This window comes from Actinokineospora guangxiensis, assembly GCF_042657845.1.
In the GTDB taxonomy this organism is placed as follows: domain Bacteria; phylum Actinomycetota; class Actinomycetes; order Mycobacteriales; family Pseudonocardiaceae; genus Actinokineospora; species Actinokineospora guangxiensis.
In genome coordinates this window covers 283435-340750 of sequence record NZ_JBHSKF010000005.1, presented here as the reverse complement: position 1 = coordinate 340750, position 57316 = coordinate 283435, and the positions used below count along the sequence as shown (strand labels likewise).

The window sequence follows — 57316 nt, the reverse complement described above, 5'->3', positions numbered from 1 at the left end:
CGACGAGACCGACCTGGTCCGAGACCTGGAGCGGCGGCTGCGCGGGCGCGTGGTGCACCACCAGGTGGACGAGATCGACTACGTGCGGGACGTGATGGTCGTCGACGTGCGGTACCAGGCCGATCCGCCGGGAGCCCGCCGCGAGCAGCGCACCGCGGCGCTGGCCGCTCCCCCGCCGTGGGTGGCGGCGACCCGGCCGGGGATGCCGCGATGAGCCCGACCGCATCGACCTGGGGTCCGGCCTCGACCAGGGCGGGCGCGATGAGTGCCGCCGAGGCGGCGCTGGAGCGGGCGACGGGGCTGGTGGAGCCGATCGGGCTCGCCGAGGTGCTGGAGACCGCCGAGTTGCAGACGCGGGTGGACCGCAAGTACTTCGTGCCCGCGGAGCTGTTCGGGCGCTTCACCGCGCGGCTGGCGCTGCGGGTGCTGGAGATCGACGGGCTGCGGGTGTTCGGCTACGAGTCCGTCTACTTCGACACCCGGTGGCTGACCTCCTACCGCAACCACGTGCAGCGGCGGCGCAGGCGCTACAAGATCCGCACCCGCACCTACACCGACACCGGCCTGTGCCTGTTCGAGGTGAAGCTGGAAGGCCACCGCGGCAGCACGGTCAAGGAGCGCGTCCCGCATCCGGCCGACCAGCGCGACCGCATCACCGGCGCGGCGGCCGACCACCTCGACCGCACCCTGCGCGCCGCCTACGCCCACGCCGCCCCGACCGGCCTGCGGAAGGTCCTCACCACCGACTACCGCCGCGCCACCTTCACCCTCCCCGCCGAAGGCGCCCGCCTGACCTGCGACGTGTCCCTGCACTGCCACGACGGAGCCGCCTCGGTGCGCGACACCGGACGGCACGTGCTGGTGGAGAGCAAGTCCGGCGCCGGCGGCAGCTCGGCCGACCGCCTGCTGCGCGACCTCGGCGTCCGCCCGATCTCGATGAGCAAGTACTGCGTCGGCGTCGCCGCCCTGCACCCCGGCGTCCCGTCGAACCCGTGGCGGCGGATGCTGCGCCAGCACTTCGAGCCCGGTCAGGGATAGCGGGACAGAAGGGCGGCTGGCAGGACACCCCGACACCGAGTCATGGGCCTCCTTCCCCAGCCTTCCTCCCACTTCGCCGGCGCTCAACCCGCCCCGCTTCCACCTCCCCCAGCCCGGCCTTCTTTGCACATTATCTGGATAGTGAGAAGTGAATAACAGCTAACCCAACAAGGGCAGGCTGCTCCACGTGTCCCGGAAGCCGCTTCGCGTGCGCCCTCGTGCAGGCGTCAGGTCAGGCGGATCTCCGGCAGGGGCTCCAGGTGGGGCTTGGCCAGGTCGCCCTTGGCCTGGTCGAGGACCAGGGTCGCGCGCTTGCCGTCGATGGTGAGCGTGGCGATCGTGTTGCCGAAGTAGGGGCCTTTGATCTTCTCCCAGTCCACCGGCAGCGGGTCGATCTCCGGGGAGCGCAGCATCCACCAGCGCAGCAGGCGGGCCAGCGGCTTCCACCAGGCCATGGCGAACAGCGGCCGCATCAGCTTCTCGTGGTTGTGGATCGGGGAGCAGGTCAGCTGGAAGACCTTGGCGGGGACCGGTTCCGGGAAGGTGGCTTCGGCGACGTAGAGGTGGTGGACGTCGCCGGAGAGGACGCAGACGGACGCGCCGGAGGTGGCGGCGCGGTGGATCAGGCGGGACAGGCGGTCGGAGGAGGCGCGGAAGGCGGGCCAGTGCTCCAGGTCGGCCGCGCGGCGCAGCTTCTCGGCGAGCCTGCCGCGCCAGCCGGGCTTGCGGCAGGCGGCCTCGTTCATGGACTGGACGTGGCTGATGGCATGCGGCATGAGCCACGGCAGCGACGAGCCGATCAGCAGGTGTTCGTAGTCGCCCTCGGCGTTCTCCTCCAGCCAGGTGAACTCGTCGTCGCTGACCATGCCGCGCGGTTCGTTGAGAATGCGTCCGCAGCGGGTGTCGATGGCGAGGAAGCGGACCGGGCCGAAGTCGCGGCGGTAGCTCCAGCGGGTGCCCTTGCGGCCCTCGATCTCCTCGATGGCGCCGTCGGCGAACTTGCTGAGCACCGACGCGGTGTCGCCGGTGGCGGCGGTCACGGCGCGGAAGGTGGGGTCCTCGGCGAGTTCGGCGGGCGAGAGGTTGCCGATGTGCTGGTAGATCCAGTAGGCGATGAGGCCGCCGCGCTCGCGCTCGGCCCACCACGAGGTGCGGTTGGCGTCGTCGCGCCACGCGGCCGAGGTGTTCCAGTCGTCGTGCAGGTCGTGGTCGTCGAAGATCATCGAGCTGGGGACGGTGGAGAGCAGCCAGCGCACGGCCGGGCTGCGCCACGCTTCGCGGTAGAGGTGGACGTACTCGGCGAAGTTGGCGACCTGCTTGCCGGGCTCCTGGTCGAGGTCGCGGTGCGCGGAGATCCACTCGGCGGTGGCCTTGCTGGTCTCATCGGCGTAGACCTGGTCGCCCAGCAGGAGCAGCGCGTCCGGTGGCTCCGCGCCATCGGCCAGGCGCAGCGCGTAGGCGGCGAGCGCGTCGGGTCCGGCGGCGCGCTGCTCCTTGGGGTCGTCGGAGTCGGGTTTGCGGCAGGAGCCGAACATCAAGCGGAAGGGACCCTGGTCGTGCGGGCGGATCACGCTGGGCGGGAAGGGGGAATCCGGCAGCGGCCAGACGGTCTCGCCGTCGAGCTGCACGGTGTACTCCATCGGCCCGGTCATCTCCTCGATGATGACCAAGGCGTAGTGGTTGCCCTGCACGGAGAAGGTCTCCGCCTTCGCCCCGCCGACCTCCACAGTGCACGGTTTGTCCGTTTCCACCCAGACGGTGGCGCTTGTCGCGTCGACGTACCGGAGTAACGGTCCCAGAACCAGCTCAGCCACGACGGCCCTCCTATAAAATTACCGCCGGGTACTTACCACGGACTCCGGCTAGTGAAGCCTGCGCGCCGCGACGAGGAATGCCAAGCCGATCACACTCAGCCCGAGCCCCATCGCGTAGGCGCTGCGGTAGCCGAGGTGCTGGGCCAGACCGAGTAGCGGACCGGCGAGCATAGCGCTCACCTTCGCGGTGTTGGTGTAGAGCGTGGTGGCCGCGCCGGGCCGGTCGGGGGCGAGGTCCTGGAAGTAAGTGATGCCCACGCCCATCACCGCCGAGATGACCACCGCGTTCAGCGCCTGCGCGGCGGCGACCTGCCAGACCTCGGTCGTCCACAGCATGAGGACGTAGTAGCCGATCGCGGTCGAGGCGCCCGCGAGGACGAGCTTGCCGTGGTCGCCGCGCGTGGCCAGCCAGCCGAACCAGATCATCAGCGGGATCTCCAGCAGCGCGCACAGGCTCAGCACCAGCCCGGCGTCGCCCGCGCTGCCGCCCAGTTCGGCGGTGACGTAGAGCGGCACCGCGAGCACTCCCAGCGAAGTCGCCGCCTGCACCAGGACGAACGCGATCGCCGCCACCGCGATCTTCCCGCGCGCGGGCGCGGACTCCCGCTCCACCGGCGCGATCGTCCCCAGCGGGCGCAGCCAACTGGCCGCGATGAGCGCCCCGCCGAGGTAGACGACCGCGCTCACCGCGTACAGCAGGGTGAAGCCGGACGCGGCGATGAGGAACGCCGCGAGCGGGGTGCCGATGACCCAGGCGATGGAGAAGATCGTGCGCAGCCCGCTGATGGCCAGCGGCGCCTGCGGATCGCGGTCGAGCGACTGCCGCGCGTAGGCGAACATCTGCGGCATCTGCGACCCCGACACCGCCCCGACGGTGACGAACACGATGAGCAGGGCCCAGTAGGAGCGGGAGAAGGCGAAGACCGTGCAGGAGATCGCGCCCGCCGTGCCGCCGATGATCAGCAGCTGCTTGCGGACGTCGCGGGTGTCGGAGAAGCGGCCGATGAGGGTGCTGACGATGATGGCCGCCAGCTGGGTGCCGAAGAGGAACGCGCCGACGGCGAAGGGTTGCGCGTTCAGCTCGGTGACGAGGAACAGGGAGAGGAAGGGACCTGCCAGGGCATAGGCGATGCCGCTGAGCAGGGTCATGGAGGCCAGGGGGAGCAGGGGCCGGAAGAGTCGCCTGACGAGAGGCCTCTCGGGGGCGGTTACCACCCGCCCATAGTCGTCCGGATCGGTACAGGGACCAAATCAATAAGGGGTGGGTGTGCTCACAAGGCTCAGCTCCAGTCGAAAGTGAGCAGCGCGGTGCGGCTGACGGGCTCGAAGAACAGGACGATCCGGTCGGCGCCCTCGGGGTGCCAGTGCCAGCCGACGGTGGTGGCGACGTGGTGGAAGCGGGAACCGTCCTCTGCCAGGGGGTGGACGTCTTCCTCGTCGTCGGTGGCGAGGGGGAAGTCGGTTTCGGCCCAGTTGGGCCAGCCGGGGGTCGTCCCGCCCACGGACTCCACGACGGCCAGGGGCCTGGCGAGCAGGTCGGCGAGCGGCTGGCGGTCGAGCCAGCGGGTTTCCACCAGGGCGCCGTGCGCGCGGTGGAGCGCTTTGCGGTGCTCGAAGTGGGTCGGGTCGTAGGGCTCGTCGGGGAAGTAGCGCCAGTCGGCGAGGAAGTGGTAGCGGTTGGACTCGTCCAGGCGGAAGCCGATCCAGTTGGCGCGGCAGGTGTAGGTGTGGAACTCCTCGGTGCCGTCGCCGACGTAGCCGTCGGTGACGGTCGGGGAGACCAGGTGGACGGTTCCTGTCCATTCGGGGTCCACGTGGGACAGGTCGATGGAGGCCAGCGGGAGCAGGGCTTGACCCGCCTCGGCCGGGGCGGCGAAGACGTCGGTCGCGTCGGGGAAGACCTCGCGCACTGCGTTGTTCACGGGCTGCAACCTAGCGGCTGCCCTCGCGCAGCTCGTCGGTCAGGCGAGCATGGTCGGCCTCCTCGGTCGCTTGATGGTGGGTCGGGTAGATGGGGTCCGCCAGAGTCGTCCGGATCGGTTCAAGAACCAATCGACTCGGGGCGGGGTGTACTCACGCGCCCGCCGCGAGCACCCTACCGACCGCGTTGAGAAACAGTTCGCCGTAGCGCGCGATACCTCCCCTGACGCCTTAGCCCGGAAATCTGTCGCATGTTCGGAAGGTGGATCGAGACGGAAGGAGCACCGATGCAGTATCAACATCTCCTCGACCCGTTCCTCCAGGCAGCCATGAAGGCTGCGGGAACCATGGCAGCCAAGCGGGGAGCAGCCGTCGCTGCGGAATACTTGAAGTCCATTGACGTCGGTACCAAACTCCTTCGCGGTCTCGGCGATTGGTCCGTCCTCAAGCTAACACGGCATCAGCACAAGAAGATGACCCGCTTTCTGTCCGGCAAGACCTGCAGCAGCATTCTTGAACTCCTCGTGATCAGCGAATTCTCGGAGAAGCATTCTCGAGAAATCAAACGGAAACAACTAGGAGACGCCTTTCGTCATGAGGGGAAACGTGCCGCGAAAGCGTTTGGCGACGAGGCGGATCAGTACTTCGCGGCAATGTGGGTCGATCTGTCGCGCGCGGTCGAACTGTACATCTCCGAACTACGCCGTGCTGACTACATTCCTCAAGGAAGAACTAAGTATCTTACCGCCCTCAGCTCTTTCAGAGGCCCAGAGAGCACATCGAGACATCCTGACGTCTTTGGCCGCCGGGCAGACCTTGCTCAGCACTACGAGCGCACCGATCGGGCGATGGCCCTCGCTCACAGCATCAACATGTCAGCCCGACGCAAGTTTGAACGGATGTGGATCCCACACATCCGCAGCGAAGTGCGTCTCAAGCTTGAGGATCTCTACGTTGCCCGCTGGCTGCAGGACGAAGAGTATCGACGCGATCTAACTAGGATAACCCTGCAATCCATAATCGACAAGGTACGAACAGGTGCCACCATGAGCAGGGACGAGGCCAGCGCCATAATCGAGGAAGAACTGTCCGACAGATGCTATGTCGTCGTCGGAAACCCAGGTGCCGGGAAAAGTTCTTACGTTCGCCATCTAATTCACCGACTCGCCGCTCACGAAGATCCCCGAGATCCAGATTTCGCCACACCTCTGCTCATATCTCTAAAAGAGCATCAAACGGCGTCGGTGGATTATACGACAGTGCTCGCGAACACCGTCTCGACAGCAACACAATCTCCCGTCACGGTCACCGAGATAAGCGACATCTTAAACTTGGGCCTAGGTGTCGTCATCTTTGATGGCCTAGATGAGGTGGGGAACCTTCACAATCGAAAGCAGGTCGCCGAGCTGATCGAAGAGTTCTCTTACACCTACCCCCTGACCACCATCGTCGTGACTTGTCGCATTGAAAGCTACCGCAGCGTAAAACTAGACCACTCCATATTTCGCGTGTACGTGCTCCCAGATTTTGACGGCTCCCAAGTGATTGAGTACACGAGCAAATGGTTCAAGCTAATCTACGATTCCAGTCATGACGGAACTTCTGCCGCTGATAGATTCCTCACAGAAACCCGACAGATTAGCGATCTTCGCTCGAATCCACTGATGCTTTCGCTTCTCTGCGACTTGTACCAGTACTCCGGCTACATTCCCGAGAACCGAGCCGATGTGTACGGCGAATGCGCGGAGCTCATGCTGAGTAGATGGGAGAACGTCAACCAGATTCCCCATTCACTGAGGAGCTATAAACTCGCGCGTTTCCTGGTAGAGGAGCTTGCCCAGTACTTCTTCCTGGAACTCGAAGGTCGCGAACATGCGCCCGAGTCTGATCTTCGCAAGGTGCTAGTCCGACACTTGGAAGATCGAGACGAAGAGAGCGATCGTAGTTTTCGAGAACAAGCACAAGAGTTCCTGGATTTCTGCTCCGAACGCGTGTGGCTGATATCGCAGACATCGGTGGGCAGTTTTGGCGAAAGAATATACGGATTCACCCACCGCACATTCATGGAGTACCACACAGCTAGATACATCCTGCGCAACAGTTCAACCCTGGAGGACCTTGTCCGCCAGCTACTCATTCTCATTGAAACTGGCCGAAGCTTCGTAGTCGCTCAGCTTGCCGTACAAATCTTCGATGAACGCCTCACTCGGGGCGCCGAATCAATACTCCTCAAGCTCATCGATAAGATCGATCCAGGAGAAAGATTTACTCAAGGACGGGAAGTTGTCAACTTCTGCTTGGTATACCTTCGGGACAATGCGCTAAGCCGCTCCGTTCTCAGCAATCTGTGCCCCATCGCTTTCGAGCTAATCGGAGCGCATGGCGTGCGCGATACGTACAGCCTCATGCGTAGCCTCAGCGACAGGAGTTTGATGACCATCAACACTGTTGCCGACGAAGTCGTTCGATCATCAATAAAGGACTCTCTCCATCACGCAGACCGTAGGGCGGGGGCTATCCTTTTCACTCAAATCGACGGTGTCGAAGAAGAGCGCGCAGCAGCGAGAGCTCGGATTGGCGAGTTATCCGTCGACTCGTACCTGTCGACACACTCAATCCGTTCCCTAGTTATCACCATCGACGACTCCCACACCACTCCCCGACAGGTGAGCGCCGGACCTATCCTGACCGGCGTCAAGGATCGACTATCGTCACACAATGCTTCTTACTGGAGTCGAGAGATGCTCGATGAATCCCTTGTGCGTATATCCGAGAATCCGAACGACCTCATCAGAACGAAGCTTCCCGCCGAGTCAGTTGATATCTTCAGCAGATACCTACTCTGTAGAGCTATTGACGCATACGAAGAGGCTTTCCCCCTTCATCACTGGAAGCTTTCAGCCATATCCTCCGGTTTCTACGGAGTTCTCTCCCTTGGCATTGCAGCCACCTTCGAGGCTGGCGACCCCGCCGTTCTCGGGAGAATGGGGTTAGCAAGCCTGAACTGCCCCACAAGGCACGAAACGGCCGTCCTACTGGTGTCCATGTGCGAGCGATCGGGATTGCGCAAAGACTGGTCACATACACTTCTCGAATGGGGAGCAGAACGGTTATCCATTCTGACCTAACTTGGCCGCACTCGGGTCACTGCGGAACTAGGCGCGCCGATATGCTCCAGACCGAGACGGATGGCTCCCTCGACAGGCGGGTGTTCCAGGATGACCAAGCATGCGGAGGGATGCGATCGGGCGTAGCGGATATGGATGGCGGTTTCGAGGCGGGGGTGGCGAGCGGTGAGGATTCCGCCCGCGAGGACTACCTCGGGGGCGGTCAGGGACAGGCGGTCGATGATCACGGTGCCCAGGGCGTGGATCTCGTCGGCCAGACGGGAGAGCAGGGCGGCGGCGACGGTGTCGTGCTCGGCGATGTCCAGCAGGATCGGGACCAGGCCGTGCAGTTCCGTGCGGGGGATGCGTCCTGAGTGGATGGCTATGGCGGCGTCGGTGGCGCGGGCGCGGGCGAAGTGGGTGGCGGTGGCCTGTGCCAGGGCGGTGCCGGGGCCGCGGCCGTCTTCGGCGCGGACGCTGTGCCAGAGGACTTCCTCGCCCAGGTGTTCGCCGCCGCCCCAGTCGCCGGTCAGCCTGCCCAGGGAGGGGAAGCGGGCCACCCGGCCGTCGGGGGCCACGCCCAGGGCGTTGACGCCCGCGCCGCAGACCACCGCCACACCGGACGGGCCGGAGGCGCCCGCGCGCAGGACGGCGAAGGTGTCGTTGAGGACGGTGATGGACTCGCCCAGGCCGCGGCGGCGGAGTTCGGTGGTCAGGGCGTGTTCGTCCTCGGGCAGGTCCGCGCCCGCCAGGCAGGCCGAGGTGTGGGTGCCGGGCGGCAGGGGGACCCCCAGTGCCGCGACGCCGCGGGCGAGGGTGTCGACGGCGGCGGCGGCTCCGACGGAGTGAGGGGTGAAGCCGGGGGCGCGACCGCGCGCGAGGACCGCGCCGTCGGCGGAGACCAGGGCGATGTCGGTCTTGCTGTTGCCGCCGTCGACCGCGAGGACCGCCTTCACGCCCACCTCAGGAACGGGCGGTTCGCGGTGACCAGCTTCGCGGCCAGTTCCTCGGCCAGCGACGCCTGCCCGACGAGCGGGTGGGCGAGCAGGGCGTCGGCCACGAGGTCGACGCCGCCGAGGCGGGCGGCCTTGCCCGCCAGCGCCTCGTACGCCGCGACGTGGGAGATCAGACCCGAGTACAGCGGCGGCACCGGGCGTACCGGCCAGCTCTGCGCGCCGGAGGCCGTGATCGAGGCGGGGACCTCGACAACGGCGTCGTCGGGCAGGAAGGGCAGTGCGCCGTCGTTGCGGATGTTGACCACCTGCACCGACGGCACGTGCCCGAGCAGCGAGGCCAGCAGGTCGACGGCGGCGTCGGAGTAGAACGCTCCCCCGCGCCGGGTCAGCGCCTCGGGCTTGGTGTCGACCGACGGGTCGGCGTAGAGGGCGAGCAGTTCGTCCTCGATCGCGGCGACCTGGGAGGCCCGCGACTCCGCCGACATCTGCTCCTTCACCGCGGCGTCGTGCTCGTAGTAGTAGCGCAGGTAGTACGAGGGCACCGCGCCCAGCCGCCTGAGCAGTTCCACCGGCAGGCCGACCTGCGCGGCGATGTCCTCGCCGTGGCGCTCCAGCAGTACCGGCAGCACGTCCTCCCCCGCGACGTAGGCGGCGCGCTCCCAGGTGAGGTGGTTCAGGCCGACGTGGTCGAGCGCCAGGCGCTCGGCGGCGATGCCGAGCATCCCGGCGAAGCGCCGCTGGAAGCCGATGGCGACGTTGCACAGGCCGATCGCCTTGTGTCCGGCGTCGAGCAGGGCGCGGGTGACGATGCCGACCGGGTTGGTGAAGTCGACCAGCCATGCCGAGGGCGCGACGGCGGCCACGCGCCGCGCCAGCTCCAGCACCACCGGCACCGTGCGCAGCGCCATCGCCAGGCCGCCCGCGCCGACGGTCTCCTGCCCGACGCAGCCGCACTCCAGCGGCAGGGTCTCGTCGACGTGACGGGCGGACTGCCCGCCGACGCGCAGCTGGAACAGCACGGCGGACGCCCCGTCGGCGGCGTCCTCGACCGTCGACGGGGTGCTCACCTCGGCGGGGTGCCCGGCCTTGTCGAGGATGCGCCGCGACACCCCCGCCACCGGTTCCAGCCGCGCGCGGTCGGGGTCGAGCAGGGCTATCTCGGTGACGGGCAGCACCTCGCGCAGCCGGGCCAGCCCGTCGACCAGCTCGGGGGTGTAGGTCGACGCGCCTCCGACGACGGCGAGTTTCACTTCAGGGCTCCTGTCGTGAGTCCGGACTGGATCTGGCGCTGGAACACGAGGTAGACCGCCAGCGCGGGCAGGATGGTCAGGGTGAGCGCGGCGAACAGGGCGGGCCAGTCGGCCTGGTAGCCGGCGCTGGTGGAGATGTTGGCGATGCCCTGGGTGAGCACCCACTTGTCCTCGACCGCGCCGGAGAGCAGCACGATCGGCAGCAGGTACTGGTTCCACTGCCCGATGACGTTGAAGATCGTGATGCTGATCAGGCCCGGCTTGGCCATGGGCAGCATGACGCTGAAGAAGATCCGGGTGTGCGAGGCGCCGTCGAGCACGGCGGACTCGGCGATCTGGTCGGGCAGGGTGCGGAAGAACGCGGCCAGGAAGAACACGGTGAACGGCAGCGAGTACGCGATGTAGACCAGGATCAGGCCGGTATGGGTGTCGAGCAGGCCGAGGTTGCGCACGACGAAGAACAGCGGCACCAGAGCCAGGAACACCGGGAACACCAGGCCGGAGACGAACAGGTAGTACACCGCCCGGTTGCCGCGGAAGGAGTAGCGGGCCAGCACGTAGGCCGCCATCGAGCCGAGCAGCATCGTGCCCGCGGTCGCCAGCGTCACCACCAGCACGCTGTTGAACAGGTAGGTGCCGACGTTGGCCGTCTCCCACGCCCGGCCCCACGAGTCGAACGACGGGGTGGCGGGCAGGCCCAGCGGCTCGGTGAAGATCTCGGTGTTGGTCTTGAAGGACGCCAGGAACGTCCAGGCGATGGGCAGGATGACGGTGATCGCCCACACCGCGAGCGCGACGTGGGACATGCCGTTGAGCACCCGTTGGCTTGCGCTCATGCCAGATCGATCCGTTCCCGTCGGGTGACGCGCAGCGCGAGCACGGCGAAGGTGAGGGTGAGGAAGAACAGGGCGACGCCCATCGCGGCGGCGTAGCCGAACTTGGAGAAGGTGAACGCGGTGCGCCAGATCTCCAGCGGCAGCACGGTGGTGGCCCCGTCCGGGCCGCCCCGGTCGACCGAGAGCACGGCGACCAAGGCGAATCCGTCGAAGGCAGCGATGCCGAGGTAGACCCACGCGGCCTGGAGGCTGTCCCACATCAGCGGCAGGGTGACGCTGAAGAAGGTGCGCACCCGGCTGGCGCCGTCGAGCGCGGCGGCCTCGTGGATCTCCTTGGGGATGGCGGCCATGCCCGCGGAGAACAGCACCACGTAGAACCCGACGGCCTGCCACACCATCACCGCGATGATCGACCACAGGGCCAGGTTCGGCTCGGTGAGCCAGCCGACGTTGTCCAGGCCGACGGCGTTGAGCAGGCCGTTGAGCACGCCCGCGGAGTCGGGCCGGTAGACGGCCTGGAACAGCACGCCGACCGCGGCCACGGCCAGCACCTGCGGGAAGAAGAACACCGCCTGGTAGAAGCGCGATCCCCACACCCCGCGGGTGCCGGACCCGGCCCCGTGGTTGATGAGAAACGAGAAGAACAGCGCGATGCCGAGCGTGACCAGCGGCAGCACGACGAGCAGCACGGCGTGGTGCCACACCGCCGTCCAGAACACGTCGTCGCCGATGAGCCTGGCGAAGTTGTCGAAACCGACGAAGTTCGGGGACCCGGTCACCCCGCGCCAGTCCGTCAGCGCCAGGTAGAACGCCTGGAAGTACGGACCGATCACGAACACCAGGTAGATCAGCACCGGGACCGCGAGGAACCCGACGATGAACAGTCCGCTGCCGCGCTTCACGGCTCAGCCGTTCCGCTGCTGCTTGGGGATGGACGAGTCGGCCTTCACCGAGTCGGCCTTGGCCTGCATCTGCTCGCAGAACTGGTCACCGGTGATGCGGCCGAACATGAGCGCGTTGGTCTTGGTGCGCAGCTCGGTCTCCAGCTCCTTGTACCAGCCCTCGAAGGAGTTGTAGGTGACGAGGTTGTCGCCGGCGGCGGTCTGGGCGGCGGCGACGCTCTTGTTGCCGGGCGAGAGCGGCAGGCCGTCGGCGGCTCCCTTGACGACGGTGATGTTGCCGGTCTTCTCAGTGAAGCCGCGCGCGCCCGCCTTGGACAGCATGATCCGCAGGTACTCCTGGCCGCCCGCGGTGTTCTTGCCCTTCGACGGCACGATGTAGCCCTCGCCCGCGGCGGCGCGGATCGCCTCGAACGGCAGCGCGTCGTTCGCGGTGACGCTGGGCAGCGGGGTGAGCGCGTACTCGAAGCCGTCGGGGGTCTGCTCCTTCTGCTCGTTCTCCAGCCAGGAGCCGCAGGGGAAGAAGCCGATGCGGCCCTGGTTCTGCGAGGTCTGCACCTCGGTGTGGGTCAGGCCCTCGTAGGACTTGGTCAGGTACTTCGCGCCGATCTCGGCCCAGGCGTTGGCCGACTGCTTGACCGGGTCGGAGACCCACACGCCGTCGACGAGGTTGTCGATGTCGACCAGGACCTTGTTGCCGCCGATCTTGGCCGCGGACACCAGGATCTGCCAGTACTGGTAGTAGGCGGCGTTCTTGCCGGGGTAGGCGAAGGGGTCCATGCCCTTGGCCTTGATCTTGGCGCAGAGCGCGTCGAAGTCGGCCCAGGTCTTGGCGGGCTCCCAGCCGTTGGCGGCGAACAGCTTGGCGTCGTACCAGAGGCCGTAGGCGGTGTAGACGTAGTTCAGCACGTAGGGCTTGCCGTTGACGAGTCCGGACTCGACGGTGCCGGGGGCGAGCGCGTCGCGGACCTTGACGGCCGGGTCCTCGATGGACGGGGCGTCGAACAGCGCGGTCAGTTCCAGGATCTGGCCCGCGTCGACCAGGGTGGCGTTGTCCATCAGGTCGGTGCCGGAGTTGGCGATGACGTCGGGGACGTCGCCGCCCGCGAACCGGGGCTGCAGCGTCTGGGCGATCTGCTGGGTGGCGACGTGCTCGATCTTGGCGCCCGGGAACTTCTGGGCGTACATGGGCTCGTGCACCTCGGTGGCGTACGCGTCGCCGAGGCCGCCCTTGAAGATGACGACCTCCAGGGCGGCGGCCGCGTCCACCCCGAACGGGTTCTCCGGGCTCGCGTCGCCGGTGGGCCCGACGGGCGCCTCGGGCTCGCTGCCCCCGAAGGCACAGGCGGGGACGGCGGTGAGCACGGCGAGCCCGCCTAATCCGTGCAGCATGCGGCGGCGGTTGAAGGGCATGGGAGCTCCTTTAGCTGACTCGGGCTAGCAAGGTTTCCCGGGTCTTGGACCGGGCGAGGACGACCGCTCCGGCGAGCACCGGCTCGTCGCGGACCTGGCTGAGCCGGACCGCCGGACGCGGGAGGGTCAGGGAGTGCAGGGCGGTCTCGACGCGGGCGCGCAGCGGCTCGCCGCCCGCCTCGACCACGTGGCCGCTGAGGACCACCAGGCCGGGGTCGACCACCGCGACGACGGCGGCGACGCCCAGCGCGACGCGGTAGGCGATCTCCTCGATGACCGGGTGCACCGGTTGGGCTGGGTGCGCCGAGTGCTTCAGGGCGGCCCGGATCGCCTTGGCCGCCGGGCCGGGGAAGCCGTGCGAGCGCAGCAGCCGGGCCAGCGCCGCCCCGCCCGCGATCGCCTGGAGCCCGTGCACCCCGGTCCGCCCGACCTCGCGCGCGGTCGGGGCGCCCGGCACGGGCAGGTAGCCGATCTCGCCCGCGCCGCTGCACGCGCCGCGGCGCAGGCGGCCGTCGAGGACCAGGGCCGCCCCGATGCCGTCGGCGCCCCAGTAGAGGGCGAAGTCCTTCTCGTCGGTGGTGGTGCGCTCGGCCTCGGCCACCAGGTTGACGTCGTTCTCGACGGTGACCTCGGCGCCGAGCGCGTCGGACAGCCAGGGGAGCAGGCGGGGGCGGTGCCAGCCGGGCAGGTGCGCGGCGTAGGCGAGCCTGCCGGTCCCGTCCACCGCCCCGGGCACCCCGATGACGATGTGGTCGAGCCGGTCGGGCTCGGCGCCCGCCCCGCTGATGGCCGCGCGGAGCCGGTGCACGACGTCGCCGCCCTCGCGGGTCTCGACCCGGTGCTCGCCGATGACCTCCCCGGAGGCCAGCACGATCCGCGCGGTGGTGCGCTTCGGGGTGACGTCGACGGCCGCCGCGGTGGCCGCGGCGGGGTCGACCCGGTAGACCTCGGCGTTGCGCCCGGGTTTGCCCGACGGCGCGGCCTCGGCGGTGACCAGGCCGGTCAGCCTGGTCAGGACTTGGGAGGCCGTGGGCTTGGACAGCCCGCTGGCCTCGGCGATCTGCGGCCGGGTCAGCGGCCCCCGGTCGATGAGCAGCGCCAGGACCGCGGCGTCGTTGAGGGCGCGCAGCGTGCCGGGGACCGCCATGCGCACCTCCTCGAACGGTAGGAAAGTTTCCTAACTATCGACCCGACCCCGGCGGGCGGCAATCAGTCGGTCGGCCTCACTGGTGTGGACCACTTGGCGGCATAGGTCTAGACCATCACGGAGGGTGCGCGCAAGGTGCGGTCACCACGGCGGGCGTTCGGAATCGTTTCCGTTGCCCGGCGCAGCCGGGCTGGGAGCGCACCCCGGCGGGAAGTCGTTTGCTTGCCTAAGGTTCACCGGCCTGCGGGCGCACCCCGAGCGGGGCGGGCAGCCTGCGCACCGCCTCCAGGACGAGGTCCACCGCGGGCCGCGGCCGGGTGCCCCGGCGCAGGACCGCCGCGATGGTCCTGGTGACCGCGGGCGTCAACTCGCGCGTCGCGACCCGGAAGCGGCTGTCCACGGCGAGCGCGGGCAGCAGCGCCACGGCGCGGCCCGCCTCGACGTGCTGCAGCGTCAGCAGGTGGTTGCCGAAGCGGCTGGCCACCCTCGGCTCGAACCCGGCCTGGCGGCACAGCCGCATCGCGAGGGTGGCCATGTAGGAGCCCGGCACGTCGAAGGCCCAGGGCTCGCCCGCGTGGTCGGCCAGGTCGGCGGGGCCCGCCGCGGCGCGCTCGGGCGGCACGACCAGGACGACCTGGTCCACGGCCAGCGGCACCACCTCGACGTCCGGCCCGAGCGCGACGCCGACGTGGTCGGGCATGGTGATCACGATGTCGGCGTCGCCGAGGCGCAGGGCGGGGATGCCGTCGTGCGGCTCCAACTCCAGCAGTTCGACGTGCAGGTTCGGGTGGCTGCGCGCCAGGCGGGCGGCGGCGGGGGCGGCGAAGGTGTGGATGGCGCTCTGGAACGCGCCGAGCCGGACCAGGCCCGCGGGCTCCTCCCCCAGCCCGCGCAGCTCGGCCTCCACCGCGGCCAGGTGGTCCAGGATCGCCCTGGCCCGCCGGGCCAGCACCTGACCGGCCGGGGTGAGCCGCACCCGGCGGCCGGTGCGCTCCAGCAGCGGCGTGCCCGCCTCCGCCTCCAGCACCGAGAGCTGCTGGGAGACGCTGGAGGCGCTCTGGTTGACCGCCTCGGCGACCGCGCGGACGGTGCCCAGGGCGTCGAGCTGGCTCAGCAGGCGCAGCCGCCACGGGTTCAGCACGTCCCCCATTGTTGTTCGGATCAGCCGAACAGCACAGTCGGAATCGTGAGATGGACCTGACGCTCGCCGCGGCCGTAGCGTCGGCCCCATGGCTGCTCCGACCACTGAATCCACCGGCACGGCCGCGTTCTGGGCCGACGTCGACCGCCACCTGGTCCGCTACGGCGGCACCTTCACCCCCGAGATCATCGCGAGCGCGGCGGGGAGCTTCGTCGTCACCGAGGACGGCCGCCGCATCCTCGACTTCACCTCCGGGCAGATGAGCGCGATCCTCGGCCACTCGCACCCGGAGATCGTCGCCACCGTCGGCCGCCAGGTCGGCACCCTCGACCACCTGTTCAGCGGCATGCTGAGCCGCCCGGTGGTGGACCTGGCGCGCAGGCTCGCCGGGACGCTCCCGGAGCCGCTGGCCAAGGCGCAGCTGCTCACCACCGGCGCGGAGGCCAACGAGGCGGCGCTGCGGATGGCCAAGCTCGTCACCGGCGGCCACGAGGTCGTCGCCTTCGCCCGCTCCTGGCACGGCATGACCCAGGCCGCCGCGGGCGCGACCTACAGCGCGGGCCGCAAGGGCTACGGCCCCGCCGCGCCCGGCAACATCGCCATCCCCGCCCCCAACACCTACCGCCCGGACTTCACCGCCGACGACGGCTCCCTGGACTGGCGCCGCCAGCTGGACTTCGCCTTCGAGATGGTCGACGCGCAGTCCACCGGCAACCTGGCGGCCTGCCTGGTCGAGCCGATCCTGTCCTCCGGCGGCGTGCTGGAGCCGCCGCCGGGCTACTTCGCGGCCCTGGCGCACAAGTGCCGCGAGCGCGGCATGCTCCTGATCCTCGACGAGGCCCAGACCGGACTGTGCCGCACCGGCACCTGGTACGCCTTCGAGCGCGACGGCGTGGTCCCCGACATCCTCGTGCTGTCCAAGACCCTCGGCGCGGGCCTGCCGCTGGCCGCGGTGATCACCAGCGCCGAGATCGAGGGCCGCGCGCACGAGCGCGGCTACCTGTTCTTCACCACCCACGTCTCCGACCCCCTGGTGGCCGCCGTCGGCAACACGGTGCTGGACGTGCTGGAGCGCGACCGCCTGGACGAGCGCGCCCGGCACCTCGGGGGTCTGCTGCGCGCGGGCCTGGACCGGTTGGCGCTCAAGCACGAGGTCGTCGGCGACGTGCGGGGGCGCGGGCTGCTGGTCGGCCTGGAGCTGGTGGAGGACCGGGAGAGCAAGCGCGTCTCCGACGTGCTGGGCGCGGCGGTGACCCGCCGCTGCCTGGAGCTGGGGCTGCACATGAACATCGTGCAGATGCCGGGCATGGGCGGGGTTTTCCGCATCGCCCCGCCGCTGACGGCGAGCGAGGACGAGCTGGCGCTGGGCCTGGACATCCTCGACCAGGCCATCGGCGACGTCGTGTCCGGTCAGAGCTTGCGGTAGAAGTAGACCGTCGTCCGCGGCACCCCGCGCGGATCGGCCGCGTAGTCGGGGATGCGGCCGGACTCCGTCCACCCCTGCGAGCGGTAGAGGGGCTCGGCGGCGCTGCCCTCCTCGGTGTCGAGCACCAGGAGGGTCAGCCCCGCGTCCCTGGCCCCGTCCTCGGCGGCGGTGAGCAGCGCCCGCCCGACTCCCTGCCCGCGCACCGAGCTGTGGACCACGAGCTTGGCCAGCTCGGCGCGATGTCTCCCGTTCGGCATCATCGATGGTCGCAGTTGGACGGTCCCCACCACGCGCCCGGCCGAGCGGGCCGCTCACAGCCGCACCTCGCCCGCCGCGACGGCGGGAACCAGCGCCAGCCACCACGCCTTCGCGTCCGCGGGCGGCAGCGGGGCGAGGAAGCCGACCGACGAGCCGCCGTCGGTGGCGTCGCGCAGCAGCTCTGCCAGGTCTTCCACGGCGGACACGAGGCCCGCCGGGTCCATGGGGGCGATCACGCGCCCATCAAAGCACGCGCTCAGCGCCCGAACGCGTAGCCCATGCCGCGCACGGTGGTGATCCGCTCCGCGCCGATCTTGCGGCGCAGCGCGCGCACGTAGACGTCGACGATGTTGGAGCCGGGGTCGAAGTCGTAGCCCCACACGTGCGACAGGATCTGCTCGCGGGAGAGGACCTGGCCGGGGTGGCGCAGGAACAGCTCCAGCAGCACGAACTCCCGCGCCGTCAGGTCGACGGTGCGGTTGCCCACCTGGGCGCGGCGGGTGCGCAGGTCCAGGGACAGGTCGCCGCCGCGCAGCACGGTCACCTCCGGGGTGCGGTCGGCGGCGCGCAGGCGCAGCCGGACGCGGGCCAGCAGCTCCTCGAAGCGGAAGGGCTTGGTCATGTAGTCGTCGGCGCCGCCCTCAAGGCCCGCGACGGTGTCGTGCACCGAGTCGCGCGCGGTCAGGATGATCACCGGGGTGGTGACCTTGGCCTCGCGGACGGTGCGCAGCACGCTGAAGCCGTCGCGGCCGGGCAGGCCGATGTCGAGCACGACGAGGTCGAAACCGCCGGTGAGCACGTAGTCGATGGCCGCGGGGCCGTCGCCGACGACGGTGGTGGCGAAGCCGTTGGCGGTCAGCCCCTTCTGGACGAAGGCGGCAATGCGCTCCTCGTCCTCGGCGACCAGGATGCGGTTCACCTCGGTCCTCCTCGGTAGGCGGGCAGATCGATGCCGAACGAGGCGCCCTCGCCGGGGGTGGACACCAGGCGCACGACGCCGCCGTGCGCCTCGGCGATGGCCGAGACGATGGCCAGGCCGAGCCCGGCCCCGGTGCGGTGCCCCGGCGCGCCGCCGGTGGAGCCGCGGCTGAACCGGTCGAAGATCTTGCCCTGGTCGGCGTAGGGCACGCCGGGGCCGTGGTCGGTGACCCAGAACGCGATGCGCCCCTCCATCATGGACGATCCGATCAGGACTTCGTCACCGTCGCGGGTGTGCTGCACGGCGTTCTGCGCCAGCTGGACCATGGCCTGGGTGACACGCTGCTGGTCGACGTGGGCCACGCCCTCCCCGATGGCCTCCAGCCGCCAGTCGCGCTCGCCGATGGCCCGGACCTTGGCGTAGATGTCGCTGGTCAGCTCGGTGATCTCGACCGGCGCCGTGCGCACGAAGTCGGGGCGCTCGGACTTGGCCAGCAGCAGCAGGTCGGCGACGATGCGGTTCATCCGGTCGAGTTCGTCGGTGCACAGCCGCACGACGGCGGCGCGGTCGGCCGGGTCGTCGCCCATCAGCTCGAGGTGGCCGCGCACGATGGTGATCGGGGTGCGCAGCTCGTGGCTGGCGTCGTCGACGAACTGCCGCTGCGCGGCGAAGGCCTGTTCGAGCCGGTCCAGCATGGCGTTGAACTGCTCGGACAGCGCGGCGATGTCGTCCTTGCCGTGGATCGGGATGCGCTGGGTGAGGTCGTGCTCGGTGATCTCGGCGGCGGCGCGGCGCACCAGCCGCACGGGCGCGAGGATCTGCCCGGCGATGACCCACGCGGCGATGCCTGCGAACAGCAGGCCGAGCAGGCTGACCAGGATCAGCGTCTGCATGGTCTGGTTGACCTCGGCGCGGTCGCGGTCGATGAAGTAGCCGACGACGAACGCGCCGACGTCGTCGGGGTTCGTCGGATGGATGATCGGGACCTTCACCCAGCGCATCTCACCGGCGTCGGTCTCGATCGAACCGCTGTTGACCGGGGAGACGAGCACGGACCTGAGCACGTCGAGGCGGTCGGCGAGGGGGAAGGGCTCGGCCCTGGTCTGGCGAAGCGGGCTGCCTGTCTCCGGCGTCCCGTCCCAGCCGACGAGCACTTCGTCGTCGTCGGGGAACTGGCGCTGGAGGTGGTTGTAGAGCAGCTCGTAGACATCCTGGAACGGCTGCTGGGTGGCCCGGTCGACCCCGCCCCTGGCGACCTCTTCCAGCTCCTGGATCTCCTGTTGCAGGGCCGCGGAGACCTCGACGTCGACGCGCTGCATGAGCAGGTTGCGGGTGACGACGGTGACCGTCAGCGACACCACCGCCATGAGCAGCAGCATCCAGCCCATGATGCGGGCGCGGGCGGGCACCAGCCAGCGGCGGGCGGCGACGCGGGGCGGACCGTCCACCACGGTCCGGTCCGCCCCGCTCGCCTGGGGGGCGGGTTCCGGGGGCACGCCCACCTCCGGTCTGCGGTCAGTCGTCGTCATCGTCCCCGCCGTCCCCGCCGTCATCGTCGCCGTCGTCGTCATCCCAGTCGTCGTCATCGTCATCGCCGCCGCCGACGACCGGCGGTGGCGGGGTGACGAGCCGGGGACGGGTGGTGGGCGGCGGCGCGGGCTTCTTCGTGGTCGGCTTCGCCGCCGGTGACGTCGTGGCAGGCGACGTGGTGGCTGGCGCTGTCGTCGCGGGCGCTGTCGGGCTGGTGGTGAGGTCGGCCCCCGGCTCCAGCGGACGGCCGTCGCGCACCTCGCCGATGCGGACCTGGGCCGGGACGTCCGGGGACGTCTCCTCGTACAGCGCGTAGCTGGCCGCGGCGGCGCCGAGAGGCAGCGCGATGACCGCGACGAGCACGGCCGTGCGGGGACTCAGCGACATGGGACGATCCTCTCCGCGCCGCCGCCGGGGGCAGATGAAGCGCAGATGAGGATTCCCTCATCTACCCCGGTCCGCCGAACAGCTCGGCCAGCCCGGTGGTCTCCAGTGTGCGCCGCACCCGGGGGTCGACCGCCACCAGGCGCAGCCGACCACCCGCTCGTGTCACCCGGTGCAGCGCCCTGACCAGCACCGCCAGGCCCGCGGAGTCGCAGTAGGGCACCTCGGCCAGGTCGACCTCGACGGTCGTGCCCTCCGTCACCGGCAGCGCGTCGAACACCGCCGCGAGCCGGGGCGCGGTGAGGTAGTCGACCTCGCCGCCGGCAGTCACCCGGTGGACGTGTTCGGTGGCGAGGTGGCTCACCGTGAGCTGGGCGGGACCGTTCACGCGGTGATCCTCGCCCCGACCAGCTCCACGGCGGCCAGGGTGGCCAGCGCGGTGCCCGCGAGCAGGTCGGTGGTGATGGCGGTGGCGGTGTCCGCGCCGAAGCCGTAGTCCAGGACGAACGGGCTGACCACCAGCCACAGGCCCACGGCCCCGGCCAGGCCGGAGGCGGTGCGCAGGCGGATGCGGGCGCTGACCCTGACCACGCCGGTGACGACGGCCGCCGCCCCCGCGATCCGGTCGCCCCAGGGCGCGTCGAAGCCGCTGTCGGCGCCGTAGACCCCGGTGACGGAGAAGACGAGCAGCCACGCGCCGAGCACGATCAGCACCCCGCTGACCAGGCCGGGGACCTGGACGGCCGCGGCCGGGACGCGCCTGGTCACCGCTGCGCCAGGAGGGCGACGTCGGGTGATGGCGCGCTGCGGGCCAGGGCGAGGGCGCGCAGCGCGGCGCGGACGTCGGCGCCGGAGCCCAGCGCCTCGGCGCGGGAGGCGGTGGTGATGCCGACGGTGGGCCCGGCGGCCAGCCGGTCCAGTTCGCCGAGCAGCGAGTGGGCGGGCAGGACGAGGTCGAGGGAGATGCGCACCGGGGCGCTGGAGCGCACCGACAGCGACAGCAGCGGCGTGTCGCCCGCCAGCACGTCCCACCGGGCGACGCCGTCGAGCAGGGTGAACGCGCTGCGCCCGTCCACGCGGCCGCGCAGGCTCCGCCCGCCGGGGGCGCGGCGCAGGTCCCGGTCGTCGACCACCACGGCGAACACCGGCCAGAGATCGGCGACGGCGGGGTCTACCTGGTGGGACTCCCCCCTCGGCCACAGCAGCAGCGCCTCGCGCGCGAGCAGGACGGTGGTCCTCGCGTCGATCGTCCCCGTCATGGTGTCCAGGGTCGTCCGGTCGTGTTGAGATCGGCCGGTCGAGATCTTTGCGGTTGTGTGACGACCGGCTTGCGGCGCTGGTCCGGGCTCCCGGCTAGGGCAGCATGGGGCCGGTGGGAGTGCGACTGATGATCGTCGAGGACGACGACAGGGTGCGCGCGTCCCTGCGGCTGGCGCTGGAGGACGAGGGCTACTCGATCACCGAGGCGCCGGACGCGGAGACGGCGCTGGAGTCGGTGCGCCGCTCGGGGCCGCCGGAGATGATGGTGGTCGACCTCATGCTCGGCGGGATGGACGGCTTCACCTGCATCCGGCAGGTGCGGCGCGACAGCGACCTGCCGATCATCGTCGTCAGCGCCCGCGCCGACACCCACGACGTGGTGGCCGCGCTGGAGGCGGGCGCCGACGACTACGTGACCAAGCCGTTCGAGATCAAGGAGATCACCGCCCGGCTGCGCGCGCTGCGCCGCAGGGCGGCCACCGCCGCGCCCGCCGCGGTCCCCGAGCTGGTGCTCGACGCCGCGAGCGGGCTGGTGCTCTCGCCCGCGGCGGGCGTGGTGCGCCGTGGCGGGGCCGAGCTGCACCTGACACTGACGGAGTTCCGGCTGCTGTGCGAGCTGGCCGAGGAGCCGGGCCGGGTGCTGAGCAGGCAGGCGCTGCTGGAGCGGGTGTGGGACCGCGGCTTCTTCGGCGACGAGCGGATCGTGGACGTGCACGTGCGCAGGCTGCGCACCAAGGTCGAGTCCGACCCGTCGGAGCCGCGCACGGTGGTCACCGTCCGCGGCCTCGGCTACCGCCTCGATGTCCGTTAGCGGGCTGCGCGGGCGGGTCATGCTGACCTTCGCCGTGGGCGGGGCCCTGCTGTCGCTGCTGATGGCGGTGGCGGTGTTCGCCATCGCCCGCGGCTACCTGACCGACCAGCGGGAGCGCTCGGCGCAGCGGCTGGCCAGGGCGGACGCCGACTTCGTGGCGAGCAGGATGGCGGTGCCGGGGGCGACGGCGGAGCAGGCGCTGGGGTCGGTGGACCCGCCGTCGGGGACGACCCTGGTGCTGGAGCAGCGCGGCCGGTGGCTGAGCGCGTCGGGGGACGAGCCGCCGGACCTGCCGCCGGACTCGCTGCGCAAGCTGGTCGCCGAGAACAAGGCCGGGGTACTGCCGGTGACGGTGGGCGACCAGCCGTACATCGTGGCGGGTGTGCCGATGGCCGACGGGTCGGCGTACTACGAGTTCACCCCGGCGGCGGAGTTGCAGGCCACGATCCGGGTGCTGGGGACGGTGCTGATCCTGAGCGCGCTGGCCGCGACGGCGGGGGCGGCGCTGCTGGGCCGCTGGGCGAGCGGGCGGGTGCTGGCGCCGCTGCGGACGCTGTCGGGGACGGCGTCGAGCATCGCCTCGGGCAACCTGGACTCGCGGCTGCCCGAGGACGGCGACCGCGACCTCGCGCCCATGGTGCGCTCGTTCAACGCCATGGTCGACTCGCTGCAGGAGCGCATCTCCCGCGAGCGCCGCTTCGTCGGCGACGTCACCCACGAGCTGCGCACCCCGCTGACGACGCTGGTGACCAGCGTCGGGGTCATGCGGCGGCACGCCGACGAGCTGCCGGAGCGGGGCCAGCGCGCGCTGGCGCTGGTCACCTCCGAGCTGGACCACCTGCGCGGCATGCTCGAAGACCTGCTCGCCCTGGCCCGCGCCGAGGCGGGCCTGCACTCCGGCGACGTGGAGGCCCTGGAGCTGCGTGCGCTGCTGGCCAACACCCTCACCGCCACCGGCCGCCCCGCCGACCTGCTGGACGCCCCGGAGCCGGTGGTGGTGCTCGGCCGCAAGCTGGCACTGGTGCGCGCGGTGACCAACCTGCTCGACAACGCCGACCGCCACGGCGGCGGCGCGGCCGCCGTCGGACTGCACGCCACGGGCGGCCTCGCCGTCATCGAGGTCGACGACGCGGGCCCCGGCGTGCCTGCCGATGAGCGCGAGCGGGTGTTCGCCCGCTTCGCCACCGGACAGGCCGCGCGCGGATCGTCCGGGGGCACCGGCCTCGGCCTGGCCCTGGTGGCCGAAACGGTGACCGCGCACGGCGGCGCGGTCGTGTGCGGAGACGGACCGACCGGAGGGGCGCGGTTCACCGTGACCCTCCCCTTGGGAGAAACCCGGTGAAACGCTACGAACAGCACTGCCCCGTCGCCCGAGCCGCTGAGCTGGTGGCCCAGCCGTGGACGCTGCTGATCATCAGAGAGCTGCTGCACGGACCCGGCGAGGTGGACAAGATCGCGCGCGGGTTACCGGGGCTGACGGTGTCCACTTTGGTCACCCGACTGCGGTCGCTGCGCTCGGCGGGACTGATCACGCGAGGGCCGTCGGGGTTCGGGCTGACCGAGGCGGGGCGTGAGCTGCGGGCGGTGGTGGACTTCCTGGGGGCGTGGAGTGGGCGGTGGTTGCCTGCTCCTGGGCCGAAGGATGTTGATCCGGGGTTGTTGGTCTATGACATCGCGCGGAACACCGATTCGGAGTCGCTGCCCGCGCGGCCGGTGTCGGTGGTGGTGGAGTTCACCGATGGGCCGCCGCCTCGGCGGTGGTGGTTGACGCTCTCCCGGGCTGGGGCTTCGGCTGCCGACCGCGATCCTGGGCTGCCGATCGCGGTGACGATCCGGTGTGCGGTGACGACGCTGTCGTCGATCTGGTTGGGGCATCGGCGGTGGCTGGACGCGTTGGATGACGGGTCGCTGCACCTGATGGGGGATCGGATGGCTGTGCGGGCGGCGGTGGGGTGGATCGGCACCAGTCGGTACTCGGGCTGATCGTTCCGCTGGTGGTGCTGGGTCCGATGGGGTGGATCGGACGGCAGGCAGCGAGCGGGCGGGCGGGCGGCGGTTGGGCCGCCCGCCCGTGGGTCAGGCGGCCTTGGACTCGAACTGGCCGGGCCTGCGGCCGTCGCCCGCCGGGCCTCGGTAGCACTGGGCGAGGACCAGCCACGGTTCGGCGTCCGGGCCGGTGGCGGTGACGTCGAGGTCCAGGTGGTGGCGGCGGCGGGTGGTGAGCAGGAGGAAGTCCTCGGCGGAGCCGGTGACGCGGTTGACCGAGTCCTCCGGGCCGAAGGTCCACACCGCTCCGGAGGGGCCGGTGATCTCGAAGCGGAACTCCGTCTCCGGGACGGGCAGTTCGCGGGCGAGGTAGCCGAAGTCCCAGACACGCACGGAGAAGCCGACGAGGAACTGGAGCCGGTCCGTCCACACCCGACGGACCCCGAGCGCGTCGGCGATGTCCTGGCCGTGGCCGAACAGCTCCATCATGCCCGCGCACGCGAGCACGGCAGGCGGCAGCGGGCGGACCAGCCACGGGACGACCTGGTCGCCCGGCACGGCTGCCAGCGCTTCGATCGAGCGGTCGCGCTCGGCGCGGAAGGCGCCGAGGAGCTGGGCGGGCGGCAGGGCGAGGAACGGGGCCATGGCGCCGACGACGTTGGCGTCGAAGTCCGGGCTCAGGGTGGAGGCCAGCTTGCCGAAGCCCGCCGGGTCGGCGGCGGCGAGGCCCGCCAGGCGGAAGGTGGCGGCCAGGTGGGCGACCTGGTGGGCGATCGTCCAGCCGGGGGCCGGGGTCGGGGTGGCCCAGGCGGCTTCGGGGAGGTCGGCGACCAGGGCGTCGAAGGCCGCGCCGTCCGCGGTGAGGGCGGCGATGACGGGGTTCGTGTCGGACACCGGTGGGTCCTTTCGGCAGGGCTGGGGGCTCGTCCCTCAGCATCGTGTGCGGCGGGCGTGGTGTCGTCTTCGCCGTTGCGGCGCCGGGTCAGGCGGGCACCAGGGCCGCCGTGCCCGCTTGGCGGTCGGTGAGCAGGCCGCGGGAGTGCAGCCAGCGGACGGTGTCGGTGACGGTGTCGGGGAAAGGGCGGCCCGGTGGCGCCTCGATCGCGGTGTCGCGCAGGCAGGTGATGATCGCGCCGAGCTGCACCGGGATCTGCCACGGCCACAGCCGTTGCACCAGATCCGCCAGCGCGCCCACCGGCAGCAGCGACGCGGCGGGCAGCCGCAGCGCGGGCAGCCCGCGGCCGGTGGCCGAGCGCAGCGCGGACAGGTACTCACCCGTGCTGACGTACTCCCCCGGCCCGAACGCCCGCGCCGGCGGGGTGGCGGCGGTGAGCAGCGACACCGCCATCTCCGCGTTGTCGCGGACATCGCCGACGCCGAAGCCGCCGCGCGGCCAGATCGGGGTCAGGCCGCGGAGCACGGCGCGCAGCCGGGTCGTCTGGTCGCCCAGGCGGTCGTCGCCGGGTCCCAGCAGGGCGGGCGGATAGGCGATCACCACCGGCTCGCCGCGCTCCTGGCGGGAGCGGGCCAGCTGGTCGGCGGCCATCTTGGAGGCCAGGTACGGCTGCCGTGACCGCCCGACCGGGGAATCCGGCCCGACCGAGCGCACCCCCGGGGCGAAGAGCGCCCCGAAGGTGGACACGTGCACGACCCGGCCGACATCGGCCGACGCGGCCGCGTCGAGCACGATCCGGGTTCCCTCGACGTTCACCGCCGCCATCGCCGACTTGCGGCGGCTGTCGAAGGAGTACACCCCGGCCGCGTGCAGCACGGCGTCGGCGTCGCGGACGGCCGAGGCCACCGCGCCGGGGTTGAGCACGTCACCGAAGACGACGTCCACATCGGACGGCACGGCGGCGGCGTCGCGCGCCAGCAGGCGGACCGAGTGGCCCGCCCGCCGGAGCGCGGCGACGACGTGCCCGCCGAGGAAACCGGTCCCGCCGGTCACCGCGACGAGCATCAGGCGCTCCGCGGCAGCGCCGAGCCGCCGTCGAGGTCGCGGAAGCCGCCCTCGTAGAACGCCAGCGGGCGCTGCGCCGGACCGGTGCGCGCCGACAGCACCCGGCCGACGAAGATCGAGTGGTCGCCCGCGTCGTGGGTCTGCACCAGCTCGCACTCCAGCCAGGCCAGCGCGCCGTCGAGCAGCGGCGCGCCGGTCAGCGGTCCGGGGGTGTGCGCGACGCCGTCGAACTGCGCCGCGCCCAAGGGCCGCAGCTTGTCAGCGAAGTAGCGGGCCAGGTCGCGCTGCTCGGAACCGAGCACCGTCACCCCGTAGCCGCCCGCGTTCGTGATGGCGGCGTGCCCGCGCGCGGTGAAGGCCACGCAGCACAGCACCAGGGGCGGTTCCAGCGACACCGAGGTGAAGGAGTTGGCGGTCATGCCGTGACCGTGCTCCCCCGCCGCGGTGATCACCGTGACGCCGGTGGCGAAGCGGCCCATCACCCCGCGCAGCTCCCCCGGCGTCGGGGCCGACGCGGCCGGGGAAGGGGCGGCCGACAGGTGCCGCCCCTTTCCGTCGTTGCTCACAGGTCCTCCATCAGGCGACGTCGGCCAGTGCTTTGGACGAGATGTTCGGCCCCGCGTACGGCGCGAGCGCCCGGCGCAGGTCCGCGGGGACGCGGCAGGGCACGGTGGCGGTGTTGGGACCGCGCATGCAGGCGATGCGCTGCACCCCGCGGGCCACCAGCGTCTCGCCCTGGCCGTCCTCGTGCAGCTTGACGTAGTCGAAGCTGAACTGGACCTGGCTCTGCGTCAGCTCGTCCAGGCGCATCCGCACCGACAGCTCGTCGAACGCCGTGATCTCGGCGAAGAACTCGCACTCGGCCTTCAGCGTGAACAGCTTGAGGTCTTCCTGGACCTCGCGCAGCACCGACGGCGCCTTCTGCTTGAGGAACATCTCCCGGCACCGGCCCTGCCAGCGCAGGTAGTTCACGTAGTACACGTTGCCGACGAGGTTGGTCTCCTCGAACCCAACGGTGTGCCGGATCTCGTAATAGCCGTCACTCATCCCCTTAGCCCTCCTCTCCGGCAAGCACCGCGAACACCGCGGGTTCCGCGCGGTCGTTCAGGGTGGTCACCCAGGTGGCGATCCGCGTGTCGCCCGCGGCGAGCAGGACCCACCCGTCGGCCTCGACGCGCTCCAGGGTGAGCGCCTGGCTGGTCTCGCCCGCCTTGCGCAGGCACTCCAGCGCCGACCACACCCGCGTCCCGGCCACGTCGGCGGTGTCGACCGCCTCGGCGACGAGCAGGTCGCGCACGCCGAGCGGGGCGCCGTGCAGCAGCCCGGCCCAGTCCTGCTCGGTGCGCGCGGTGACGGTCTCGACGTCGCAGCCGATCCGCCCGCCGCCGGTCACCACCAGGGTGACGCCCGCGCCGTGCGAGGCGCTGATCGCGGCCCCGTCGACCTCGGGCTTGCCGTCGGGCCGGTGCCGGACCCCGGCGACGCGGCCGAGCGCGCGGCTGGCGGCCAGCTCGGTCTGCGCGCGCCGGTCCCCGCCGGTGGCCGGGTCGGTCTCCACGACGACCGTCCGGCTCCCGCCGAGCACCTTCTCCAGCGACCGCTCCAGGTAGGAGCCCAGCAGCGGCGGCACCCACGGGCCCTCGCCGTTGCGGCTGCGCACCGACCGCAGCACCAGGCCTTCCCAGCGCTCCACCAGCTCGCCGTCCGGGGTGCGGACGTCGACGTCGTAGGTGTAGCTGTCGCCGTCCTGGAAGCGCTCACGCGCGTCCATCACGACGAACGGGACGTCCTGGGCTCGGCGCTCGGACAGGTGCAGCCGCTCGATGCCCTGCGGCAGCAGGGTCCCGTCCGGGACGCAGCACTGGATGGCGTGCATGACCGCGTCGCGGGTGCCCGGGTCGGCCAGCAGCAGCTCCTGGGAGAGGTACGCGGCGAACCAGGGCGCCGGGGTGCTGGTGGCCAGCTCGGCCACCGCGTGCCGGGCGCTGGACTTGCGGTAGCTCAGCACGCGCTGGAACCGCTTGCCCTGGAACATGACCCCGCCGTACAGCTCGGTGCTGGGGTCGATCGGCACCACCGGCAGGTCGGGCAGACCGGCGTCGCCGGAGTCGACCAGCTCGGGGCGCGGCAGGCGCAGCGTGGCCCGGAAGTGGTCGGTGGAGTAGCCGGTCTCCTGGCTGCGGATCACCACGTCGACGGTGTCGGTGTCGCGCACCAGCGCCGCGATGCGGATCTTGGTGGACGCGCCGGGCCGCACCACGATCGGGCGCAGGAACTCCACGTCCTCCAGGGTGGGCGCGCCGTCTCGGCCGCTGGCCGCCGCCGCGGTCTGGGTCATGGCCTCCATGCCCAGCACGGCGGGCAGCAGCAGGTCGCCGTCGAGCAGGTGGTCGTCCAGGTAGGGGTCGCTGCCCGCGGCCAGGTCGGCCTCGGTGATCAGCTCGACCTCCGGGTAGTGCACCAGGATCTGGTCGACGAACCGGGTCAGCGGCAGCTCCGGCTTGTCCATGCGCACCGTCGGGGCCTCCCCCGAGCGCCCGGAGACGACGAGCACGGGCCCGATGGCCGGGTCGGCGAGCACCGACCGCAGCACGGCGATGCCGTTCTCGGTGGAGATCGGCGTGATGCCCTCGCGCATGAGCGCCTCGACCACGCCGAGCTTCTCGCCCATGCCCGCCCCGGACCAGACCGACCACTCCAGCGCCAGCACGCGGGCGTTCGGGTGCTCCTCGCCGAAGCGGACCGTCAGCTCGCTCATCCAGTCGTTGGCGGTGGAGTAGTGCGCCTCGCCGCGCAGACCGGCCCGGCCGATGATGCTGCCGAAGGTGATCAGCAGCTTGATCCGGTCGGCGTCCACCGCGTCGAGCACCGCCCGCAGGCCGTCGATCTTCGGCGCGAGAGTCTTGGTGAACTGGTCCAGGCCCAGGTTGGGCAGCGCGGTGGGCTCGTTGCGGCCCGCGCCGTGCAGCACGGCGGTGATCGGGCCCAGTTCCTCCTCCAGCGCGCCGACCGCGGCGCGCACGGCGTCGACGTCGGTGACGTCGGCCGAGGCGTACTGGAAGCGGACCCCGGCCGCACGCATGCGGGCCAGGTTCTCCGACAGCTCGGTGTCCTCGGCGGGCCTGGCCCGGCCCATGAGCGCCAGCGCCGCGCCGGAGTCCTGGGCGATGGCCAGGGCGCACTCGGCGGTGATGCCCTTGCCGCCGCCGGTCACCAGCAGCACGTCGCCGCCGTCGAGCGGGGAGCCCGTCGGCGCGTCGGCGGCGGGGACCACCGGGCGCAGCACCGGGACCGTGCGGGTGCCGTCGGCCTCGTAGCGCACCTCGGTGAACGCCTTGGTGGCCGCGGTGTCGCCGATGACCTTGGCGATGGTGCCCGCGATGTCGGTCTCCGTCGAGGGGACGGTGACGACGGTCGTGCGCACCGCCGGGTTCTCCAGGTGCAGGGTGCGGGCCAGGCCGGACGCGCCGAGCCTGCTCTGCACGACGACGAACCGCGCGCCGTCCTCGCCCGCGACGGCTTCCTGGCCCGCGGCCAGGAACTCCGCGACGCTGCCGGAGCCGTCCTCGGGCAGGACCAGCAGCACACCGTCGCCGATGCCCGCGCCCGCCAGCGCCGCGCGCAGCGGCTCGGCCAGCGGGTGCTCCGGCGAGCTGTGCACCGTCCAGGCGCCCTCGGTGGCCCCGGTGACGCCGGTGAGGCTGCCGTGCTGGGGCACGTACTCGACGGCGAACGGGCGCACCCACGCGGCGACGCCGGTGATCTCGTCGCCCGCGCCGTCGCCCGCGAGGGCGGTGGCGGCCAGCTCGTCGATCAGCCTGGCCAGCTCGCCCAGGTTGACCGTCGCGAAGCTGGCGGTGGCGCCGAGCGCCGGGATGCCCAGCTCGCGGGTGACGTCGTTGATGACCTGCCCGACGGCGATGGAGCTGAGGTGCAGGTCGTCCAGCGGGTAGGTCTCGGCGGTGACGGCCTCCAGCGGCATCTCCACCCGGGTGGCGACCAGCCTGCGCAGGATGTCCAGCGTGGACTCCCCGCTGGTGGCGGCCGACCCGGCGGCCTCCTCGCCGGAGGCGACCCTGGCGTCCTCGGCCAGCAGCGCGTCCAGCTCGGGCGCGGCCTCGCAGGGGCTGGCCAGGAAGGTCATCTCGCCGTCGACCGGCAGCGGCCGGACGAGCCGGTCGGCGAACAGCGCCGCGGTGTCGACCGGCGCGCCGAAGGCGAACGCCGCGCCGACGACGGTCAGCAGCGGCACCAGGGACGCGCTGTCGGTGTCGAGGGCGAGCACGCGCGCCTTCGGGGCGATGGCCGACAGCAGCCCGGTCAGCACCCGGCCGGGGCCGACCTCGACGACCAAATCCGCGCCGTCGGCGGCGACGGTGGCCGACTCGGTGAAGCGCACCGGCTCCAGCACCTGATCGACCAGCAGCGTGCGCAGGTCGGCGGCCGGGTCCAGCAGCGCGCCGCTCACCGAGGAGGCGACCGCCTTCGCCGGGGTGGCGAAGTCCCAGTCGGCCAGGTGGGCGGCCATTCCGTCGGCGGCGGGCTTGACCAGCGGGGAGTGGAAGGCGTGCGAGACGCGGATGCGCGCGGCCTGCACGCCCATGCCCGCCGCCTTGGCCACGACCGCGTCGACCTCGGCCTCGGCGCCGGAGATGACCGTCTGCTCCGGGCTGTTGAACCCGGCGATGACGACCTCGTGCTTGGCGATCAGCCGCCGCGTGGTGTCCGGGTCGGCGGAAATGCTGGCCATCGTCCCGCCGCCCTGGCTGGCGTTGGCCATGACCTGCCCGCGGATGCGGGCCAGACGCTGCAAGCCCGCGCCGTCGAGCGCGCCCGCCCAGGCCAGTGCGGTCAGCTCGCCGAGGCTGTGGCCGGTGGCGATGTCGGCCTCGATGCCCAGCCCGGACAGCACGCGCACCCCGGCCAGCGAGCCGGTGACGATGCGCGGCTGCGCGACCTCGGTGGCGACCTGGTCGCCGCCGACCTGGAGGTTGCCCGCGGCGAAGATCTCCTCGGCCGCGGCGAAGCGGCGGCGGATCGCGCCGACCGCGCCGCGCCCGGAGCCCTGCCCGGGGAACAGGAAGGCGATGCGCGGGTCACCCGCACCCGAGGCCAGGAACAGGCCGTCGGCCGGGGTGAACAGCTCGGTCTCCCCCGCCTCCAGCGAGGCCAGCAGCGAGGTGAGCCTGCGGTCGGCCTCCTCCGGCGAGGACACCACGACCGCCGCGCGCACCCGGTGCCCGCCCAGCTCGGCGGCCAGGCCGCCGGCCAGGTCGGTCAGCTCGGCGTAGGACAGCTTCGAGGCGTAGGCGGTGACCCGGCGCACGTGCTCGGTCAGCTCGGCGGCGTCGCGGCCGTCGAACAGCAGCACCTCGGCGTCCTGGCGGCCCGCCACCAGCGCGGTGACGCGGCGCGGCACCTCGGCGCGGCGGGTCTCCCCGGCGGCCTGCTCGATGGCGATGTGGGTGTTGATGCCGCCGAAGCCCATCGCCGAGACACCCGCGCGGGCCGGGATCTCGCCCGGCCACGCCTCGGCGGCGAGCGGGACGTACAGGGTGGCGTCGTCGGCGGTCAGCAGCTCGTGCGCGGCCTTCTGGCCGGTGCCGGGCGGGATGACCTGGTTGTGCACGGCGAGCGTGGCCTTGATCAGACCCGCGACGCCCGCAGCGGCCTTGGTGTGTCCGATGTTGCCCTTCACCGTGCCCAGCGCCGCCTTGCGGGCGGTCGGGTCGGCGTCGCGGCGGGCACCGGACAGCGCCTCCAGCTCGGTGGCGTCGCCGACGGCGGTGCCGGTGCCGTGGCCCTCGAAGTAGGACACGGTCTCCACGCCGTAGCCCGCGATCTTGTACGCGCGCTCCAGGGCCAGGCGGTGCCCGGCGGCGGCGGGCCGGGTGATGCCGCCCTTGCCGTCGGAGGAGATGCCCCAGCCGGTGATGCAGGCGTAGATGCGGCAGCCCTTGGCGATCGCGTCGGACTCGCGCATCAGCACGACCATGCCCGAGCCCTCGCCCGGCCAGAAGCCGTTGGAGTCGCGGTCGTAGACCTTCATCTCGGTCTTGGCCAGCGCGCCGGTCTTGGCGAAGCCGATCACCTCGAACGGGTCGATCGAGAGGTCGACACCGCCGGCGATGGCGACGTCGAGGTCGTAGTCGGCCAGCGCCTTGGCCGCGTTGGCGACCGCGAGCAGTGAGGACGAGCACGCGCCGTCGACGGTGAACCCGCCGCCGCCGAGGTCGTAGTGGTTGCACACGCGCCCGGCGATGGTGTTGGCCAGACCGCCGGCGAGGGTGTCCTCGTCGAACACCGGGAACGGCGCTTTGTACTGCACCTCAAGGTCTTTGAGGAACGCCGCGGTCTCCTCGTCGCCCCAGCCCTTGGCCGCCAGCGTCGCCGCGACGGTGCGCCGCACGTACGGCCAGCGCACGCGCATGATGTTGGCGCGGGAGAACTCGCCGGTGAGGCTGTTGCCGATCACCACGCCGGTGGTGTGCTTCGGCAGGCCCTCGGCTTCGGCGAACCCCGCGTCGGCCAGCGCCTCGGTCGCCACGTCGAGGGCGAGCCAGTGGGTGAGGTCCGTGGAGCGGAAGGTGCTGCCCGCCACTTTGTACCGCAGCCGGTCGAACTCGAAGTCGCGCAGCACCGCCGCCTTGCCGGAGTAGAACCGGTCGGGCGCGTGCGGGTCCGGCGAGTAGTAGTCCGCGTGGTTCATGCGGACATCGGGCAACCTGCGGAACGCCCGCCGCCCGGACAACACGTTCTCCCAGAATTCCCTGGTCGAACCCGCATCGGGATAGCGAAGGCCGATACCGACGATCGCGATCCGTTCCCTGCTCATACCGTCACCGCCTCTGGCCCGACATCGACCCAATTGGTGTGCATCCGACTCCTCCGACCGAACGCCGACTCCCGGCCCGCGTGATCCGCGGCGGGCGCACTGGCGATACCCCGCGTCCGCGTTTGGTCGTGAATCGCGGGCGGTGCCTGCGGTTCAGACTGGCTGACCGCGATCGTCCTGTCTTCTCCCCGTGTGCCGGTGGATTCCGGCGTTATCGCAGGTTGCCCGCAACACGAGAGATGCGGGCCCGTTCCACCCGACCGGACGATTGGGCGAGGAAAGCGGGGTGGCACATGCCTGGATTTCTCGGCGCGCTGCGCAAGCTGGCGCTTGCGCCGTCGCTGCGCGATGTGACGTTCGCCGGTCGTGGTTTCCCGGGCGCGGAGTCGCCCGCCGCGGCCACTTTGGAAGCGATTCCACAGGCCGTCATATGCGGCTTTGAATGGGGGATCGAAGCACGGAGCGAGTGGGAGCTGGAGCGCCGGCTGGAGCTGGTCGAGCCCACCCAGCGCGGCTTCGCCTACGAGGGCGCGGCCATGGCCGCGGTCGTGCGCGATGTGATGCCGGGCCGCAGCGGGCGGACCCGTTCGCTGCTGCTGGGCTCCGGCCACCCGCACATCTTCCTGACCTACATCGGCGTCGGCTTCGCGCTCGCGCGGCTGCCGCGGCCGGTGTGGCGCAAGGCGATTCCGGACCTCACGGGGTCGCCGTTCCACCCGACGATGAGCTGGCTGGCCGTGGACGGGTACGGCTTCGACAAGGCCTACTTCCACACCAGGACGTGGGTGGAGCAGCAGCGCAGGCCCAAGCCGTATGACTGGGACGGGTCGCCGGAGTACTTCGCGCGTGCCTTCGACCAGGGCGTCGGGCGGGCGCTGTGGTTCATCGACGGCGGGCGGCCCGCGCACGTGGTCAAGGCGCTCTCGGCCTTCGACGCCGACCGCCACGCCGACCTGTGGAGCGGCGTCGGCCTGGCGGCCACCTTCGCCGGTGGTGCGTCCACAGAGGATCTGCGGTGGCTGCGCACCGAGGCGGGCGAGCACGCCGACCAGCTCGGCCTGGGCGTGATCTTCGCCATCAAGGCCCGGCACCACAGCGGACACCTGCCCGAGCACTCGGTCGCGGCGCTGGACGGGCTGACGGGCCTGACCGTCGAGCAGGCGATCGAGATCGCCGACAGCACCGAGACGCACGCGGCTGGACCGGCGGGCGAACCCGCCTACGAGATGTGGCGCGCGGCCATCCGCGCGCGACTCCAATCGTGAGGGGAGAAGCCTTGGGCACGCGTTGGCGTTCGCTGCGGCGGCGCATCCTGACCCCGGACGTCTCCGAGACGTCCTTGGACGTCCGGGGATTCCACAAGAAGAGCCCGGAGGCCCAAGACCTCCTGGAGACCGTCGGCACACGGTTCCTGGAGGGCTACGCCTACGCGGCCGAGGCGGCCACGGTGCAGGAGTGCGCCGACCGCCTCGACCAGATCCCGCCACGCTTCCGCGGGTTCGCCTACGAGGGCGCGGGCATGGGCTTCGGGGTGCGCGACGGCCTGCCGCTGGGCCGCTCCGACCTCAACGACGAGTTCCTGGCCGGTCCCGGGGACCCGCACAACTACCTGATCCTGGTCGGCATCGGCTGGGCCATGGCGCGCGTGCCGCGCTTCGCCTGGCCGAAGTCCGACAAGTACGACCCGGTGCTGCGCTGGCTGGTCTTGGACGGCTACGGCTTCCACCAGGCGTACTTCAAGACCAAGAAGTACGTCGACGGCCAGTTCCAGGAGGCGCGCTTCCCCTGGCCCGCCGACGACCCGACCGGGTACACGGCCAACGCCATCGACCAGGGCATCGGCCGCGCGATGTGGTTCATCGGCGGCACCGACCCCGAGGTCGTGGCCGGACTGATCCGGCGCTTCCCCGAGACCCGGCACGCCGACCTGTGGGCGGGCACCGGCCTGGCGGCCAGCTACGCCTGCGGCGGTGACGACGACGAGCTGGTCAAGCTCGGCGAGCTGGCCGGGCCGCACCGGCCCTCGCTGGCCCAGGGCGCGGCGTTCGCCACCGAGGCGCGGGTGCGCGCCGGTCTCGTCGTGCCGCACACCGAGCAGACCGCGCGGATCTTCTGCGACATGACGCCGGAAGAGGCCGCCGAGGTGTGCCTCAGCATCAAGGCCGACCTGGGCCCGGTCGCCATGACCGACGGCCTGCCCACGTTTGAAGTCTGGCGGCGGCGGATCGCCAACGAGTTCGTCCATCTTGGAGGTGTCAGTCGATGACCACGTCAGGCGGTTGGCTGCGCAGGCAGCTTCCCGGAATCCTGGCCTTGGCCCTGATGGCCGGGCTGTTCTTGGTTGCCCGCCTGCCCACGTCCTCGGCCGAGGACCTGAGCAAGGCGGTGGGCAACCAGAAGTTCGTGCCGATGTCGATCTCGCTGCCGCACGGCGCCAAGCACCAGGAGATCCGGCAGGTCAACCAGCGCTACAAGCACATCGACGCGTGGATCTCCTCCGTCGGTGCGGCCGTGGCGCTCAACGACCTCGACGGCGACGGTCTGCCCAACGACCTGTGCCTGGTCGACGTGCGCACGGACCAGACCATCGTGGCGCCCGCGCCGGACAAGAACGGCACGCGCTACGCGCCGTTCGCGCTCGACGAGGCGCCGCTGGCGATGAACCCCTACATCGCCCCGATGGGCTGCCTGCCCGGCGACTTCAACGAGGACGGCCGCGTCGACCTGCTGGTCTACTACTGGGGCCGCACGCCGATCGTGTTCATCGCCAACCCCGAGGCCGACGGGATGAGCGAGCACACCTACTCGCCGACCGAGCTGGTCCCCGGCAACTACCCCGGCGACTACGACGGCCCGCAGTGGAACAGCAACGCGGTGACCTATGAGGACTTCGACGGCGACGGCCACTACGACATCCTCATCACCAACTACTTCCCGCACGGCCCGGTGCTCAACCCGAACGTCCACGGCGGCGTCGAGATGAACGACTCGATGTCCCGGGGCTACAACGGTGGCGAGGACTACTTCTTCCTCAACCTGGGCGACCAGTCCGGCGACTTCCGGATGGTGCCGGACGTGCTGCCGATCGACGTGTCCAAGGGCTGGGAGCTCTCGGCGGCCTCGGCCGACCTGGACGGCGACCACCTGCCCGAGCTGTACCTGGGCAACGACTTCGGCACCGACCACCTGCTGCACAACCGCTCGACGCCGGGCAACCTGCGCTTCGAGCAGGTCGTGGACACCCGCTCGCCGATCACCCCGAAGTCCAAGCAGCTGGGCCACGACTCGTTCAAGGGCATGGGCGTGGACTTCGCCGACCTCGACGGCAACGGCGTGCTGGACTTCTTCGTCTCCAACATCACCACCTCGTGGGGCATCGAGGAGTCGAACTTCCACTACCTCGCCCAGGCCGACTCCCCCGCCGAGCTGCGCGAGCAGCTGCTCGACGGCAAGGCGCCGTACTCCGAGGAGAGCGGCCCGCAGCGCACCGCGTGGTCGGGCTGGGGCTGGGACGTCAAGACCGGTGACTTCGACAACCGCGGCGACGTGGCCATCGTGCAGGCCACCGGCTTCGTCCGCGGCGAGACCAACCGCTGGCCGCAGCTGCAGGAGCTGGCCTCCTCCAACGACACCCTGCTGCGCCACCCGGAGGCCTGGCCGAACGTCACCCTCGGCGACGACATCGCGGGCAACCAGCGCCTGCACTTCTGGGTCAAGAACGGCGACCGCTACGAGAACGTCGCCGGGCAGCTCGGCCTGGACGTGCCGGTGCCGACCCGCGGCCTGGCCACCGCCGACACCGACGGCGACGGCAAGCTCGACCTGGCCGTGGCCCGGCAGTGGGACCAGCCGGTCTTCTACTGCAACATGGCCGAGACCGACAACGCCTACCTCAACCTGCGCCTGACCCACGAGGCCGGGATCACCGAGGGCACTCTGCCGGGCGCCGGTTCGGCGGTGGTCGGCGCGAAGGTCACCGTCACCACCGCGGACGGCAAGCGCCAGATCGGCAAGGTCGACGGCGGCGGCGGGCACTCCGGCAAGCGCAGCAACGAGGTCCACTTCGGCCTCGGACAGCAGACCGGCCCCGTCCAGGTGCACCTGTCCTGGCGCGACCGCTCCGGTGAGATCCGCACCCAGGACCTCAGGCTGGCCCCGGGTACCCACGACCTGGTGCTGGGCACGCAGGCGAAGGAGAAGTGAGGACCGTGTCCGACAAGCCAGACAACACCTCCGACGGCAAGCCCGAAGGCACCGTCACCGCGATAGCGGGCGGCGAGGCCAAGGCGGAGGCGCCCAAGCCCCGCAAGGACCCCAAGGTCACGATCGCGCTGCGCAACTTCGCCATCTCGATCTCGATCTTCAACATCGCCGGGTACATCTTCCTCGGCTTCGAGCAGCCGTGGCTGTGGCCGTTCATCGCCCTGGCCGTCGGCTACACCACCGAGCTGGTGCTGGAGAAGGTCGGCTCGCGCGTGGAGGGCCGGGCGCCGCAGTACTCCGGCGGCGGGTTCAAGCGCTTCCGCGAGTTCCTGTACCCGGCGCACATCACCGCGCTGGCGATGAACATGCTGATCTACGTCAACGACCAGCTCTGGGTGCTCATCTTCGGCGTGGTGGTGGCCGTGGGCACCAAGTGGGTGCTGCGGGTGCCGATCAAGGGCCGCGTCCGGCACTACATGAACCCGTCGAACTTCGGCATCGCGGTGATCCTGGTGCTGTTCCCGTGGGGCAGCATCGCCCCGCCGTACCACTTCACCGAGAACCTGTACGGCTGGGCCGACTGGATCATCCCGGGCCTGGTCATCATCGGCGGCACGATGATCAACGGGAAGCTGACGGGCCGGATGTGGCTCATCGCGGGATGGGTCGGCGGGTTCGCCCTGCAGGCCGTGCTGCGCGGGGTCTTCTTCGACACGTCCATCCCGGCCGCGCTGGCCATGATGACCGGCGTCGCGTTCATCCTGTTCACCAACTACATGATCACCGACCCGGGTACGACACCGTCCAAGCCCGGGGCGCAGCTGATCTTCGGTGGCGGGGTGGCCGCGGTCTACGGCATCCTGATGGTCGCCCACGTCGCGTACACCATCTTCCTGGCCACCGCGATCGTCTGCTTCATCCGCGGCATGTACCACTGGACGATCCACCTGTCGCAGAAGAACGCGGTGCTCGCCCCGGCCGTTCCGCTGGCGCCCGCGCCGGTCGCTCCGCCGTCGTCGGAGAAGGTGGAGGGCAAGGCGGCATGAGCCCGAAGGCCACCCCGGGCCGCGTGCCCCCCGGTCCCCCGCGCAGCGCGACGTTCAGCCTGCTCAAGCAGTTGGCGGGCGACCGCCTGACCCTGATGTCCACTGCCGCATCGACCTACGGCGACGCGGTCCGGGTGGCCATCGGTCCCAAGACGCTCTACTACTTCAACCACCCCGACCACGCCAAGCACATCCTGGCCGACAACGGGGCGAACTACCGCAAGGGCATCGGCTACGTCGAAGCCCGACGCGCCCTCGGCGACGGCCTGCTCACCAGCGACGGCGAGCTGTGGAAGGAGCAGCGGCGCACGATCCGGCCGGTGTTCCAGCACAAGCGCATCGCCGGGCAGGCGGACACCATCATCGAGGAGTCGGCCAAGCTCGTCACCCGGTTGAAGGCGGCGGGCTCGGGCGGGCAGCCGATCAACGTCCTGGACTCCCTGACGGAGTTCACCCTGGGCGTCCTCGGCCGCACGCTCCTGGACGCCGACCTCACGGCGTTCGAGTCGGCGGGCCACTCCTTCGAGGCCGTGCAGGACCAGGCGATGTTCGAGATGGAGACGATGGGCCTGGTGCCCAAGTGGCTGCCCCTCAAGGGCCAGCGCGAGTTCCGCAAGGCGCGCTCGGACCTGTTCGGCATCGTCGACCGGCTGGTGCAGTTCCGCAAGGCCAACCCGGTCGACCCGCCGGACGACGTCATCTCGCGGCTGATCGAGTCCACCAGCCGCGAGAGCGACCCCCGCGTCGCCGCCACCCGCATGCGCGACGAGCTGATCACGCTGCTGCTCGCCGGGCACGAGACGACGGCGAGCACGGTCGGCTGGGCGATGTGGTGCGTCAGCCAGAACCCGGACGTGGCCCAGAAGCTGCACGAGGAAGCCGTCGCGGTCCTGGGCGACCGCACGCCGGTGTACGAGGACCTGCGGAACCTCAAGTACACGTCGATGGTGCTGGAGGAGGCCATGCGCCTCTACCCGCCCGTGTGGATCCTGACGCGGAACGCCATCGAGGCCGACGAGGTCGGCGGCTACCACATCCCGGCGGGCTCGGACGTCATGGTGTGCCCGTACACCCTGCACCGCCACCCGGCGTACTGGGAGGAGCCCGAGCGCTTCAACCCGGAACGCTTCGACCCGGACGTGCAGCACGACCGGCCCCGCTACGCCTACATCCCGTTCGGGGCGGGTCCGCGCTTCTGCGTGGGCAACCACCTCGGGATGATGGAGGCCGGCTTCGTCCTCTCGATGATCTACCGGGAACTGCGGATGGAGGTCGTCCCCGGCCACCAGCCCAAGCCGGAGCCGATGCTGTCCCTGCGCATGGGCGGCGGCCTGCCGATGGTGGCCACCGAGGTGTGAGGCACGGACCTGGAAGGCCGTTTCCCGTCGGGGGACGGCCTTCCAGCCGTGCTCACCCGCTTTCGCAGCCGATGCCGTCCTTGTTGCGGTCGAAGCCGTGGCGGTCGGGCGGAAGAACCGTGAAGTTGCGGTACTTGATGTCCGGGCAGTTCAGGTCGGGGCCGCCGAGGGGGATGCAGATGGTGGGGTAGGACGGGTCGCAGGACGGCGAAGGCTTCGGCTTCGGCGTGGTGGTCGTCGGCTTCGGCTTCGGCGCGGACTTGGTGGTCGTGCGGACCGGAGGCTTGGTGGTCGTCCTCGGCCGAGGCGGGTTGAGCGCCGTCCGAGGCGACGGCACGCCCGCGCTGGGCACCGTCGTCGTCACCGCCGTGATGGTCGTGGCGGTGGTCGTGGCGGTGGTCGTGGCGGTGGTCGTGGCGGTGGTCGTCGCCGTGACGCTCGTGGTGGTCGTCGGCGCCGCAGTGGCAGTCGTGGTCGCGGGGGTGCTGGTCGCGGCCGGCGTCTGCTGGGTGGTTTCGGACGGCGGGACCGGCGAGCCCGTGACCTGCTGCGGAGGCGAGGGCAGCATCGCGCCCGCGACCAGGAGCAGCGCGAGCCCCGAGCCCGCGACCACCCCTCCCCTGCCCCGGCTGCCGATCCCCGCCCACCGGGCGCGACCTGCGAGAACGGCGCCGAGGCCAGCCAGCAGGCCGACCAGACCCAACACCAGCAGCACCCCGCCGAAGCCCGTGGTCGCCACCGCCGAGATCAGCAGCAGCAGGACGACGACGGCGATCCCCACCCGCAGCGGCGTGACCGGCGACCTGGGCGGTGGCGCTGGAGTCATACCGGGTACATCTCGCCGGACCACCGCCTGTTACAACCGCTACCCGATCGTGACCTGGGCATGTCCACTTCCCACTCCGACGATGCCCTCAGCACCCCACCGCATGCCCAGAGATGCCCACTTTCCCGCCGCGGCAAAAGAATGGGTACGCGAAGCGCGGATACCGGGAGGAACCACAGTGGACGCAGATCCGGTCTACATCCAGACCCTGGAGGCGTACGCCGACACGATCGTCCCCGGGGAGAAACGCTCCCCGGACGACCGCGCCATCGCGGGGATCGTCGAGGGCCCCGGCTCGGTCCAAGCGGGAGCTCTTGAGGTGCTGCACCACTCGGCCCCCGGGATCGACGCCGGGCTCCCCGTCCTCGTCGGCATGCTCAACGCCCACGCGACGAACTACGCCCAGGAGCGCGGCATCGAGCTGGATGACACCGTCCCCCCGTTCGTCTCCCTGGCCTACGAGCACCGCTATGCCCTCGTCGGCATCCTCACCGCCCCGGGGCACCCCGAGAAGTCCGGGTGGGTCCTGATGGCCCTGTTCTGCAACATGGCCTTCGACTCCGCCCCGCACAAGCACACCGCCGAGGCGATCGCCGAGGGGCACCCCGGTCTGCTGACCCTGGGCTTCAAGAAGCCCAACGAGGACGGCATCTGGCGGTTCAAGGAGCACGGCTACCGCCAGGTGCTGGCCAAGACCCACCCGAACACCACCGAATCCGGGAGCCCGGCGTGAGCAGCATCGAGAAGACCGACGTCCTGATCGTCGGCAGCGGGTTCGGCGGCTCGATCGCCGCGTACCACCTCGCCGCCGGCGGGGCGAAGGTGACCGTGCTGGAGCGCGGGCCGTGGCTGGAGGGCAAGGACTTCGACCACGACTACCTGCTGGGCTCCTCGTACACCAAGATCTTCGACTTCGTCTCCGGTGACGGCATGTCCGTGCTCGGCGGCAACTGCGTCGGCGGCGGCAGCGTCGTCTACTTCGCCGCGCTGCCGCGCGCGCCGTGGTTCGTCTTCGAGCGCGAGGGCAGCATCGGCAAGCGGATGTGGCCGGAGGCGATCAGCCGGGAGACCCTGGACCCGTGGTACGACCGGGTTTCCCAGGTCTTCCCGGTCGAGCAGCAGACCTGGGACGACGTCACCTACGCCGGTGGCCTCTGGGCCGCGGCGTGCAACCACGCCGGGCGCACGGCGAATCCGGTGCCGGTCGGCATCGACAAGGACAAGTGCACCAACTGCAACTGGATGATGGCGGGCTGCCGCTTCGACGCCAAGCAGTCGCTGCTGTTCAACTACCTGCCGGGCGCGGTCGCCCACGGCGCCGAGATCCGGCCGCTGCACGAGGTGCAGCGCATCTCGCGCACCGAAGAGGGCAACTACGTCGTGCACTACCTGCACATCGACGAGGACGACTACCGGGTCACCAAGGGTGGCGGCGAGATCGAGGCCAAGCTGGTCATCCTGGCCGCGGGCGCGGGCGCGACGCCGTGCATCCTGCAGCGCTCGGAGGCCGAGCTGGGCGAGATGCCGCACGCGGTCGGGCGGTACTTCTCCGGCAACGGCGAGCGCCTCAACACCGCGGTCATCAACGACGACAAGGCCCGCGAGGTCCTCGGCCTCGACCGCGGCGAAGGCAACCCGGCCTATGACGCCTACCAGATCGGCAAGGGCCCGGTCGTGGCGAGCTGGGACAAGCTGGACGGCTCGCTGCCGGAGTACAGCCGCTTCTCCCTTGAGCAGCTGTACTTCCCGATCGGCCTGGGCACCTTCCTCGCCCAGGCCCAGGGACCGGACGGCCCCACCTGGTACGGCCCGGCCAAGCGCGAGCTGATGAGCAAGTGGTCCAGCTGGATGACCATCTTCCAGATGACCGAGGACGACAACGAGGGCGTGTTCGGCCCGCCGCCGCCCACCGGCAACGCGATGCGCATCTCCCAGCAGATGCTGGGCGTCGGCCCGCTCAAGTACGACCCGACGCCGAACACGCTGCGCGGCTGGGCCGAGGCCGACGCCGAGGTGCGCGACATCCTGGAGCGCGACGGCCTGGCCACGGTGCTGCCGTGGACCAACGACCTGGTCGGCGCCTACACGGTGCACCCGCTGTCGTCCTGCCGCATGGGCGATGACCCGGAGACCTCGGCGCTGGACGACCGCCACGAGCTGCGCGGGCACCCGGGCATCTTCGTCACCGACGGCTCCGCGGTCCCCTGCGGCATCACCGTCAACCCGGCGCTGACCATCTCGGCGCTGGCCGAGCGGGCGATGCCGGGCATCATCGAGACCGCCCGCGAGCGCGGCATCGATGTCACCTACGGCGCTCCACTGCCGACGAAGGGCTCCTTCCCCGCCCTGTCGCCGGCGCGGGCCGCCTGATGTGACGGGGGCGGGGCGCGATGTCCGGACTGCGGGAGATCACCGAGATGATGCTGTCCCGGCCCGGTCCGCACGCCCCGCCCTCCGTCGTGGCCGCGTGGTACTGGCGCAAGGCGGAGCTGCTGGAGTCCCTCGCATCGGACGAAGGCCCAGAGGCCGAATGGGCTAGGGCGCAGGCGAGATTGGCAAGACAGCACGCACGCGCCTTGTCCGAGCGTGCCGCGTGACGGAAGGATCGGCCGACGGCATGTCCCCAGCAGGAGGCGTGATGACCCAACCCCGCTTACGCAGCAACGCCATCGCCGCGCTGAACAGCAAGTACCACCGTTTGGCCCTGTACGGGTTCCTGTTCATCGTGGTCGGCCACTGGGCCGAGCACCTCGTGCAGGCCTACCAGATCTACGTTCTCAACTGGCCGCGCCCGCAGGCCGGCGGCGTGCTCGGCCTGTGGTTCCCGTGGCTGGTGAAGTCCGAGGTGATGCACTACGGCTACGCCCTGGTGATGCTGGTGGGCTTCGTGGTGCTGCGCCATGGTTTCCACGGCCGGGCACGCACCTGGTGGAACCTGGCGCTGTGGATTCAGGTGTGGCACCACTTCGAGCACGCGCTGCTGTTCCTGCAGTCGCTGACCGGGCAGAACCTGCTGGGCGAGGCGGTGCCGACCAGCGTCCTGCAGATGGTGTTCCCGCGCGTGGAGCTGCACCTGTTCTACAACGCGATCGTGTTCGCGCCGATGGTCGTGGCGATGGTCCTGCACCGCAGGCCGCGCCTGGAGGACCTGATCGAGTGCACCTGCGCGCCGAACCGCACGCCGGCGTCGGTGGGCTGAGATGACCATGAGCGGGGTGGGCCGTCGCGCGCGGCGGCTCATCCCTGTCTCGGGCCTGACCGCCGTCCTGCTGGTGGGGACGGCGGTTCCGGCGTTGGCGCAGGACCACAACCACTTCATCACCTCGCCGGTCGACATCGGTCCGCTGCTGCTCAAGGTGGCCCTGCTGATAGCGCTCCCGGCGGTGGCCGGGTTCGCGATGATGCGCGGCTTTCTCGGCGCCCCCAGCCGGGGCACCGCCGCGTTCGTGACGGTGTGCGCCGCGGTGGCCGTCTGCATGCAGCTGCTGCTGTCCTCGGGGTTCGCGCTGCCCCCGATCGCGATCCCGCTGACCCTGGCCGCCGCGGGCTGGCCGGTCTACCTGGCCTTCGCCGACCGCGAGCCGCCGTGGCTGCTGCGCGCCGGCGCGCCCGGCCTGACGGTGGCGGTGTCGGTGCTGGCCGCGCTGCTGTTCGCCAAGGCCTGGCTGGGCACACCCGACGGCGAGGACCGCGCGGCCCTGCTGCACACCGGGATGATGGTCGCCTTTGCCGGGCTGGCCTGGCTGACCATCGGGGTGCCGCGCAACCGGCTCCTGCGGTTCGGGGTGCTGGCGACCGCGGCGGCCGTCGGGTTCACGCTGGTCGCGGCGGGCACGCAGGTCGCCGCCGCCGGGTGAGCACGATAGAAGAACACCCGATCGAGTGACGTGGATACGGTGCGAAGGACTGACCCTCCCGATCGGAAAGGGCAGGCCATGAGCACCCTGGTACAACTCGCGCTGCGCCGGACGCTCGGCCAGATCCGCCACGTCGACCGGGTCCGGCCCGGCCGGGGCGGGGCGACGGTGGTGGGGGTGCACCGCCAGGTCGAGGCCGACTTCGGCCTGCTGGCCCCGCCGATCGCCCTGCACACCGCGGCCCCGCCCGCGCTGGCCGCGTCGTGGGCGATGCTGCGCGAGGCGCTGGTCGCCGACGGCCGGGTGTCCAGGGCGGTCAAGGAGGCCGTCGCGTCCGGGGTGTCCGAGCGCAACCGCTGCCCGTACTGCGTCGAGGTCCACTCCGCGACCCTGGACGCCCTCACCGGGCCCGCGGTCGGGCCGGTCTCCGGTGTGGACCCGGTCGTCGACTGGGCCCGCACCGGGCGCGGCGCGTCCGCGCCGTTCGACTGCCTGAGCGCTCCCGAGCACATCGGCACATCGGTGGTCTTCCACTATCTCAACCGCATGGTCGCGGTGTTCCTCGGCGACTCCCCCCTGCCGCCGACCGTTCCCGAGTCGGCCCGCGCCACCGCGCGCCGGGTGCTGGGCCGGATGATGCGCCCGAACGCCGTGGCCGCGCACCGCCCCGGCAGGTCGCTGGAGTTCCTGCCGCCCGCCGACCTCGCCCCCGACCTCGCCTGGGCCACCCCGAGCCCGGTCCTGGCCGATGCGTTCTCCCGCGCCTACCAGGCCATCGAGCGCCTGGCCGAGCGCACGGTCCCCGACGAGGTCCGCGCCGCCGTCGGCACGGCCGTGACCGGCTGGGACGGCGGCCCGGTCGGCCTGAGCCGCGCCTGGGCCTACGACGAGACCGAAGGCGTCTCGGCGGCCCACCGCCCGGCCGCCGTGCTCGCGCTGCTCACCGCCAAAGCCGCCTACCAGGTGGACGACTCGATCGTCGCCGACTTCCGCCGCGACGGCACCGACACCGAACTGATCGCCCTCACCTCGTGGGCGGCGCTGACCGCCGCCCGCGCGCTGGGTCCGGGCTCGGCGCCGGTTCCGCACGCGATCACCGGGGAATGCGGGTGCCCGGCCCCGCAACCGCTGTAGGCTTGCGACCCGCCATTCGGGCGGTACCGGCACAGTTGCCGATGGCTCCGGTCGGCGGGCGGCTCTGTCGTCCACGGGTGGTACAACTGAGAAGTCGGGCTCGCGAGAGGCGCACATCGTGATCAAGGTGTTGATAGCCGAGGACATGCATATGGTCCGGGGCGCGCTCGTAGCCCTGCTGAATCTCGAACCCGATGTCGACGTGGTCGCTGAGGTCGCCTCCGGCGACGACATCCTGCCCACCGCGAGAACGTCCAACCCCGACGTCGCCGTCATCGACATCGACCTGCCCGGCAAGGACGGCCTCACCGCCGCGACCGAACTGCACGAGCAGATGCCCCAGTGCCGCACGCTGATCCTCACCAGCCTCGGCCGCCCCGGCACGCTGCGCCGCGCCCTGGCCGCGCGCGTCGGCGGCTTCCTGCTCAAGGACGCCCCCGCGGACAAGCTGGCCAACGCCATCCGCGGGGTGGCGGCGGGCAGGCGCGTCGTGGACGGCGACTTGGCGCTGGCCGCCTGGGACGGTGCCGAGTGCCCGCTGACCGGGCGTGAGATCGAGGTCCTGCAACTGGCGGCGGGCGGCCTGAACGCCGTGGACATAGCCGCTCGCCTCTACCTGTCGGCGGGGACGGTGCGCAACTACCTGACGACGATCGTCAGCAAGCTCAACGCCCGCAACCGCGTCGACGCGATCCGCATCGCCCGCGAGTCCGGCTGGCTCTAGCCCGAGTGTCAGATGTGGGCCGCGAGTCTGGCGAAGTGGGCCCGGGTCTCCTGGATCGTGCAGGCCACTTCGCGCAGGCGCGCGAGGTCGGCGCGGTAGCCGCCGATGGCCGGTTCGTGGAGGAAGAGCCCGCCCTCCTGGAGTTCGACGTAGACCATCGGCGGTGAGTCGGGGTACTCCATCATGGCCCAGCCGTGGTTCAGCGAGCCGAGGGGAACGCCCGCGCGGACGAGCCGCACACCGATCCCGCGCTCGGTGGCGACGCGCAGGTGGTGCAGCTGTTCGCCGAACGCGCCGGGACCGCCGTAGGGGGTCTGGAGAGCGGATTCGTGCAGGAAGAAAGTCTGTTCGAGGAGTTCGCGGGCCCCGCGCAGCTCCTCACGCGCGGCCCAGGCGGCGTCGAGGTCGGCGGCGGCGCAGGCCCGGAGGTGGCCGAGGCCGTAGCGCCGGGTCTGCAGGACGTGCGGGATGGCGTTGAGCGCGAACTCGGTGACGGCGTGGGCGTTGGCGGTGCAGACCCCGAGGATGTCCGGAGGCCAGCCCGGCGCGCGCTCGGTCCACCAGATGGGCCGGTACCCGCCGCGCGCCGCGGAGACCAGCTGCGTGCGGCGTTCGGGGGCGACCCGGTAGAGCGCGAGCAGCGCGGCGACGTCCTCGGCGGTGACGTGGCGCTTGCCCGACTCGGTCCGGCTCATGGTGGCCGAGGACATGCAGGCCTGCTCGGCGGCGGCTTCGAGGGTGAGGCCGCGCTCGACGCGGTGCTGGCGCAGGTGCAGGCCGAGCATGCGGTCACGGGCCTGCGGTGGCCTGCGCGTCCCGGACATGTGGCTGGTCCTCCGTGGTTGCGGTGTGATGGGCACGCCCTCGGGGTGCAGCGGGGAACTGTGACCCCCGAGAGCGGCCTCGCCGGGCCGATCGCCCGACGACCTGTACAATAAGCATGTACCTACAACTTAGCGAGCAGGACGCGCAGCTAAGTTGAAGTTCACCCTGATAGTGCACTGCCCCGCTACTGTCCGTAGAAAGGTCAGGCTGTGGCCGACACGAACCCCACGGTGCCGAAGCGACGACTGGGTCGGGCTCTCCACGAGCTTCGCGAGGCGGCAGGGATGAGCCGCGACGATGTCGCGGCTCTGCTCAAGTGCTCAGACGTCAAGATCATCCGGATCGAGAAGGGCCAGAACAGCGTCCAGCCGCTGGAGTTCGACGCCCTGGTCAAGGCGTTCAAGGTCACCGGGAAGCAGCGCGCGGAGCTGGAGCAGCTCTCGAAGGACGCGCGCAAGCGCCGCCCGCGCACCACCTACGGCAAGGTCGTGCCCGACTGGTTCAAGCGCTATCGCGACCTCGAAGAGATCGCCTCGGAGCTGAGGAGCTACGACACCGAGCTGATCACTGGCCTGCTCCAGACCGAGGACTACGCACGAGCACTCATCGTCGCGAACCCACTTGCGACCGCTTCCGAGGTTGAGCAACTTGTCGAGGCTCGGATCGCAAGGCAGAAGCAGGTTCTCGGCGGCGATGATCCGATCACGCTGTGGGCGATCATGGCCGAAGGCGTGATCCACAATCAGGTGGGCGGACGAAGCGTGCTGCGGAACCAGCTCGCTCACATGCTTTCGTTGACCGAGCAACCGAACATCACTGTGCAGGTCGCTCCGTTCTCAGCAGGTGCGCACGCCGCGACCGGCTTCGGGTTCATCCTTCTGCGCTTCCCGGACTCAGTCGGCGTTGACGTGGTCTACCAGGAGGATCTGACCAGCGCGAGCTATCTGGACAGGGCGAACGACCCCAACCGCAGGCACTGCGTGCAGGTCTGGGAACGGGTGGTCGCGGCGGCGCTCTCGCCGAAGGCATCGACGGACCTGATCCATACTGTGATGCGGGAACTGTGAATCAAGCGAAGGAGGGCCGGAGATGACTCTGGACCTGTCCCGTACCCGCTGGCGCAAGTCCAGCTTCAGTGGCGGCAACGGCGGCGCCTGCGTCGAGGTGTCGACCGTGGGGGCCGTTCGCGACAGCAAGAACCCTGAGGGTGGGGTCCTGGCGGTCGACCTGCGAGACCTCGTCCGCGCGGTGAAGTCCGGCCAGATCACGGCGTGACTCGTGCGGCGGGCGCGGCACCCGGACCGGTGTCTCGCCCGCCCTACGCCGGAACCCGGGCGCTGAGCCGGAACGTCCCGTCCACCGACATCCCCGCCGTCAGCTCCCCGCCCAGCTCCGCCACCCTGGCCGACAGGTTCCGCAGCCCACTGCCCCCGACGCTGGGCGCGGCCACCCGCTCCGCCCCGTTGTTCACGATCTCCAGCATCACCATCCGGTCCACCTGCCGCACCGTGATCTCACACCGCGCCCCCTTCGCGCTGTGCCGCAGCACGTTCGTCACGCCCTCCCGCAGCACCGTCGCCAGCACGGTCCTGACCTCCGGCGGCAGCTCGCCGTAGTGCATGTTCAGCCGCACATCCACATCGGCGGCCACCAGCACCGACTCCGCCGAGCGGGACTCGTCGTTCAACGACAGCTCCTGGTACCCGCTCGCCACCAGGCGCACATCGGCCAGCGCCAGGCGGGCGATGTCGCCGATCTCCACCAGCTCGTGGCCCGCCCGGTCGGGGTCCACGTCCATCAGCCGCAGCGCCAGCTCGGCCTTGAGCGTGATCGCCGACAGGCTCAGCCCGAGCAGGTCGTGCAGGTCGCGCGCGAACCGCATCCGCTCCTCGGCGACGGCGATCCTGGCCAGCTCGAACCTGGCCGACCGCAACTGGTGCACCGCGCGCGCCATCCAGGTCAGCCCGAAGACCACCAGGCCGGTGATCAGCGTGCTTCCCGCGAATTGCACCACCAGCAGGGGGTGGACGAGGTTCACCGCTTTGATCGCGGGCACCGTCACCAGCACGGCGACGAACACGAACCACCCCGCCGCGGGACGCAGCAGCAGTAGCGCCGAGCCCGCCAGGAACCCCGGGATCGAGTGCCACAGCGACCCGAGCAGCGGCAGCGGCCCGAACACCAGGACCGCCATCAGCCCCAGCACCGCGTACCGCATGCGGGGGGACAGCTCCAGGCCCGGCCTGCTGATGTAGCCGAGCTGAACGATCAGCGAGGCGATGACGAACCCGCCGATGGTCAGCAGGGTCTCCACGTCCCGCCCGCGCACCAGGTTCGTGTACATCACCGACACCGCGAAGCCGATGAACACCGTGCGCATGACCCAGGTGGAGACGGTGGCGCTCACCTCGGCCGGGTCGTCGCCACCGCCGCGCAGGGAGTCCGACTCGGTCGTGGTCCCCGGAGGCACGACCAGGTGCAGGAGGTTGCCGCCGCCGGGGCGCACAGTCCTGCTCAGCGAGCCGCCGAGGGCCTCGACGCGGTCGATCAGTGTGGCCGCGGTGTCGGTGGCCGCGGTGGGCAGGGCGGCGGTGCTGTCGCCGACCTCGCCGTCGTCGGTGATGTCCAGTTCGACGGTGCCCGCCGATTGGCGCATCGTGATGCCGCACCTGGTGACGCCCTCGCGCTGGAGCACCTCGGCGGCGCCCGCGCGCAGGACGGCGACGACGACGGTGCGCACGTGGACCGGCAGGTCGCTGTGGCTGCCCTCGACCTCGACCTCGATGTCGGAGTCGATGAGCATCGACTCGACGGTGCGGGACTCGTCCTTGAACGACGCCTCGCGGTAGCCGCTGGCGACGAGGCGCACGTCCGCCAGCGCGTGGCGGGCGACTTTGAGGATCTCGCCCACCTCCTCCTTGGCGCGGGCCGGGTCGGTCTTGACGGCTTCCTTGGCGGAGACGGCCTTGGGCCCGACGGTGGACAGGCTCAGACCCAGCAGTTCGTGCAGGTCGCCCGCGAAGCGGATGCGCTCCTTGGCGACGGCGGCCTCGCCGAGTTCGGCCCTGGCCGCGTGCACGACGGTGATGAGGCGGGCCAGCCGGGTGAGCCCGTAGAACTCCAGGCCGCCGACCACGCTGCCGATCAGCACCTCGCCGATGTCGGCGGTCGTCGCGCCGAGGAGGAGCTGGACGGGCACCATCGCCGCGCTGATCAGGGCGAGCAGCGGCCAGCCGATGCGCGGGGGGAACACCTGCACGGCGTTGGCGGCCAGCAGCACGTGCATGCCGGTCCAGCTGATCCCGAACTGGGTGAGCGGCACCAGGATGAGGAACGCCTGCGCGGCCAGGACCGCGTAGGTGACGGGGGCGCGGACCTGCGTCTGCGGCCTGCCGAAGTAGACCTGCAGTCCGAAGATGGCGGCGAGGTAGAAGCCCGCTTGCACGCAGGCCCACAAGGGAGTTCCGGCATAGATCACCCAAATGAGCGCGATGACGCAGAAAGCCCCGACCGCCACGAGCATGATGGCCCGCGCGACCACCGGTGCGAGCAGCGGCGCACGCCGTAACTCGCCCGAGGGGCTCGCCTCTCCGGCCACCCCTGCCGCACCCGTCACGGGACACTCCCTCCCACAAGACCGACAGAAAGTCGAGTTGCCCTCACACTCTGTGGCCAAGCGGGATTATAGGGCGATCGCACGCCTCGACGGTGTTCTGAGCCGGTTCCCGAAGACGAATTCCCCCACACCTACCTCCGCGGGCCACTCCAGACCCAGCGCGACGTCGACCGCCTCGCCGGGATCGATGGCTGGAACACACGCCGCGAGGCCCATCGCTGTGGCGGAGATGCACAGCATCTGCTGCAACGCCCCGACGTGGGTCAGGGTCAGGGAATAGGCGATTCCCCCGTACATCCATGACGACCTCGCAACCCGCGCGGTGATCGTGATCATAACAGGCGGCCACCCCGCGGCCCCGGAGCCGATCATGGCACTTTCCAGCATCGCGGCCATGTCCTCCGCCGACTCCCGCACCAGGGTGAGCGCGTGCTGCCGGGGGTCGTAGTGGTAGATGCCCCTCGGCAGACCCTCGGCTTCGTTGGCGCACAAGTACAACTCCAGCTCGTACAAGCCGTTGATGCTGAGGTACGGGCGGTCCGACACCTCGTACACGTGGTCCCCGCCCGCCGACGCGGGTGAGACCGAACGGACGCGTGCCGCGCGGAAGAGCAGCTCGCCGATCTGCTCGATGGTCACCGGACCGCGCATCTCCTGGCACAGCCGGGTGTTCTCCACGACGTCGACCAGCGGCGGGTCGCTGTCGGAGAGCACTTCCGCCCTCGGCTGGTGCAGCTCGTAGCGCGGACCGGTGCGCTGGGCCTTGACGAGCGCGGGCGCGGGCGAGGACTCCGCGTGCGGGAAGGTGACCCCGGTCAGCCCGCCGTGGCGGCCCATCCTGGTGCGGGCGTGGAAGAGCAGGTCGTGGTGGGACCACCGGGTGAGCGTGGGGTCGGCGTCCTCGGCGAACAGCGGAACGCGGCCGGGCTCGCGCTCGTGCCAGACGCCGAGCAGGACCACGCCGGTCGCGACGAGGTAGGCGGCGATGTCGGCGACGACGGCGCGGTCGATGTCGAGGGCGGTGGCCAGTTCGGTGACCGAGGTGGCCGCGCACATCGCCACCACGATCCGCGAGACGACCCTGCGGTGCAGCACCACCTGGAACCGCGCCAGCGGCGACTCCACCAGCAGGTCGCCGTCGCTGCTGCGCAGCGCGGCGAAGCGGGACAGCCGCAGCGGCAGCGACGGGTCCACGCGCACGGCGCGGAAGACCGCGTCCCGGGCGACCGGAACCACCGACAGCAGCGGCACCCCGCCTTCCGTCGTGCCGAGGGAGTGCACCACGGAGCCGCCGAGCTTGTCCAGGATCTCGTCCACCCTGGCCCGGTCCTCGGTGCGCGCCACGCCGCCGGTGACGACGTTGTCCAGGGAGATCGGGCCGAGGCTCATCCGGTGCAGCGACTCGCGGACCGCGCCCTCGGCGTCGCCCAGCTTGACCTCGCCCCAGCGGGTGACCACCACGACCTGGTCGTCCCCGGGATCGTCCTCGACAAGAACGTCCTCGGACAGCGACCACAACCGGACTCGCTGCGCGGGCCGGTCGGATTCGATGGACACTGCTGGCTCCGATCACTCTCTCCGCGCGCGTCTGGCGCGCCCCTGATGCGTCTTCCCGGTGCTACAAGAACACAGGCATGGGGTTCAACTCCGTGTAGCCGGTGGGGCTGTCGCGCAGTCCCACGCGGACGGGGACGTCGAAGAGGCGGCCGGGGCCGAAGCGCGCCCAGAAGTGCCGCAGGCCGGGGACGACGACCTTCACCACCGGCAGGCCGATGTCGGGACGGGTCTGGTCGAGCACCAGGACCTCCAGCCCGAGCGCCTCCAGCTTGCGCCGCACGGCGGTCACGTCGTCGAGCAGGTCGGCGGCGTGGTGGCGCGGGTAGTCGCGCGGGGTGCGCTGCGGCTGCGCGGGATCGGGGCGCAGGTAGGGCTGGTTGGCAAGAGTGGCCGTGCGCCACCAATGGACGGTGTCCGGGTCATCGATGCTGTAACCGCCGTCGGCACGGCGTTCCACCAGCATCGGCATCATCTGGTTCAGCTCTGTGAGCGCACGCCGAAGCGCGATGCCCGGATCGAGGTGTGAGCCGAATCCGAAGACGATGTCCTCGGTGTCGCCCGTCGTGCGACGCGATACCGCGGCCATCGTGGGAACACCGGTGTCGGTGGTGATGTCCAGGACCCAGACCTGCCTGCCGATCCCGGCGTAGACCTCGCGCAGCCGGTCGATCCACGGGTCGCCGAAGGCGTCGAGGTCCACCCCTGGCACGGAGAGCCGGTTGTACCACCAGATCGCGACGGCGTCGCGCTCGATCAGCTCCAGCATCCCCTGCAGCACCGCGTCCTCGACGCTGGACCCGGCGGCGTTGCCGTTGGAGTCGGCCGCGGCCACGTCCGAGCCCGGCGCGCCGTAGTAGAGCAGCGAGGTGGGCAGCAGGCGGTGCCGCTGCTCGGTGAGCGACCAGATCGGACTCCAGTCGCCGACGGCGGTCTCGGAGAAGGTCCCGCACACCCATTGGAAAGGTGAATGCTGACCGTTCCACTGAGCCCTGTCGCGGTACTGCCGCTCGTCGTAGAGCAGCACATCGTTCGGGTGAATAGCCTGCTCCCCCAAGCTCAGCAGGCTCCCCCGGACGCGCGCCTCGTCGCCGCGGAAGGTCGCCGAGTACCGCTCGACGGCCTCGCACAGCGCGCCGACCTCGGCGTCGGCGGCGGTCATGCCCTTGCCGCCGCTGCTGGTGCGCAGCGTCGAGCGCAGCGTGCGCAGGTCGCTGCCCGCGGCGGCGTTGGCCCCGGACCGGTAGGCGTTGAAGAAGTCCGGCCCGCGCGGGTCGCGCACGACCTCCTTGACGATGCCGGTCACCGGGCTGACCAGATGCCGGTAGGCGGCCATGGTCTGCTCGGCGGTCATGGCGCGGTAGCCGCCGCCGTGGCTGACCCGCGGGCGGCTGACCAGCTCGACCGGCTGGTGGCCCCTGGTCCGCACGACGTCGGGGTCGCCGCAGGTCGCGCACTGCGGCAGCACCGGCCGCGGGTGGTGCGTGCCGGTGAGGTCGAGGGTGTCGAGCACCCAGATCGCGCGCTGGTTGGGGTGGCGGTGGCCCGCCAGGTACTTGGTGGCCTCCATGGCCACGAGCTGGGCCGCGGCGCCGGTGCTCGGCGGGATCGCCACGACCGGGCTCGGCGCGGGGCCGGAGCGGCCGAGCGCGGTGACCGCGTGCTTCTCGGCGGGCCGGTTGTCCCAGAGCCGGGCGGCCAGGCAGTGCCAGCACCCCGGGGTGGACGGCTCGAACACCGGCCCGATCCACACCCGGGTGCCGACGACCTTGGCGGGCAGCCACGGCCGCCCGGCCGCGCGCTGCTCGGCGTCGATCCCGGCCAGGGCCGGGTCGAGGTAGTCGGCGCAGAGCACGACGGTGAGGTCGGCGTCGGCGACGCCGCCCTCGGTGTGCACCACGAGCCCGGCGGCCCGCAGCGCGCCCTCGGCGGCACTGCCGGCGGCGCCGTGGGCGGCACCGCCGTCAACACCGTCGAGGGCGATCAGCCGGACGGTGGAGCTCGCGGTCTGGACCTCCGCGATTCCACCGTCCAGGCCTGCCGCTTCCCAATACGCCGCCGCGCTGGAGTCCCCACCCCCGGGCCCGGACCGCAGCGAGATCAACCCCGCCGCGGTCAGCTTCGCCAGCACTCCGGCCGCCTTCTCCCTGCTGACCCCGACCGGCACCGAGGCAAGCACGCCTGCCACGTCGCGGGTGCCGTCGAGGAGGGCGACGACCGACTCGACCGCGGTGCCCTGGAGCACCGTGGTGTCGTGCTCGGAGAACAGGTAGGCGCCCTCCGTTGCCGACACCTCGGCCCGGATGTGCTGCTTGAAGCCGATCCGGGGAAGGTCCCCAGCGCCCGCGGCGGACATCACACGGTCCGCTCGTCCTGCGGGTCCGAACGGAAGGTCGCCGTGCAGTGGCAGGCACGGACCGAGTCCGAGGTCAGTCCGCTCCAGTAGTCGAAACGGTCGATCTCGACGTCCGCCGAATGGGCCTGTAACGCGACTCCGTCGAGGCCCAAGAACGCTAACTGCTCCTGAACTCGGTCCATCGTTGCGGTGCTCATGGTGACTCCCGTGGGTGGGTGAGGAATCAAAGTCTGTACGACGGAATTCTCAGTCTGGTGCAGGAACTGTAACCAGTGCAGGGCGCACCGAGGCCATGTGACTTTTTCATACCCTCTGACCTCGGTTTTCCCTGCTGAGCCGTGTCTGCGGCACTGTCGCAGGCACATCAATGCTGGGACCGTCGGATTGGTGGGAGGGCAACACCGCGGCCTGAATAGGAATCAGCCGGGGACCGTTCCTTCCGAATCTGGTTCGCCGTTTGGCGTTCTGGACCCAACCAGGTCCAGCCAGCCCGACCTTCGAGAGATACGGACGGGGGAGCGAGATGACAGTCGGGACCGCGACATCGGCACAAAAAACCGATCTTGCCGGGGAATTATGCACCGCGATGGTGGCGTCGGGCTTCGGGCCCTTCTACGCTACGCCGTGCGCGGTGATGTCACCGCTGTACGGCGCGGTCGAGCAGGGCCCCGGGGTGCTCACGGTGGCCCGCGAGGACAACGCGATCGGCATCGCCGCGGGCGCGGCGCTGACCGGTCACCTGCCGGTGGTGCTGATGCAGAACCACGGCATCGGCCCGTCGCTGGGCGCGATCGCCTCGCTGGTGATGCCCTACCGGACGCCGGTGCTGCTGGTCGTGCACGTGCGGACGGCCGACGGGGCGCCGCCCGCCGAGACCGTGCTGCTGTCCAAGATCACCCGTCCGCTGCTCGACGGCCTCGGCATGGCGGTGGTCGAGTACGACCCGGCCACGCCCGCCGCCGACCAGGTCGCCAGGGCGCTGGTCTCGGTCCGGGACAACCGGACGCCCACGGCGCTGCTGATGCCGCCGTCGGCACTGGAGACCGGGGGGCTCCCGGCATGAACCGCAACGCCGCGATCCGGGCCGTCATCTCGGCCACCACGGTCGAGCCGGTCATCTTCACCACGGAGGCGACCTGCCGGGTGGCCAGGATGATCTCCGACCGGCGCAACCACCTGTATCTCACCGCGGGCATGGGCATGGCGTCCTCGCTCGGCATCGGCGTGGCCATGCAGATCGGCAGGCCGACCGTCGTCGTGGACGCCTACGGCAGCCTCGCCCGCAACCCGATGGGCCTGATCACCGCGGGCTCGATGCCCGCCCTGCGCCTGGTGCACGTCGTGCTGGACGACGGACTCTTCGGCGCGGCCCAGGAGACCTCGTCGCCGTCGAGCCGGGCCGACATCGCCGCGCTCGCGGGCGCCGCCGGGTACGCCACGGTGGTGAGCACGGCGCGCGCGGACCGCTTCCTGGCCCTGCTGCGCGGCGAGCTGGCGACCGCGACCCGCCCGGTGCTGATCCGCTGCCTGCTCTCCGAACCGGACGAGTCCGGGAGCGCGGCGGGGCTGCGCGCGCTGGACCTGCCCGAGCACGCCCGGCGCTTCCGCGCCACCTTCGGGGATGCTCCCCCGATGCCCCGTTCCGCCTGATCCGGGCGGATCTCACCGATGACCACATGAATTGTTCACATGGTACGGCGGCTGGAATTCACACCCGCCGATGACGGCGACACTAGGCCCGCTCCGGCCCCGGCGAGAAGAATTCGCAGACGGGACCCCTGGGCCGACCGCACAGCTCCACCGGTTCCGCTGGATGGAGTGGGACCACGGAAACCCGGGTGAAAGGAAGCCACGATGGACGAGACGGTCGCGCGAGCGGTGGAGCGGGCAATCACCACCATGCGCGGTAACCTGTCGGACAAGGTCACGATCGACGACCTCGCGCGATCGGCGATGTTCAGCAAGTTCCACTTCTCCCGCGTGTTCCGCAAGATCACCGGGGTATCCCCAGGACGCTTCCTGTCGGCCATGCGGTTAGAGGAGGCGAAGCGGCTGCTGCTGTCGACCAACCTCACCGTCGCCGACATCAGCCACCAGGTCGGCTACAACAGCGTCGGCACGTTCAGCTCGCGCTTCCGCACCAGCGTCGGCGTCTCGCCGATCACCTACCGGCACACCCGCGGCGCCACCACGGAGATGCCCGCCATCGCGCGGGCGACGGAGACCCCGCGCCCGGTCGTGCGGGGCAACGTGTCCCTTCCGGAGGGTCACCCGGTCGGCATGGTGTTCGTCGGCCTGTTCCCGACCCCGATGCTGCAGGGCTCGCCGGTCCGCTGCGCCGTCCTGGACCGCCCCGGCCCGTACACGCTGCACGACGTGCCGACCGGCACCTGGCACGTGCTCGCGCACGCGGTGCCCGCGGGCGCCGAGGAGGCGCTGGCGGTCCGCCCGCTGGTGGGCGCGCACGGCCCCATCGCGATCCGCCCCGGCATCGCCGCGCGCCTGGCCGACCTGCGGCTGCACCCGATGCGCGTGTTCGACCCGCCGGTGCTCACCGCGCTGCTCGACCTGCGCTCGGCGGCCCTCGGCCGACTGCGCACGGCCCAGCAGCTCGCCGAGGCAGGCTGATCCTCCGACGCACAAGGCGCGGTCCCCCGGCTCCGGGTGGACCGCGCCTTTCCTTTGTGGAGTTTCCCGATGCCTACCCCGGACACGACGAAACCCGGCGTCCTTGGCAGGACGCCGGGTTCTCGGGACCGCTCAGTCGAAGGAGAAGCAGCGGAGGAAGTCCTCCAGCAGGGCGTCATCGCCGCTGTGGTGGAAGTCCTGCGCCGCGCGCAGGTCGTCGGCGCAGGCCATGCCGCTGACGATCGCCTTGTAGTGCTCGCCGGGCTCCATGCACAGCTGGGCCTCGGGCATGGGACCGT

52 protein-coding genes and 1 pseudogene (2 of these 53 running past the window's edge) are annotated in these 57316 nt (G+C 70.9%); 23 read left to right on the top strand and 30 right to left on the bottom strand.

Annotation, left to right across the window (positions count from 1 at the left end; genetic code table 11):
* Together ACFPM7_RS14000 and ACFPM7_RS13995 are read left to right on the top strand one after the other, a co-directional pair.
* Positions 1-214: the 3' portion of a DUF4956 domain-containing protein gene (locus ACFPM7_RS14000; RefSeq protein ID WP_378247835.1), read on the top strand. It extends 425 nt beyond the left edge of the window; 214 of the gene's 639 nt are visible here — the last part of the coding sequence; its start codon lies off the left edge, out of view; its stop codon occupies positions 212-214.
* Positions 211-1038 (top strand): polyphosphate polymerase domain-containing protein, encoded by an 828-nt coding sequence (locus ACFPM7_RS13995; protein ID WP_378247833.1) that lies wholly within the window; start codon positions 211-213, stop codon positions 1036-1038. Before ACFPM7_RS14000 ends, ACFPM7_RS13995 begins: the two co-directional genes overlap by 4 nt.
* A gap of 227 nt (positions 1039-1265) precedes the next feature.
* On the opposite strand, the gene ACFPM7_RS13990 is transcribed toward ACFPM7_RS13995, so the two are convergent.
* From ACFPM7_RS13990 to ACFPM7_RS13980, 3 genes are all read right to left on the bottom strand, one after another.
* On the bottom strand, positions 1266-2852 hold the full coding sequence (locus ACFPM7_RS13990; RefSeq protein WP_378247831.1) for an alkaline phosphatase D family protein: 1587 nt from the start codon (positions 2850-2852) through the stop codon (positions 1266-1268).
* Between the two features lie 48 nt (positions 2853-2900).
* Positions 2901-4001, bottom strand: a complete 1101-nt coding sequence (locus ACFPM7_RS13985) for a sugar efflux transporter (protein ID WP_378247829.1) — start codon at positions 3999-4001, stop codon at positions 2901-2903.
* Positions 4002-4132: 131 nt separating this feature from the next.
* Positions 4133-4774, bottom strand: a complete 642-nt coding sequence (locus ACFPM7_RS13980) for a hypothetical protein (protein ID WP_378247827.1) — start codon at positions 4772-4774, stop codon at positions 4133-4135.
* Between the two features lie 285 nt (positions 4775-5059).
* Here ACFPM7_RS13980 and ACFPM7_RS13975 point away from each other — a divergent pair, with 285 nt between their 5' ends.
* Positions 5060-7900, top strand: a complete 2841-nt coding sequence (locus tag ACFPM7_RS13975) for an NACHT domain-containing protein (RefSeq protein WP_378247825.1) — start codon at positions 5060-5062, stop codon at positions 7898-7900.
* Here the strand turns inward: ACFPM7_RS13975 and ACFPM7_RS13970 are convergent.
* From ACFPM7_RS13970 to ACFPM7_RS13940, 7 genes are all read right to left on the bottom strand, one after another.
* Positions 7897-8835: an N-acetylglucosamine kinase gene (locus tag ACFPM7_RS13970; protein WP_378247823.1), complete on the bottom strand. Its 939-nt coding sequence runs from the start codon at positions 8833-8835 to the stop codon at positions 7897-7899. The genes ACFPM7_RS13975 and ACFPM7_RS13970 overlap by 4 nt on opposite strands.
* Positions 8832-10085 carry a 6-phospho-beta-glucosidase gene (locus ACFPM7_RS13965; RefSeq protein ID WP_378247821.1) on the bottom strand — a complete coding sequence of 418 codons (1254 nt, stop codon included), beginning with the start codon at positions 10083-10085 and terminating at the stop codon, positions 8832-8834. The genes ACFPM7_RS13970 and ACFPM7_RS13965 overlap by 4 nt, the downstream gene beginning before the upstream one ends.
* Positions 10082-10921 carry a carbohydrate ABC transporter permease gene (locus ACFPM7_RS13960; RefSeq protein ID WP_378247819.1) on the bottom strand — a complete coding sequence of 280 codons (840 nt, stop codon included), beginning with the start codon at positions 10919-10921 and terminating at the stop codon, positions 10082-10084. The genes ACFPM7_RS13965 and ACFPM7_RS13960 overlap by 4 nt, the downstream gene beginning before the upstream one ends.
* Positions 10918-11823, bottom strand: a complete 906-nt coding sequence (locus tag ACFPM7_RS13955) for a carbohydrate ABC transporter permease (RefSeq protein WP_378247817.1) — start codon at positions 11821-11823, stop codon at positions 10918-10920. Before ACFPM7_RS13955 ends, ACFPM7_RS13960 begins: the two co-directional genes overlap by 4 nt.
* Before the next feature lie 3 nt (positions 11824-11826).
* Positions 11827-13233 carry an N-acetylglucosamine/diacetylchitobiose ABC transporter substrate-binding protein gene (ngcE, locus tag ACFPM7_RS13950; protein WP_378247815.1) on the bottom strand — a complete coding sequence of 469 codons (1407 nt, stop codon included), beginning with the start codon at positions 13231-13233 and terminating at the stop codon, positions 11827-11829.
* A gap of 10 nt (positions 13234-13243) precedes the next feature.
* On the bottom strand, positions 13244-14380 hold the full coding sequence (locus ACFPM7_RS13945) for an ROK family transcriptional regulator (protein ID WP_378247813.1): 1137 nt from the start codon (positions 14378-14380) through the stop codon (positions 13244-13246).
* Positions 14381-14606: 226 nt separating this feature from the next.
* Complete coding sequence (locus ACFPM7_RS13940) at positions 14607-15521, bottom strand: LysR family transcriptional regulator (protein WP_378247811.1); 915 nt, start codon at positions 15519-15521, stop codon at positions 14607-14609.
* Positions 15522-15609: 88 nt separating this feature from the next.
* On the opposite strand from ACFPM7_RS13940, the gene ACFPM7_RS13935 reads away from it, so the two are divergent.
* Positions 15610-16947, top strand: coding sequence for an aspartate aminotransferase family protein (locus ACFPM7_RS13935; protein ID WP_378247809.1), 1338 nt, complete (start codon positions 15610-15612; stop codon positions 16945-16947).
* Here the strand turns inward: ACFPM7_RS13935 and ACFPM7_RS13930 are convergent.
* The 8 genes and pseudogenes from ACFPM7_RS13930 to ACFPM7_RS13895 all read right to left on the bottom strand — a co-directional run.
* Positions 16932-17243, bottom strand: a pseudogene (locus ACFPM7_RS13930) (GNAT family N-acetyltransferase); the annotation flags it as partial. The gene ACFPM7_RS13935 and the pseudogene ACFPM7_RS13930 overlap by 16 nt on opposite strands.
* A gap of 15 nt (positions 17244-17258) precedes the next feature.
* On the bottom strand, positions 17259-17441 hold the full coding sequence (locus tag ACFPM7_RS13925; RefSeq protein WP_378247807.1) for a hypothetical protein: 183 nt from the start codon (positions 17439-17441) through the stop codon (positions 17259-17261).
* 20 nt (positions 17442-17461) lie between these two features.
* Positions 17462-18124 (bottom strand): response regulator transcription factor, encoded by a 663-nt coding sequence (locus ACFPM7_RS13920; protein ID WP_378247805.1) that lies wholly within the window; start codon positions 18122-18124, stop codon positions 17462-17464.
* Entirely contained in the window at positions 18121-19653 is a 1533-nt protein-coding gene (locus ACFPM7_RS13915) for a sensor histidine kinase (RefSeq protein WP_378247803.1), read from the bottom strand. The genes ACFPM7_RS13920 and ACFPM7_RS13915 overlap by 4 nt, the downstream gene beginning before the upstream one ends.
* Positions 19640-20041 (bottom strand): hypothetical protein, encoded by a 402-nt coding sequence (locus ACFPM7_RS13910; RefSeq protein ID WP_378247801.1) that lies wholly within the window; start codon positions 20039-20041, stop codon positions 19640-19642. The genes ACFPM7_RS13915 and ACFPM7_RS13910 overlap by 14 nt, the downstream gene beginning before the upstream one ends.
* A 61-nt stretch (positions 20042-20102) precedes the next feature.
* Positions 20103-20426, bottom strand: a complete 324-nt coding sequence (locus ACFPM7_RS13905; RefSeq protein WP_378247799.1) for an STAS domain-containing protein — start codon at positions 20424-20426, stop codon at positions 20103-20105.
* Positions 20423-20806: an SPW repeat domain-containing protein gene (locus ACFPM7_RS13900; protein ID WP_378247797.1), complete on the bottom strand. Its 384-nt coding sequence runs from the start codon at positions 20804-20806 to the stop codon at positions 20423-20425. Before ACFPM7_RS13900 ends, ACFPM7_RS13905 begins: the two co-directional genes overlap by 4 nt.
* On the bottom strand, positions 20803-21297 hold the full coding sequence (locus ACFPM7_RS13895; RefSeq protein WP_378247795.1) for a hypothetical protein: 495 nt from the start codon (positions 21295-21297) through the stop codon (positions 20803-20805). The genes ACFPM7_RS13900 and ACFPM7_RS13895 overlap by 4 nt, the downstream gene beginning before the upstream one ends.
* A 104-nt stretch (positions 21298-21401) precedes the next feature.
* On the opposite strand from ACFPM7_RS13895, the gene ACFPM7_RS13890 reads away from it, so the two are divergent.
* From ACFPM7_RS13890 to ACFPM7_RS13880, 3 genes are read left to right on the top strand one after another with little or no spacing between them, the layout of a single operon-like run.
* Entirely contained in the window at positions 21402-22109 is a 708-nt protein-coding gene (locus ACFPM7_RS13890) for a response regulator (RefSeq protein WP_378247793.1), read from the top strand.
* Positions 22099-23451 (top strand): sensor histidine kinase, encoded by a 1353-nt coding sequence (locus ACFPM7_RS13885; RefSeq protein ID WP_378247791.1) that lies wholly within the window; start codon positions 22099-22101, stop codon positions 23449-23451. Before ACFPM7_RS13890 ends, ACFPM7_RS13885 begins: the two co-directional genes overlap by 11 nt.
* 44 nt (positions 23452-23495) lie before the next feature.
* Positions 23496-24092 (top strand): winged helix-turn-helix transcriptional regulator, encoded by a 597-nt coding sequence (locus ACFPM7_RS13880; RefSeq protein WP_378247789.1) that lies wholly within the window; start codon positions 23496-23498, stop codon positions 24090-24092.
* A gap of 93 nt (positions 24093-24185) precedes the next feature.
* Here ACFPM7_RS13880 and ACFPM7_RS13875 read toward each other — a convergent pair whose 3' ends face one another.
* From ACFPM7_RS13875 to ACFPM7_RS13855, 5 genes are all read right to left on the bottom strand, one after another.
* A complete protein-coding gene (locus ACFPM7_RS13875; protein ID WP_378247787.1) occupies positions 24186-24989 on the bottom strand; it encodes a TIGR03084 family metal-binding protein in 804 nt (267 codons plus the stop codon).
* An 88-nt stretch (positions 24990-25077) separates the two neighbouring features.
* Positions 25078-26055: an NAD-dependent epimerase/dehydratase family protein gene (locus ACFPM7_RS13870; RefSeq protein WP_378247785.1), complete on the bottom strand. Its 978-nt coding sequence runs from the start codon at positions 26053-26055 to the stop codon at positions 25078-25080.
* Complete coding sequence (locus ACFPM7_RS13865; RefSeq protein ID WP_378247784.1) at positions 26055-26621, bottom strand: flavin reductase family protein; 567 nt, start codon at positions 26619-26621, stop codon at positions 26055-26057. The genes ACFPM7_RS13870 and ACFPM7_RS13865 overlap by 1 nt, the downstream gene beginning before the upstream one ends.
* A 10-nt stretch (positions 26622-26631) precedes the next feature.
* Positions 26632-27102, bottom strand: coding sequence for an acyl-CoA thioesterase (locus tag ACFPM7_RS13860; RefSeq protein ID WP_378247783.1), 471 nt, complete (start codon positions 27100-27102; stop codon positions 26632-26634).
* A 4-nt stretch (positions 27103-27106) separates the two neighbouring features.
* Entirely contained in the window at positions 27107-32890 is a 5784-nt protein-coding gene (locus ACFPM7_RS13855; RefSeq protein WP_378247781.1) for a type I polyketide synthase, read from the bottom strand.
* Positions 32891-33183: 293 nt separating this feature from the next.
* Between ACFPM7_RS13855 and ACFPM7_RS13850 the strand changes: the two genes are divergently transcribed.
* From ACFPM7_RS13850 to ACFPM7_RS13830, 5 genes are all read left to right on the top strand, one after another.
* A complete protein-coding gene (locus tag ACFPM7_RS13850) occupies positions 33184-34155 on the top strand; it encodes a DUF1702 family protein (RefSeq protein WP_378247780.1) in 972 nt (323 codons plus the stop codon).
* A gap of 11 nt (positions 34156-34166) precedes the next feature.
* A complete protein-coding gene (locus ACFPM7_RS13845; RefSeq protein ID WP_378247778.1) occupies positions 34167-35156 on the top strand; it encodes a DUF1702 family protein in 990 nt (329 codons plus the stop codon).
* Complete coding sequence (locus tag ACFPM7_RS13840; protein ID WP_378247776.1) at positions 35153-37093, top strand: CRTAC1 family protein; 1941 nt, start codon at positions 35153-35155, stop codon at positions 37091-37093. The genes ACFPM7_RS13845 and ACFPM7_RS13840 overlap by 4 nt, the downstream gene beginning before the upstream one ends.
* Before the next feature lie 62 nt (positions 37094-37155).
* Positions 37156-38139 carry an enediyne biosynthesis protein gene (locus ACFPM7_RS13835; protein WP_378248010.1) on the top strand — a complete coding sequence of 328 codons (984 nt, stop codon included), beginning with the start codon at positions 37156-37158 and terminating at the stop codon, positions 38137-38139.
* On the top strand, positions 38136-39497 hold the full coding sequence (locus tag ACFPM7_RS13830) for a cytochrome P450 (RefSeq protein WP_378247774.1): 1362 nt from the start codon (positions 38136-38138) through the stop codon (positions 39495-39497). The genes ACFPM7_RS13835 and ACFPM7_RS13830 overlap by 4 nt, the downstream gene beginning before the upstream one ends.
* 52 nt (positions 39498-39549) lie before the next feature.
* On the opposite strand, the gene ACFPM7_RS13825 is transcribed toward ACFPM7_RS13830, so the two are convergent.
* Positions 39550-40323, bottom strand: a complete 774-nt coding sequence (locus tag ACFPM7_RS13825) for a hypothetical protein (protein ID WP_378247772.1) — start codon at positions 40321-40323, stop codon at positions 39550-39552.
* A 178-nt stretch (positions 40324-40501) separates the two neighbouring features.
* Here ACFPM7_RS13825 and ACFPM7_RS13820 point away from each other — a divergent pair, with 178 nt between their 5' ends.
* From ACFPM7_RS13820 to ACFPM7_RS13795, 6 genes are all read left to right on the top strand, one after another.
* Positions 40502-41056, top strand: a complete 555-nt coding sequence (locus ACFPM7_RS13820) for a DUF5987 family protein (protein WP_378247770.1) — start codon at positions 40502-40504, stop codon at positions 41054-41056.
* Positions 41053-42693: an FAD-dependent oxidoreductase gene (locus tag ACFPM7_RS13815; RefSeq protein WP_378247768.1), complete on the top strand. Its 1641-nt coding sequence runs from the start codon at positions 41053-41055 to the stop codon at positions 42691-42693. The genes ACFPM7_RS13820 and ACFPM7_RS13815 overlap by 4 nt, the downstream gene beginning before the upstream one ends.
* A 268-nt stretch (positions 42694-42961) precedes the next feature.
* Positions 42962-43522, top strand: coding sequence for a hypothetical protein (locus tag ACFPM7_RS13810; protein WP_378247766.1), 561 nt, complete (start codon positions 42962-42964; stop codon positions 43520-43522).
* Positions 43523-43538: 16 nt separating this feature from the next.
* Entirely contained in the window at positions 43539-44180 is a 642-nt protein-coding gene (locus ACFPM7_RS13805) for a DUF6239 family natural product biosynthesis protein (protein ID WP_378247764.1), read from the top strand.
* A 78-nt stretch (positions 44181-44258) separates the two neighbouring features.
* Entirely contained in the window at positions 44259-45314 is a 1056-nt protein-coding gene (locus tag ACFPM7_RS13800; RefSeq protein WP_378247762.1) for a carboxymuconolactone decarboxylase family protein, read from the top strand.
* 118 nt (positions 45315-45432) lie between these two features.
* The gene (locus tag ACFPM7_RS13795) at positions 45433-46038 is read left to right on the top strand and encodes a response regulator transcription factor (protein WP_378247760.1); all 606 of its coding nucleotides are present in this window, start codon (positions 45433-45435) and stop codon (positions 46036-46038) included.
* Positions 46039-46046: 8 nt separating this feature from the next.
* On the opposite strand, the gene ACFPM7_RS13790 is transcribed toward ACFPM7_RS13795, so the two are convergent.
* On the bottom strand, positions 46047-46862 hold the full coding sequence (locus ACFPM7_RS13790) for a Scr1 family TA system antitoxin-like transcriptional regulator (protein ID WP_378247758.1): 816 nt from the start codon (positions 46860-46862) through the stop codon (positions 46047-46049).
* Positions 46863-47072: 210 nt separating this feature from the next.
* Between ACFPM7_RS13790 and ACFPM7_RS13785 the strand changes: the two genes are divergently transcribed.
* Positions 47073-47930, top strand: a complete 858-nt coding sequence (locus tag ACFPM7_RS13785) for a helix-turn-helix domain-containing protein (protein WP_378247756.1) — start codon at positions 47073-47075, stop codon at positions 47928-47930.
* Positions 47931-47952: 22 nt separating this feature from the next.
* Positions 47953-48138 carry a DUF397 domain-containing protein gene (locus tag ACFPM7_RS13780; RefSeq protein ID WP_378247754.1) on the top strand — a complete coding sequence of 62 codons (186 nt, stop codon included), beginning with the start codon at positions 47953-47955 and terminating at the stop codon, positions 48136-48138.
* 43 nt (positions 48139-48181) lie between these two features.
* Here the strand turns inward: ACFPM7_RS13780 and ACFPM7_RS13775 are convergent, their stop codons facing one another.
* From ACFPM7_RS13775 to ACFPM7_RS13760, 4 genes are all read right to left on the bottom strand, one after another.
* Positions 48182-50479 carry a sensor histidine kinase gene (locus ACFPM7_RS13775; protein ID WP_378247752.1) on the bottom strand — a complete coding sequence of 766 codons (2298 nt, stop codon included), beginning with the start codon at positions 50477-50479 and terminating at the stop codon, positions 48182-48184.
* A gap of 66 nt (positions 50480-50545) precedes the next feature.
* Complete coding sequence (locus ACFPM7_RS13770; protein WP_378247750.1) at positions 50546-52036, bottom strand: SagB family peptide dehydrogenase; 1491 nt, start codon at positions 52034-52036, stop codon at positions 50546-50548.
* 61 nt (positions 52037-52097) lie between these two features.
* Positions 52098-54389 carry a TOMM precursor leader peptide-binding protein gene (locus tag ACFPM7_RS13765; protein ID WP_378247748.1) on the bottom strand — a complete coding sequence of 764 codons (2292 nt, stop codon included), beginning with the start codon at positions 54387-54389 and terminating at the stop codon, positions 52098-52100.
* Positions 54389-54586, bottom strand: coding sequence for a hypothetical protein (locus tag ACFPM7_RS13760; protein WP_378247746.1), 198 nt, complete (start codon positions 54584-54586; stop codon positions 54389-54391). Before ACFPM7_RS13760 ends, ACFPM7_RS13765 begins: the two co-directional genes overlap by 1 nt.
* Positions 54587-55020: 434 nt before the next feature.
* Between ACFPM7_RS13760 and ACFPM7_RS13755 the strand changes: the two genes are divergently transcribed.
* The 3 genes from ACFPM7_RS13755 to ACFPM7_RS13745 all read left to right on the top strand — a co-directional run bounded on the left by ACFPM7_RS13755 (position 55021) and on the right by ACFPM7_RS13745 (position 57017).
* Positions 55021-55452, top strand: a complete 432-nt coding sequence (locus tag ACFPM7_RS13755) for a hypothetical protein (protein ID WP_378247744.1) — start codon at positions 55021-55023, stop codon at positions 55450-55452.
* Positions 55449-56039: a thiamine pyrophosphate-dependent enzyme gene (locus ACFPM7_RS13750; RefSeq protein WP_378247742.1), complete on the top strand. Its 591-nt coding sequence runs from the start codon at positions 55449-55451 to the stop codon at positions 56037-56039. Before ACFPM7_RS13755 ends, ACFPM7_RS13750 begins: the two co-directional genes overlap by 4 nt.
* A 204-nt stretch (positions 56040-56243) precedes the next feature.
* On the top strand, positions 56244-57017 hold the full coding sequence (locus ACFPM7_RS13745; protein WP_378247740.1) for a helix-turn-helix transcriptional regulator: 774 nt from the start codon (positions 56244-56246) through the stop codon (positions 57015-57017).
* Between the two features lie 132 nt (positions 57018-57149).
* On the opposite strand, the gene ACFPM7_RS13740 is transcribed toward ACFPM7_RS13745, so the two are convergent.
* A protein-coding gene (locus tag ACFPM7_RS13740) for a winged helix-turn-helix transcriptional regulator (protein ID WP_378247738.1) crosses the window boundary here: on the bottom strand, positions 57150-57316 show its 3' portion. The gene runs 658 nt beyond the window's last position; only the last 167 of its 825 coding nucleotides appear in the window; the start codon falls outside the window, past its right edge; its stop codon occupies positions 57150-57152.

Bases quoted from the DNA above. Each gene is read 5' to 3' on its own strand.
- ACFPM7_RS13985 (WP_378247829.1), bottom strand. From the start codon at position 4,001: ATGACCCTGCTCAGCGGCATCGCCTATGCCCTGGCAGGTCCCTTCCTC.
- ACFPM7_RS13960 (WP_378247819.1), bottom strand. From the start codon at position 10,921: ATGAGCGCAAGCCAACGGGTGCTCAACGGCATGTCCCACGTCGCGCTC.
- ACFPM7_RS13945 (WP_378247813.1), bottom strand. From the start codon at position 14,380: ATGGCGGTCCCCGGCACGCTGCGCGCCCTCAACGACGCCGCGGTCCTG.
- ACFPM7_RS13975 (WP_378247825.1), top strand. From the start codon at position 5,060: ATGCAGTATCAACATCTCCTCGACCCGTTCCTCCAGGCAGCCATGAAG.
- ACFPM7_RS13855 (WP_378247781.1), bottom strand. From the start codon at position 32,890: ATGAGCAGGGAACGGATCGCGATCGTCGGTATCGGCCTTCGCTATCCC.
- ACFPM7_RS13915 (WP_378247803.1), bottom strand. From the start codon at position 19,653: ATGACGACGACTGACCGCAGACCGGAGGTGGGCGTGCCCCCGGAACCC.
- ACFPM7_RS13885 (WP_378247791.1), top strand. From the start codon at position 22,099: ATGTCCGTTAGCGGGCTGCGCGGGCGGGTCATGCTGACCTTCGCCGTG.
- ACFPM7_RS13935 (WP_378247809.1), top strand. From the start codon at position 15,610: ATGGCTGCTCCGACCACTGAATCCACCGGCACGGCCGCGTTCTGGGCC.
- ACFPM7_RS13810 (WP_378247766.1), top strand. From the start codon at position 42,962: ATGACCCAACCCCGCTTACGCAGCAACGCCATCGCCGCGCTGAACAGC.
- ACFPM7_RS13840 (WP_378247776.1), top strand. From the start codon at position 35,153: ATGACCACGTCAGGCGGTTGGCTGCGCAGGCAGCTTCCCGGAATCCTG.
- ACFPM7_RS13760 (WP_378247746.1), bottom strand. From the start codon at position 54,586: ATGAGCACCGCAACGATGGACCGAGTTCAGGAGCAGTTAGCGTTCTTG.
- ACFPM7_RS13800 (WP_378247762.1), top strand. From the start codon at position 44,259: ATGAGCACCCTGGTACAACTCGCGCTGCGCCGGACGCTCGGCCAGATC.
- ACFPM7_RS13765 (WP_378247748.1), bottom strand. From the start codon at position 54,389: ATGTCCGCCGCGGGCGCTGGGGACCTTCCCCGGATCGGCTTCAAGCAG.
- ACFPM7_RS13895 (WP_378247795.1), bottom strand. From the start codon at position 21,297: ATGACGGGGACGATCGACGCGAGGACCACCGTCCTGCTCGCGCGCGAG.
- ACFPM7_RS13790 (WP_378247758.1), bottom strand. From the start codon at position 46,862: ATGTCCGGGACGCGCAGGCCACCGCAGGCCCGTGACCGCATGCTCGGC.
- ACFPM7_RS13860 (WP_378247783.1), bottom strand. From the start codon at position 27,102: ATGAGTGACGGCTATTACGAGATCCGGCACACCGTTGGGTTCGAGGAG.
- ACFPM7_RS13910 (WP_378247801.1), bottom strand. From the start codon at position 20,041: ATGTCGCTGAGTCCCCGCACGGCCGTGCTCGTCGCGGTCATCGCGCTG.
- ACFPM7_RS13890 (WP_378247793.1), top strand. From the start codon at position 21,402: ATGGGGCCGGTGGGAGTGCGACTGATGATCGTCGAGGACGACGACAGG.
- ACFPM7_RS13830 (WP_378247774.1), top strand. From the start codon at position 38,136: ATGAGCCCGAAGGCCACCCCGGGCCGCGTGCCCCCCGGTCCCCCGCGC.
- ngcE (WP_378247815.1), bottom strand. From the start codon at position 13,233: ATGCCCTTCAACCGCCGCCGCATGCTGCACGGATTAGGCGGGCTCGCC.
- ACFPM7_RS13825 (WP_378247772.1), bottom strand. From the start codon at position 40,323: ATGACTCCAGCGCCACCGCCCAGGTCGCCGGTCACGCCGCTGCGGGTG.
- ACFPM7_RS13870 (WP_378247785.1), bottom strand. From the start codon at position 26,055: ATGCTCGTCGCGGTGACCGGCGGGACCGGTTTCCTCGGCGGGCACGTC.
- ACFPM7_RS13995 (WP_378247833.1), top strand. From the start codon at position 211: ATGAGCCCGACCGCATCGACCTGGGGTCCGGCCTCGACCAGGGCGGGC.
- ACFPM7_RS13850 (WP_378247780.1), top strand. From the start codon at position 33,184: ATGCCTGGATTTCTCGGCGCGCTGCGCAAGCTGGCGCTTGCGCCGTCG.
- ACFPM7_RS13745 (WP_378247740.1), top strand. From the start codon at position 56,244: ATGGACGAGACGGTCGCGCGAGCGGTGGAGCGGGCAATCACCACCATG.
- ACFPM7_RS13750 (WP_378247742.1), top strand. From the start codon at position 55,449: ATGAACCGCAACGCCGCGATCCGGGCCGTCATCTCGGCCACCACGGTC.
- ACFPM7_RS13780 (WP_378247754.1), top strand. From the start codon at position 47,953: ATGACTCTGGACCTGTCCCGTACCCGCTGGCGCAAGTCCAGCTTCAGT.